Source organism: Oceanimonas aquatica (assembly GCF_030732065.1).
Taxonomy (GTDB): domain Bacteria; phylum Pseudomonadota; class Gammaproteobacteria; order Enterobacterales; family Aeromonadaceae; genus Oceanimonas.
In genome coordinates, this window is the sequence record NZ_JAVBHX010000006.1 from 55,454 (window position 1) to 111,469 (window position 56,016).

A 56,016-nucleotide genomic window follows, 5' to 3' on the forward strand; every position below is an offset into this window, starting at 1 on the left:
TGGACAAGTCGATGGCGCGCATTGCCGATGAAGGCGGCGTGCTGGTGATCCTCGGCAAGGAAGAAACCCCGGATCACCTGCTGTCGGTGGTGCGCATGTTTGAAGCCGCCGACAAGGGCGAGCGCCCGGAAGCGGCCAAGCGTCAGGGCACTTCACGCCGGGTGGGCGTGGGCTCGCAGATTTTGCGCGCCATGGGCGTGGGCAAGATGCGCCTGCTGAGCTCCCCCAAGCGCTACCACGCGCTGTCGGGCTTTGGCCTGGAAGTGGTGGAGTACGTCACCGAGTAATTTTGCCTTTCTTGATCCCCCCGCGAAGGCGGGGGTCCATTCCGCCGGCCACTTCAGGCTCGCAAAAAAGCACAGTTCCGGCATCCTCCGCCCTTCGAATGCTTACTTTGCGGGCATGACGAATGGGGGCATTACCACCCAGTACTAATACCTCTTTCGAATTGAGTTTGTCCGAAAAAAAGACAACAATACCGGCCTCAATCGCATCAATGGAATAACACAGGCGAGCATGGCCATCTGGGGAAAGGGACTTAGGGCAAAATCCATCTGGGCCTTGTTGCTGGCCTGCGTACTGGCCTTTATTCCGGCGGTGGGCATCGGCTGGCAGCTGCTTGCCGGCGTGCAGGAGCACTTCGGCCGGGCCTACGCCGACAACTTCACCCGCCTTAACCGTCAGCACATACTGGTGCCGCTTTCCCGCGAGCTGGCCCTGGCCGAACGCTTTGCCGGCTCGGTACTCACTCGCCGCTGGCTGACCGGCGAAGGCAATGCCGATCTGTTCATGCAGGAAGCCGAGGGCTTTGCCGCCGACTTCAGCAGTCACTCCTGGTTTATGGTGAACGCCACCAGCCGCGACTATTACTACCGAGCCCCCGACCAGCCCTTTGAGGCGGTGCCCAGCTACCGGCTTGACCAGGCCAACGCCGACGATCAGTGGTTCTTTAACCTGATGCGCCAGGACGAGCCGCTGAATATCAACGTCAACCACGACACCCGCCTTGGCACCACCCGAGTGTGGATTAACGTGCGGGTGGAAGAGCAGGGCCGTGCCCTGGGGCTGGCCGGCACCGGCATTGATCTGACCCGTTTTATCAACGACTTTATCGCGACCGATGAAAAGGGCGTGGTGCCCATGATCCTGGATAAGGACGGACGCTTTCAGGCGCACGCCGATGCCAGCCTGATCGCCCTGGGCTCGGCGGCGGGCATGGGCACCGAAGGGGCGACCCTGCATGAGCGGCTGGGCACGCCGGAACAGCGTGCGCGTCTCAATGCCCTGCAGGCGCAGGTGGTGGCCAGCCCCGGGAATGTGGCCATGGACTGGTTTAACCTGGATGGCCGGCGCCAGCTGCTGGCCATCAGTTATATTCCCGAGCTCGACTGGTACGTAACCACGGCGGTGGATCTGGGGCTGGCGCAGGTGCTGGAGCCGGGGCTGGTGAAAGCGGCCCTGCTCGGCCTGGTGCTGATGCTGGCGGTGTTGCTGCTGGGCCTGGCCTATGGCGTGGAGCGGGCAGTGCTGCGGCCGCTGCGGCGGCTGCAGGGCTCCGCCACCGCCATTGCCGACGGCAGTTACGAGGTGTCGCTGCCGGCCCCCTCCGGCGATGAAATCGGCGATCTCAGCCGGGCGTTCGGGGTCATGGTCAACAAGGTGCGCAGCCACACCGAGGAGCTGGAGCAAAAGGTACAACGTCGCACTGAAGAGCTGGAGCGGGCCAACCGGCAAATGCGTCAGGCCCATCAGCAGATCAACGATTCCATCGACTACGCCAGCCTTATCCAGAAGGCCATTTTGCCGGACCGGCAACTGACCCAGGTACTGGGCGAGCATCATTTTGTGCTGTGGCACCCGCGGGACGTGGTAGGCGGCGACTTTTACCTGTTTCAGCCCGGCGAGCAGGGCCGTTTTCTGGTGGGGGTGGTGGACTGCGCCGGCCATGGCGTGGCCGGGGCGTTGATGACCATGCTGGGCCGGGCGGCCCTCGATCATGCGGTGCGCGAGCATGGCATGGACTCGCCGGCCGCCATTCTGCAACTGGCGGATCATACCCTGAGGGGCATGTTACAGGATTGCGAGCTGCCCCGGGGTCTGGCCACCACCATGGACGCCGGCCTGGTGTACGTGGATCCGGTGGCCCGGCAACTGGTGTTTGCCGGCGCCAAAATGTCGCTTTATTGCAGCGACGGCGATACCGTGGATGAGCACAAGGGTCAGCGCCGCAGCCTGCTGGACCGGCGTCCGGGCGAGTTTGATAACAGGGTGCTGCCGGTGCATCACGATGAAGTGTATTACCTCACCACCGACGGCTACCTGGATCAGGCCGGCGGCACCAAGGGCTTTGGCCTCGGCGGCAGCCGCTTCAGAGAGCTGTTGCGCGCCCATGCCGGATTGCCGCTGACGGAGCAGGCCGAAGCCCTCCAGGATGCGCTGGACCAATACCGTGGCGGCCATGCTCAGCGGGATGACATCACCCTGCTGGCGTTTCGTGTGGACGCCGACTTACAAGGAGTAACCGATGCAAGGCATAGACCTGTTGTCGATACGCGAGCAGTTTAACCACAACCGCATACTGCTGTGCTTCAACGGCCCCATTTCCCGCAGCCTGATCGAGGAGATCGGCAAGGCACTGCGCAACTACCTGCAGGCCGACAACGCCCAGCCCGGCGCCGCCATGGACGTGTTTGGCGTTTATATCGAGCTGACCCAGAACATTCGTCATTACGCCACCCGCATGAATTATGGCGAGCTGGACGGCTCGGCCACCGTGGTGGTGGCCCGGGGTGAAGACGGCCACTACAGCGTGATGGCCGGCAACCTGGTGGAGCTGGAGGATGGCCGGGCGCTGTGCGCGCGCATCGAGGCGCTGGCGGCCATGAACAAGGCCGAGCTCAAGGCAGCCTACAAGACCCAGTTGCGTCAGCCCCGGGATGAGCACGGCAGCAGTGGCGCCGGCCTGGGTCTGCTGGATGTGGCGCGCAAGTCGGCACGGCCATTAACCGCCCGGCTGGTGGAAGTGGGTGACGGGCGCGGCTTTTTAAGCATTTTGGCGGTGGTATAGCATGAATACGGAACTGATAATGAACACTCTGGCGATAACCGGCACTCACTCTACGCCGGACATTATGTGCGATCCCGCTCAGGGCACCGTGATCATGAAAGGGGACTCCTACCCGGAAAACTCCTTTGAGTTTTTTCACGAGGTGATCAACTGGATTGAGCAGTACCTGGACACCGGCGCCGGGGCCCTGCGCCTGGAGCTGCACCTGGTTTACATGAACACCAGCAGCGTCAAGGCCATGATGGACATCTTTGATCTGCTGGAAGCGGCCTTTGAAAAGCAGCGGCAGGTGGTGGTGCAGTGGTTCTTTGACCCGGACAACGAGCGGGTGGAAGAGCTGGCCGAGGAATTCCGGGAAGACTGCAGCTTTCCCTTTGAGGTGCTGCCCCATGGCTGAGCTGCCCTCGGAAGAGGAGCTGGCGCGGCTGCTGGCCGCGCCCGAACATCAGCATAATCCGTTGTTGCCGCTGGTGGCGGCACTGGCGGAGAATAACCGGGAACAACGCACCCGGCTGGAGCGGCTGCTGCGTATCTCCGACAGCAGCTATGGGGTGGCGGTGTCCCGCAATCAGGATCTGCTGCAGCAGTATGATCGCCAGCTCAAGCGGCTGGACAAGATCACCCGTATTTCCGATCGTTACCAGCGCAGCCTGCTGGAACTGAACGATCAGCTGCGCCAGGCGGCGCTCAAGGATCCGCTCACTGGCCTGGCCAACCGCCGCCAGCTGATGGATCAACTGCAGGATGAGCAGGCCCGCTGCCGGCGCGGCCAGCCCGCCTTTGCCCTGGCCATGCTGGACGTGGACCATTTCAAGCGTATCAACGACACTCATGGCCACGACACCGGAGACCAGGTACTGTGCAGGCTGGCGGAAACCCTGTCCGGCCAGCTGCGCACTCAGGATCTGTGCGCCCGCTGGGGCGGCGAGGAGTTTGTGCTGTTGCTGCCCCATACCGCCCTGGAGCCCGCCGGCGCCCTGCTGAAACGGATCATGACCGCGATACGGGAACTGGTGCTGGAGGAGGTGCCCGGCCTGCAACTGACGGTCAGTGCCGGCCTCACCATACACCGGCCGCACGAGCCCCTCGACGACACCCTGCGGCGGGCCGACCGGGAGCTCTTTCGCGCCAAGAAGGCGGGCCGGGACCGGTTGCACGTGGCCGGTGTCTGATCACCCTCAATATATAATGGAGCCTGCATGCTGACCTGCCTGACCACCGACACCGCTGCCAACCCCGACGCCTGCGTGATCTGGCTGCACGGCCTGGGCGCCGACGGCCATGACTTTGCCCCCATAGTGCCCGAGCTGCAGCTGCCGCCGAGTGCGGCGGTGCGCTTTGTGTTTCCCCATGCGCCGGCCATTCCGGTGACCATTAACGGCGGCATGGCCATGCCCGCCTGGTACGACATACTGGCGATGGACATCGACCGCAGAGTGGATGAAACCCAGCTGCGCCGTTCGGCGGCGGCGGTGCTCGAGCTGGTGGAGCAGCAGATGGCCGCCGGTATCGACAGCCGGCGCATTGTGCTGGCGGGGTTTTCCCAGGGGGGCGCCGTGGCCTATGAAGCGGCGCTGAGTTTTGACTGGCCCCTGGGCGGGCTGATTGCCATGTCGACCTATTTTGCCACCGCCGACAGCCTTGCACCGAGCGAGGCCAGCCGTGACCTGCCCATTCAGGTGCTGCACGGCAGTCAGGATCCGGTGGTGAGCGAACAGCTGGGCCTGCGCGCCTGCCGCGCCCTGGAACAGCTTGGCCATGTGCCCGAATATCACAGTTATCCCATGGCTCACGCCGTGTGTGCCGAAGAAATAGCCGACATTTCCCGTTTTTTGTGCCGTTGTCTGGCACTGAATTGAAGTAAAAGGAAACTCATGAACATTAACGAACTGCAGCAAAAGCTGGCCGATGCGCCGGAGTCCATTGAATTTACCGAGGTAATGGCGCTGATCGACAGCCTGTACCACTTTACTCCGGTGGCCTTTACCAATGGCGACCAGCACAACGACGCCGGACAGAACAATGGCTCCTGCAAGCTGTTCGCCTTTGCCCGGCTGCTGGGCCTGACCGAGCAGGAAACCCTGGCCTGCTTCGGTGCCTTCTACCGCAACGACGTGCTGGGCAACCCGGACGGCGACGACCATCAGAATATTCGCAACTTTATCAAAACCGGCTGGGCTGGCATTGAGTTTAAAGGCGATGCCCTAAGCGCGAAGGGGTAACCCTACCTTCCAGGCCTCAACCCCCGTCACTCACCGCGAAGGCCCTCTGAAACCGTCACCCCCGCGAAGGCGGGGGTCCATTCGTTTCTGCAGACGCAGCATTGTCATCGATACCGTGCACCGTGTTCTGGATTCCCACCTTCGTGGGAATGACGGGAGGGAGCGCGGGAATGACGGGGGAAGGTGTGGGAATGACGTTAATGTCTTACCGCACCACCCGCCCGGCGCGGCGATTCCTATACCACTCGTACAGCGGCCGGCTGCGAAAGCTCAGCAGTGCCAGCAAAATCAGCAGGCAACCCATGATTTTCTGGAGCGGCATGGGCTCGTGATACCAGAACACGCTGATCAGCACCGTCCATACCGGTTCCAGCATCATGATCAGCGCCGCATTGGCCACGTTGCTGAACTTCTGCCCGGCGCTCTGGCAGAAAAACCGCAGCGAGGTGGCCAGCAGCACGCTGGCGGCAAACCAGCCCCAGATATGGCCTGGTATTTGCGCGGGCCACTGCTCGAACAGGGCGGAATAAATAAGGTGCATCACGCCGGTCACCCCCAGCTGCACACAGGTCAGCGCCATGGGATCCACCCGCCGGGCAAAGCGGCTGTTCAGGCTGAAATACAGCGCCAGCGACAGCGATGCCAGCAAAAACAGCAACTGCCCGAGCGACAGCGAAAAGCCGTTGCCCGTGGTCAGCAAAAACAAGCCGGAAATGGCAATGGGCAGCGCCAGCCAGAACTGACGGCTGGGCCGTTCCCGGAAAATCAGCCAGGCCAGGGGCGGCACCATCAGCATGGCCAGACTCATGATAAAGGCCCCTTCACCAATGCCATCGCTGTGCGACACCGCCTGAATCCAGAAAATCAGGTTCAGGGTCATCACCAGGCCAATGGCCGCGGTTTTCAGCAGGTTGGCGGGGGAGGTGGCCCGCAGCTGGCGCTGGCAAAAGGGCAGTAGGATCAGCGACGCCAGCACAAAGCGCCAGCCCACAAAGCCCGCCGGCGGCAGGGCGGTAATGGCTTCCTTGGAAAACAGCCAGCCCGCCGAGGCCAGCAGGGTAGCGCTAAGAATAAGCAGATCGCCGCGCCGTTCCGGCAGCATAAACACCTCTGGATTAGCTTTATATAAAGATGAACAGCGCAGTGATATCGCCGTAATTCCGCACAACCGGCCGGTTGGCGCAAGAGCGCTTACTGTAAGGGATTTGACGAGGGTTGCCCACCGTGGTGTTTCGCCCTGTGACCCCGCCGGCATTAAATGGTGTCAGCCGCGGCCGGGAGTAGTCCGGTGAAGGCTTTTGTCAATCGCCGATTGTGCTAGAATGTGCGCACTTTTCTGCAAACAAGGATTCCCATGAAGGTAATCGAAGGGCTGATGGCCGCACCCGAGGCCAAAGTGGCCATCGTGGTCGCCCGCTTCAACAGCTTTATCAACGACAGCCTGGTGGCCGGTGCCCTGGACGTGCTCAAGCGTCAGGGCCAGGTTAAGGACGACAACATCACTCTGGTACGGGTACCGGGCGCGGTGGAAATTGCGCTGGCCTGTAAAAAGCTGGCCAAAACCGGCCAGTACGACGCCATTGTGGCTTTGGGCTGCGTGATCCGCGGCGGCACCTATCACTTTGATCTGGTGGCCAACGAAAACAGCAAAACCATGAGCAGCGTGATGATGGACTATGAAATTCCCGTCGCGTTTGGCGTGCTGACCACCGAAAACATTGAACAAGCCATCGAGCGCGCCGGCACCAAGGCGGGTAACAAGGGCGCAGAAGCGGCCCTGAGCGCGCTGGAAATGATTAACGTCCTGCAGCAGCTGGACTGAGAGGAGTACTGCATTGAAACCGTCTGAACGCCGCAAGGCCCGCCGACTCGCTATCCAGGCCATTTACCAGTGGCAAATGACCAAAGACAACGTGGCCGACATTGCCGAACAGTTCGCTCTGGAACAGGAAACCAAGGGCGTGGACATGGATTATTTCCGTGATCTGCTGTTTGGTGTGTCGGTGCACGCTGCCGATCTGGATGGCGTCTTTTCCCCTTACCTGTCGCGGCCGCTGGCCGAGCTCGACATGGTAGACAAGGCGGTGCTGAGGTTGGCCTGCTACGAGCTGACCCGGCGTGAAGATGTGCCTTATCGGGTCGTGATCAACGAAGCCATTGAGCTGGCCAAGGCGTTTGCCGCCGAAGACAGTCACAAGTTCGTGAATGGTGTGCTCGACAAGGTCGTCAAGCAGTTGAAAAAATAATGAGAAGCATCGGGAAAAAAGCCAGCTGACGCTGGCTTTTCATTTTCTATGAATGAATTTGAAATAATAAAACAATATTTTACCGGTCACAGTGGTCGCAAGGATGTGATCATGGGCCCGGGTGACGACTGCGCCCTGCTGCAAATGCCGCCCAACACCACGCTGGCGGTGAGCACCGACACCCTGGTGGCAGACGTCCATTTCTTTGCCGACATGGATCCCGTGGCCCTCGGCCACCGGGCCCTGGCGGTGAACCTGTCGGATCTGGCGGCCATGGGCGCCGATCCCTGCTGGGTGTCACTGGCACTGACACTGCCGAAGGCCGACGAAACCTGGATCAGGGGCTTTTGCGAAGGCTTTTTTGAACTGGCGGAATATTACAACGTGGCCCTGGTGGGCGGCGACATGACCAGGGGGCCGCTGTCGATCACCGTGACCGTGCATGGCTCCCTGCCGGAAGGCAAGGGCCTGCGCCGTCATGGCGCCAGGGCCGGCGATGGCATTTACGTCACCGGCACCCTGGGGGATGCGGCACTGGGGCTGCAGCAGCAGCTTGGCAACATTGCGGTCAGCGAGTCTCACCTGGCCTTTGTGCGCAACAAGTTCGAACATCCGCACCCGCGTATTCTGGCGGGCCAGGCCCTGCGTGATATCGCCTCCAGCGCTCTGGATCTCTCCGACGGTCTGCTCGGCGATCTCGGTCATATTACCAGGGCATCGAACGTGCGCGCCGTGCTTGAAATGGAGCAACTGCCCCTGAGCCAGGCCATGACCGACACCGTTGAGCAGGAGCGGGCCTGGCAGCTTGCGCTGACCGGCGGTGACGATTACGAGCTGTGCTTTACCGTGCCCGAGGTGCACCGGGGCCAGCTGGAAACCGCGCTGGCTCACTGTGGCGTGAAGTTCACCCGCATCGGCCGCATGGTGGCCGGCGAAGCCGGCGTTGAGCTGATGGCTGACGGCAAGCCCTACAAGCTTGAGGCCAAAAGCTGGGATCACTTTCGGAGTGGCGAATGAGAAAGCCGGAGCTTGCAGCACTGAAGCTGTCCAACCCGCTGCACTTGCTGGCCCTGGGCTTTGGCTCTGGCTTAAGCCCCATCATGCCGGGCACCATGGGCACACTGGCGGCCATTCCGTTCTACCTGCTGATGGTGAACCTGCCGCTGTGGCTGTATGTGGCGCTGCTGGTGATCGGCTTTGTGGCCGGCATTAAAATCTGCAACGCCGCCACCACCGCCATTGGCCGGCACGATCACGGCGCCATTGTGTGGGACGAGTTTATCGGCTTTGGCGTGACCATGCTGGCGGCCCCGGCGGGCTGGAAGTGGATAGCCATCGGCTTTGTGCTGTTCCGTTTCTTTGACATGGTCAAGCCCTGGCCCATCAGCTGGTTCGACCGCCGGGTGCACGGCGGATTCGGCATTATGCTCGACGATCTCATCGCCGGCCTGTTCGCCCTGGCCTGCCTGCAGGGGCTGGTGCTTTACCTCTGATATTCCCTTTCATGCCGTAAAGTACGTGACCCCACGAAGTCCTTCAAAATACGTCACCCCCGCGAAGGCGGGGGGCCATGTTTGGTCCGGCACGGTTTAACCGATCGGCGCCGTGTTCCCGGATTCCCATCCCCGCCTACGCGAGGATGACGTTCCTTCGTGGGAATGACGGCCAACAGCGCAAGCTTCCCCCGTCACCCCTGCATGCGGTAACAGACCGGCACGGGGGTTGTGGTCTCATTTTTACCGGCATAACGGCCTTTCCCTTCTTTAGAGCATTCCCCCTATTTTCTTTGCGACTACCACAATTTATCTTCGAGTAAAGATTCAGTCATAAATTCTGCATTATTTTTCAAGGGTGAAAAATTCTGCTAAAAAATTGACCTCAATCCTCCCAGTCAGTCTTTATTTTTGGCTCAATACCAGATTAGAATGCGATCAAATGTTATTTTTTTGTTGCATTTGGCTTCGGTGATCCGTTGCCGATCGAAGCTATAGTAAAGGGCACTTCAAATCCCGGCTGCCAGCAGGTAACAACGGGGAGCCCCGTTTAAGGATGAGCATGTCGCTACTGGAAGTAAAAAACCTGCGGATTGAATATCCGTCCCGTCACGGCGTGATGGCCGCCGTGGAAGATCTCTCCTTCAATATCGAAAAGGGCGAAATACTGGGCGTGGTCGGTGAGTCCGGCGCCGGTAAGTCGACCATCGGCAATGCGGTGATCGACCTGCTCAGCCCTCCGGGGCGCATCGCCAGCGGCGAGGTGTATCTGGATGGGCAGAGAATCTCCGAGCTGTCGCCCACCGCCATGCGGGCGGTGCGGGGCAAGCGCATCGGCTTTATTTTTCAGGATCCCATGACTTCCCTGAACCCGCTGTTTACGGTGGAGTTTCAGATGGTGGAAACCCTGCTGGCCAATACCGATCTCAGCCGTGAAGCAGCCCGCAACAAGGCCATCTCCCTGCTTGATGCGGTGGGCATTCCTCAGCCGGAGCTGCGCATCAAGCAATATCCCCATCAGTTTTCCGGCGGCATGCGCCAGCGGGTGGTGATCGCCATCGCGCTGTCCTGCGATCCGGAGCTGATCATTGCCGACGAGCCCACCACGGCGCTGGATGTGTCGATCCAGGATCAGATCCTCAACCTGATCCGTGGCCTGTGCAAGGAGCGCAATGTGGGCTGCATGCTGGTGACTCACGACATGGGTGTGGTGTCGAACGTCACCGATCGGGTGGCGGTCATGTACCGGGGCAAGCTGATGGAAATCGGCCCTACCGAACAGGTACTGGGGGATCCGGCCCACGCCTATACCCGCAGTCTGATCTCCGCCGTGCCCCGCTCCGACATCAAGCTGCGCCGCTTTCCTCTGGTGTCCTACATTGAAGACGCCAAGGAAAAAGTCAGCCTGGATCTGAAAAGTCACTGGCTGGGCCAGAGTCAGGATCAGCGCGACTACGACGGCGCCCTGCTCAGGGTGGAGCACTGCAACCTGCGCTTTGTGACCAGGGATTCAATCTTTCCGTCGCGCCGGGAGTACCTGCAGGCCACCAATGACGTGAGCTTTGAGATTAATGAAGGCGAAACCTTTGGCCTGGTGGGGGAGTCGGGCTCCGGCAAGTCCACCATTGCCCGGGCCATTACCGGCCTGTATCCGCCCGATACCGGCAAAATCTGGTTCGAGGGCATTGAGCTCACCGCCATCAAGACCGAGCAGGAGCGCCGCCCGCTACGCCGGCAAATGCAGATGGTGTTTCAGAACCCCTATTCGTCGCTCAATCCGCGCATGCGGGTGGACGACATTATCGCCGAGCCTATTCGCTTTCATCAGTTGGCGGAGAATGACGCACAAATTCGCGGCATTGTTGCTGACCTGCTCGACTACGTGGGCCTGGGCCGGGCCGCCGGGGTGAAGTTTCCCCACGAATTTTCCGGCGGTCAGCGTCAGCGCATCTCCATTGCCCGGGCCCTGGCTACCCGGCCACGATTGTTGATCTGCGACGAGCCCACCTCGGCGCTGGATGTGTCGGTGCAGGCGCAGATCCTCAACCTGCTCAAGGATCTGCAGGACGAGCTCAGGCTCACCATGCTGTTTATCAGTCATGATCTGCCGGTGATCCGGCAAATGTGCGACCGCATCGGGGTGATGAAAAAAGGCACCCTGGTGGAGGTGGCGCCCACCGAGCAACTCTTTACCAACGCCGCGGATCCCTACAGCCGCTCGCTGATCTCCCTGATGCCCGAGTTCAAGGGCATGTCGCGGGAAGGACTGGATATTTCGGAACAGGCCTGACGGCCAACATTAACTCAAGTAAATGGAGTGCTACATGAAAAAAGGACTCAACAAAATTGCCGCCGCCCTGGTGGCTGCGGGTTTCGCCATGAGTGTGCAGGCCGCCGACATCACCATCGCCTACGACGCCGATCCGGTGTCCATGGATCCCCACGAGCAGCTCTCCGGTGCGACCCTGGAAATGTCCCACCTGGTGTTCGATCCGCTGGTGCGCTGGACCAAGGACTTCAAATTCGAGCCTCGTCTGGCGGAAAAGTGGGAGCGGGTAGACGACAACACCATGCGCTTTCACCTGCGCCAGGGCGTGAAGTTTCACAGCGGCAACGACTTTACCGCCGACGACGTGGTGTGGACCTTTAACCGTCTGAAAACCTCGCCCGACTTCAAGGCCATTTTCGAGCCCTTTGCCGAAGCCAAAAAGGTGGATGAGCACACGGTAGATCTGGTCACCAAGGGCCCCTTCCCGCTGGTGCTGAATACCGTGACCTATCTGTTCCCCATGGACAGCCAGTTCTACAGCGGCACCACCGAAGACGGCAAAAACAAGAGTGAAGTGGTCAAGCACGGCAGCTCCTTTGCCTCCACCAACCCGTCCGGCACCGGCCCCTTCAAGCTGAAGTTCCGTCAGCAGGGGGTGAAGGTGGAGTATGAGCGCAATGCCGATTACTGGGACAAGAATTCCCCCGGCAACGTCGACAACATGACCCTGGTGCCCATCAAGGAAGACGCCACCCGGGTCGCCGCCCTGCTGGCCGGTGACGTGGACTTTATCAAGCCGGTGTCGCCCAACGATCACAAGCGGGTGCAGTCTGCCAGCGACGTCAAGCTGGTGACCGAGTCCGGTACCCGTATTATTACGTTTCAGTTGAATCAGGATCGTTTTGAGCCGTTCAGGGATGTGCGTGTGCGCCAGGCGGTGAACTACGCCATTAACCAGGAAGGCATCGTCAAGCGAATCATGCGTGGCTTTGGTACCACTGCCGGCCAGCAGGCGCCCGCCGGTTATGTGGGCCACAACCCGGATCTGGTACCCCGCTACGATCTGGACAAGGCCAAGGCGCTGATGGCGGAAGCCGGCTACGCCGATGGCTTCAAGCTCAGCATGATCGCCCCCAACAACCGCTACGTGAACGACTACCGCATTGCCGAAGCGGTTAAGGCCATGCTGGCGCGCATTAACATCGACGCCGAGCTCAAGACCCTGCCGGTAGCCCAGTACTGGCCGGAGTTCGACAAGTGCGCCGCCGACATGCTGATGATTGGCTGGCACTCCGACACCGAGGACACCGCCAACTTCTCGGAATTCCTCACCATGACCCGCAACGAGGAAACCGGCCGGGGCCAGTATAACTGTGGTCATTACGCCAACCCCGAGCTGGACAGGCTCATCGAAGACGCCAACGTCGAAACCGACGGTGCCAAGCGGGAAACCATGCTGCAGCAGGCGGAGAAAATCCTGTATGACAATGCCGCCTTTGTGCCGCTGCACTGGCAGAACCTGGCCTGGGGGGCCCGCAACAAGGTGCAGGCCGAGCCCATCGTTAACGCCATGGACTTCCCCTACCTGGGTGACCTGGTGGTCGAAGAATAAGGGCCGGGAACAGGGACTGGGGACCAGGGACTAGAGTGGTTCCGGTCCCCGATCCCTGCTCCCCAATCCCGCAATTGGAATTCAAACATGTTTACTTTTTTGCTTAAACGGGTGTTCCAGGCGCTGGTGGTGATGTTTGTCATCAGCCTGGTGGCCTTCTCGATTCAGGATAACCTGGGTGATCCCCTGCGTGAGTTGGTGGGACAGTCGGTATCGGAAGAAGTGCGCCAGCAGATGCGCGATGAAATGGGCCTGAACGACCCCTTTATGGTGAAATACGGCCGCTTTGTGGGCAATGCGCTGCAGGGGGACTTTGGTACTTCCTATTTCTTCAAGCAGCCCACTATCGAGGTGATTTTTGAAAAGCTGCCGGCCACTCTGGAGCTGGTGTTCTGTGCCAGCATTCTCATTATTGCCCTGAGCATACCGCTGGGGGTGTATTCGGCCATCAAGCCCCGGGCCGTGCTGTCCAAAGTCATCATGGGGGTCAGTATTGTGGGCATTTCGGTGCCGGTGTTCCTGACCGCCATTTTGCTGATGTATGTGTTTTCCATCGAGCTCGGCTGGCTGCCCGCCTATGGCCGGGGCGAGCTCACCAGCCCGTTGGGCTGGGAGTCGGGGCTGTTTAACTGGCAGGGCTTTCGCAACCTGATTTTGCCGAGCATTGCGCTGTCATCCATTATGCTGCCGCTGTTTATTCGTCTGGTGCGCTCGGAAATGCTGGAGCAGCTCAGCTCCGAATACGTAAAATTCGCCTGGGCCAAGGGCCTGGACAAATACCGCATCTGGTTTATTCATGCGCTGAAGAACACCCTGCTGCCGCTGATCACCGTGGGCGGGGTGCAAATTGGCACCATGGTGGCCTACACCATTCTGACCGAAACCGTGTTTCAGTGGCCGGGCATCGGCCTGTTATTCCTCGAGGCCATTACCCGGGTGGATACGCCGCTGATCACCACTTACGTGATTTTTGTGGGCTTTATCTTCGTGGTCACCAATACCATCGTCGATCTGATCTACGGCCTGGTGAACCCCACCGTCAATCTGGCAGCAAAGGGATAAGCCGATGAGTACCGAACTTTCTCAAAGCCGCTGGGCCCGCTTTCGCCAGTCGGACTTTCTCTATCATTTTCTGCGCGACAAGGTCGCCATGGTCAGTTTTGCGGTGTTTGTGGCACTGGTGGCGGCGGCCTTTCTGTCGCCGGTTATAGCGCCCCACAACCCCTACGATCTGGCCACCATCGACATTCTCGACTCCGAGCTGCCACCGAGCTGGCTGGACATGGGCGACGAACGTTTCACTCTGGGCACAGACGTGCAGGGCCGGGATATTCTCAGCACCATTCTTTATGGCTCCCGGGTGTCGCTGATCATCGGCCTGGGGGCAGTGGCGCTGCAGCTGGCCATTGGTATTGTGGTGGGCCTGAGTGCCGGCTACTTTGGCGGTCGCATCGACAACTTTCTGATGCGCATTGCCGACGTACAGCTGTCCTTCTCCACCATGATGGTGGCGATCATAGTATCGGCGGTGTTCCAGGCCACGCTTGGGGCCGACTTCTACGCCCAGTATGCGGTGCTGATGCTGGTGGTGATCATCGGGCTTGCCGAATGGCCGCAATATGCCCGCACCATTCGCGCCACCGTGCTGGCGGAAAAGAAAAAGGAGTACGTGGAGGCGGCGCAGGTCATGGGGTTCAAATCCATGCGCATCATGTTCCGCCACATTCTGCCCAATTGCCTGTCGCCGATTCTGGTGATCTCCACGGTGCAGGTGGCCAACGCCATCATGAGTGAAGCGGCGCTGTCGTTCCTGGGCCTGGGCATGCCTGTAGACAAGCCCTCGCTGGGGTCGCTGATCAGCATGGGCTTCAGCTATATCTTCTCCGGCTCCTGGTGGATCACCGCCTTTCCCGGTATCTATCTGGTGGTGCTGGTGCTGGTGATCAACCTGCTCGGCGACTGGCTGCGGGATGTGTTCAACCCCAAGATCTACAAGGGGTAGGGGGCTTTCATAATAGGTCACCTCCGCGAAGGCCTTCATAATTCATCACTCACCGCGAAGGCGGGGGTCCATGTATGGTCCGGCACGGTGTTACAGGGCGGCGCCGGGTTTCTGGATTTCCGCCTTCGCGGAAATGACGAGGAAGGTGTGGGAATGGCGTCAATCAGATATGCAAATGACGGCCTTGTTTACCCTGCTCCACCGGTTATGATCTCCCTCTTGTTTATCGCTACGTCCGGAGCTCACCTTGCTCGCCACCCTGTATTCGCTGTTTCCACTTTCTTTGCGCCGGCAACTGGCCGGGGGCCTGATTCTGGCGGCCATGGTGATGATTGCCGCCGGCCTGCTGGGCTTGCCACTGGCACCGCACTGGGCGGGGCTGGCGTATTGGTGTGCGGCGGTGCTGTTGTGGCAGGGGCTGGCCAGACGCAACCGCACCCAGGCGCTCGGGCTGCTGCTGGTGGGGGGCGGCTGTCTGGCCTGGAGCGCGGGGCAGGGGGCTGAAATCGATCCGCAGCGGCTGGTGGCCGGCAACAGCGGCCTGCTGTCGATGCTGGTGGCGGTGAGCTTTTTAAGCCTGGTGAGCCGGCCACAGACCGAGGATGACGAGCGGGCCCCCAAGGGTAAGCGGGCGCTGGCGTCTACCCTGGCGGCGGTGCACCTGTTTGGCTCGGTGATCAACCTGTCGTCGGTGTTTATTATCGGTGATCGCCTGGCCCGGCGCGGCAGCGTCACTCGGGAGCAGGCGCTGGTGCTGATCCGCGGCTTTACTGCCGCCGCCTTCTGGTCGCCGTTTTTTGCCGCCATGGCGGTGGCCCTGAGTCTGGCGCCCGAGGCCCGGCTGACCATTCTCTGGCTGGTGAGCATGCCCCTGGCCCTGTGCGCCCTGCTGCTGACCGGCTGGCAACTGTGTCGCCAGCAGGGAAATGAAGAGCAGGCTCCGGCTCGGGACTTTACCGGTTATCCGTTGCACGCCGGTGGCCTGCTGTTGCCGGGGCTGCTGGCCACGGCGGTGCTGGCATTGCACGAATTAAAGCCCGGGTTGTCCATTCTGGCGGTGATCACCCTGCTGGCGCCGGCCCTGACCCTGCTTATTCTCACCCTTAAGCGGCAATCACCACTGGCGGCGGTGGGCGGGCTGACCAAAGGCCGGCTGCCCCAAATGGGCAACGAGCTGGCGCTGTTCCTGGCCGCCGGGGTGCTGGGCTATGGCCTGGAAAGCCTGTTTTCAAGCCTGGGCGGCAGCCTGCCGCTGGCGCAGTTTGGCGCCCTCGAAGCCAGCGCTACCTATCTGGCGACGGTGGCGCTGTCATTGCTGGGCATTCACCCCATTATCTGCATTGCGCTGGCGGGCGCGGTGCTGGCACCGCTTGAGCCCAACCATACCCTGCTGGCATTGGTGTTTCTGTCGTCCTGGGCGGTAGGCACCTCCACCGGGCCGCTGTCGGGCATTAACCTGGCGTTTCAGGGCCGCTACGGGCTGGACTCGTTTTGCATCATGCGCTGGAACCTGGGCTATGCGGCGGTGATGTCGGTGCTGGTGGTGGCGGGTATTTTTGTGCTGGCCGCCCTGCTCGGGCTGGCGTAATCTTGGTGGCGGTGTCACAATCCACCGCCCCACAGGAGACAAATGTGAAATATATCTGGCTCAAGGTGTTGCTCACCGTGGTAATCTTTGCCGGTCTGTTTGGCTGGGTATACTACAAGGTGGCCAACGGCGGTATCTGAGCTTAGCAGTCTGGCCGCCTGCGTTGATAAACGCGCGGATTTGGCAAGGCAGAGCAGCAGAAAGTGCGGGGCTGGCGTCTTGAGCGGGGTCTGCACAAAAATTACACGCAAACCCGCTCGGGCCATTTGCGCACGGCAGGGTTCTACTGCATAATGTGCGCCTCGAAATCTGAGGTGCGGTGTGCTGGTACTCTTCGCATGCTCCGTCTACTTCTTTAATCAACCATATAAAGTTGCATCATGTCTGATTTATCACATTACAGAAACATCGGTATTTTTGCTCACGTTGACGCGGGCAAGACCACCACTACCGAACGTATCCTCAAGCTGACCGGTAAAATCCACAAGGCGGGCGAGACCCACGACGGTGAGTCCACCACCGACTTCATGGAGCAGGAAGCCGAGCGTGGTATTACCATCCAGTCTGCAGCCGTAAGCTGCTTCTGGAAAGGTCACCGTTTCAACGTTATCGACACTCCCGGACACGTTGACTTCACCGTTGAAGTATACCGTTCACTGAAAGTACTGGACGGCGGTATCGGCGTATTCTGTGGTTCCGGCGGCGTTGAGCCCCAGTCCGAAACCAACTGGCGCTATGCCAACGAATCCGGCGTTGCCCGTATCATCTTCGTGAACAAGCTGGACCGTCTGGGCGCCGACTTCCTGCGCGTAGTACAGCAGACCCGCGACGTACTGGCCGCCAACCCGGTTGTTATGGTTCTGCCCATCGGCCGTGAAGACGAGTTCACCGGTGTAGTAGACCTGCTGACCCGCAAGGCCTACATCTGGGACGACTCCGGCGATGCCGAGAAGTACACCATTGAAGACGTACCGGCCGACATGGTTGATCAGGTTGAAGAATACCGCGAAATGCTGGTAGAAAGCGCCGTTGAGCAAGACGACGACCTGATGGAAGCCTACATGGAAGGTGAAGAGCCCTCCATTGAAGACATCAAGCGTTGTATCCGCAAGGGTACCCGCACCATGGCCCTGTTCCCGGCCTACTGTGGTTCTGCGTTCAAGAACAAGGGCATGCAGCTGGTGCTGGACGCCGTGAACGACTACCTGCCGAGCCCGACCGAAGTTGATCCGCAGCCGCTGACCGACGAAGAAGGCAACGAGACTGGCGAGCACGCCATCGTAGACGCCGACGCGCCGCTGAAAGCGCTGGCGTTCAAGATCATGGACGACCGTTTCGGCGCCCTGACCTTCGTACGTATCTACTCCGGCCGCATCAAGAAGGGTGACACCATCCTCAACAGCGCCACCGGCAAGACCGAGCGTGTAGGCCGCATGGTAGAAATGCAGGCCGACGAGCGTACCGAGCTGGACTCTGCCCAGGCTGGTGACATCATCGCCATCATCGGCATGAAGAACGTGCAGACCGGTCACACCCTGTGTGACGTCAAGCACCCCTGCACCCTGGAAGCCATGGTATTCCCGGATCCGGTAATCTCCATCGCCGTTGCGCCGAAGGATAAGGGCGGTTCCGAGAAGATGGGCGTAGCCATCGGTAAAATGGTTGCCGAAGATCCGTCTTTCCGCGTTGAAACCGACGAAGATTCCGGTGAAACCATCCTGAAAGGCATGGGTGAACTGCACCTGGACATCAAGGTAGACATTCTTAAGCGTACCTACGGCGTTGACCTGATTGTAGGTGAGCCGCAGGTAGCCTACCGCGAAACCATCACCTCTCAGATTGAAGACAGCTACACCCACAAGAAGCAGTCTGGTGGTTCCGGTCAGTACGGTAAGATCGACTACATCATCCGTCCGGGCGAAGCCAACACCGGTCTGGTGTTCAAGTCCTCCGTAGTGGGTGGTAACGTACCGAAGGAATTCTGGCCGGCCATCGAAAAGGGTGTTGCCAGCATGATGAACACCGGTACCATCGCCGGCTTCCCGGTGCTGGACATCGAGTTCGAACTGGTTGACGGTGCCTACCACGCAGTTGACTCCTCTGCCATCGCGTTCGAAATCGCCGCCAAGGGCGCCTTCCGTCAGTCTCTGCCGAAGGCCAACCCGCAGCTGCTGGAGCCGATGATGAAGGTTGACGTGTTCACTCCGGAAGATCACGTGGGTGACGTTATCGGTGACCTGAACCGTCGTCGTGGCATGATCAAGGATCAGAACGCTGGCGTGACCGGCGTGCGCATCAAGGCAGACGTACCCCTGTCCGAAATGTTCGGCTACATCGGTTCTCTGCGTACCATGACTTCTGGCCGTGGCCAGTTCTCCATGGAATTCTCTCACTACGCTCCCTGCCCGGCCAACGTGTCCGAGAAAGTGGTAGCTCAGGTGAAAGAGCGCAAGGCTGCTGAAAACAAGTAAGCTTGTTTAACGGCTGAGCCCGAATAAAAACCGCTGCTTCGGCAGCGGTTTTTTTATGCCTGCAAGACGGGCCTGTTCGCCCAAATTGAATGTTTTGCTCCCCCTGTCCAGACTTGAAGGTAACTTTTTCACCGAGTAACAGGGTCTCCTCATGAATACCACCGCCATCGTTCAGGCAGGGCAAACGCCATGACGATGCCGCGAATTACTCAGCCTGATCCTCTTGGGTTTATTACCGAAGTCCACGGCCCCGTGGTAGTGGTGGCCTGCGAGCGGCTGCCGCCCCTGCGACAGGCACTCTATGCCTGTATTGGCAAGGACACTTATCTGTTTGAGGTGCACCAGCATCTGGATGAGCGTCATTTGCGTGCGGTGACCCTGCATCGCAGCAGCGGACTGCACCGGGGCATGGCCATCTTTGACACCGGCGCGCCCCTGCATGTGCCGGTGGCGCCATCGTGCCTCGGCCGGCTGCTCAATACCTTTGGTGAGCCGCTGGACGGGGGAGAGCCACTGCCTGCCGGCGACTACCGCAATATTCACCAGCGGCTGCCATCGCTCACCGACTCGGTGGGGGTGGGCGAGGTGCTGCCCACCGGCATCAAGGTCATCGATTTGCTGTGCCCCTTCGTCAAGGGGGGCAAAACCGGCCTGTTTGGCGGTGCCGGGGTGGGCAAAACCGTGCTGATCATGGAGTTCATGCATGCCGTGGCTACCCTGCATCAGGGGGTATCGGTGTTTGCCGGGGTGGGCGAGCGCATTCGCGAGGGGCACGAGCTGTGGCACGAAATTCGCGAGGCCGGGGTGTTGCCCCAGACCCTGATGATGTTTGGCCAGATGGATGAATCGTCGGGGGTGCGCTTTCGGGTGGGGCTGGCGGCGCTCACCTACGCCGAGTATTTGCGCGACAGCCTGCGCAAGGAAGTACTGTTCGTGATGGATAATGTGTTTCGCTTCGTGCAGGCCGGCAGTGAAGTATCCAGCCTGCTCGGGCGCATGCCTGCCACCGTGGGCTACCAGCCTACCCTTATCAGCGAGGTGGCGGAGCTGGAAGACCGCATTCTGTCTACGGCTCATGGTGCCATTACCTCGGTACAGGCGGTGTATGTGCCCGCCGACGACATGACGGATCCGGCGGTCACCGCCATTCTCAGCCACCTCGACACCACTGTGATTTTGTCCCGGGAGCAGGCGGGCAAGGGCATTTATCCCGCCGTGGATCCGCTGCAGTCGGGCAGCCGGCTGATGGACCGCCATACGCTCGGGCAGCGTCATTACGATATTGCAGAAGGGGTGCGCGAGCACCTGGCCCGCTACCGGGAGCTGGAAGACATCATCACCATGCTGGGAGTGGAAGAGCTCTCGAACCGGGACCGGCTGGTGGTCACCCGGGCGCGCCGGTTACAGCACTACCTGACTCAGCCGTTCTGGGCGGCGGCCACCCACACCGGCATGGAGGGCGTTACCGTGCCGGTGACCGACACCATTAACGACTGCGAGGGCTTTTTGCTGGGCCGTTTTGACGATCAGCCCGAAGCCAGTTGCTATATGCGCGGCACCATGCAGGCCGCGCCGGAGAAAAGTGCATGACGCCCTTTATCCTGACATTGCAGGACGCCACCCATGCCGAGACCGTGGAGGACGTCACCGCATTCGTGGGCGAAGACGACTCCGGCAGTTTTTCGCTGCTGGCCCGCCACGCGCCACTGGTGACCGTGCTCACTGTGGGGCTGGCGCGCTTTCGCACCGGCGAGCAGCACTGGCACTACCTGGCGCTGCCGGGAGCGGTACTGCATTTTGAGCACAATGTGCTGACCCTCAGCACCCGGCGTTACTGGCTGGACGACGACTATCAGCGCATCAGCACGACCCTGCAACAATGCCTGCTGGCCGAGGAAGAAGCCCTGCACGGCATGAAGGAAAGCCTGCGCCGGCTGGAGGATGAATGCCTGCGGCGCATGTGGGAGCTGGGCCGGCGCGGCGGGGGGCCGATGCTGTGAACGGTCACAAGGAGCTGCGCAAACGGGTGGAACGCCAGGCCAGGCGCATGAAACAGGCCGAACGCGACAAGCCCACCCTGCTGGGCCAGACCATTTACATGGGTACCCTTGGGCTGCTGATGGCCCTGCCGGTAGTGGCCGGGGCTTTTCTGGGGAACTGGCTCGATGGCCTGGCCGAGGGCTATTCGGTGCGCTGGACCGTGAGCCTGATCCTGCTGGGCGTGGTGATTGGCGCGGTGAACATTTATCTGTTTATCACAAGGTGAGTTTATGGCAGCGAACGAACTTGCCATTGAAACGGTATTTACTCTGGGGCCAATAGCCATTACCGGCACCGTGATCACCACCTGGGTGATTATGGCGGTGCTGGCCCTGGCTGCCTGGCTGGTCACGCGCCGATTGCGGCTGGAACCCGGGCCGCTGCAAACCGCGCTGGAAGGTGTGGTGTCGGCCATGGAAGCAGCCATTACCGAGGTGGAGCCCTGGCATTACCGTTATTTACTGCCCTTTGTCGGCACCCTGTGGATCTTTCTGGTGGTGGCCAACCTGTGCAGCCTGATCCCCGGCGTGCATTCGCCCACCCGGGATCTGTCGGCCACCGCCGCCCTGGCGCTGCTGGTGTTCGTGTTCACCCACTGGGTGGCCATTCGCCTTGGCGGCCTGGGCTATCTGCGCCATTACCTGGCCCCCAGCCCGATTTTGCTGCCGTTTCATATCATCAGTGAAATTACCCGCACCCTGGCCCTGGCGGTGCGCCTGTTTGGCAACATGATGAGCCTGGAAATGGCGGCGCTGCTGATCCTGATGGTGGCCGGCTTTCTGGCGCCGGTGCCGATACTGATGCTGCACGTGATTGAGGCGCTGGTGCAGGCCTATATTTTTGGCATGCTGGCGCTGATCTACGTGGCCGGCAGCATTCAGTCCAAACCTTCCTTACACAGCGAGGAGTAGACCATGCCGGATCTGAGTACCTTTAGCCTGGCCTCCACACTGGTGGCCGCCATTGGCATTGCGCTGGGGGTGATGATGCCCGCCATTGCCATGGGCATGGCCATCAGCCGCGCCCTCGACGCCCTGGCACGCCAGCCCGAGGCCGAAAAGGCCATTATGCGCACCCTGTTTATTGGCCTGGCGATGATCGAATCTCTGGCCATTTATGTGCTGGTAGTGGTGCTGATTATCATGTTCCGCAACCCGCTGCTGGAATATGTACTGCCGCAGTAGCAGGGCGACAACGAGCAGGAGGCGCGTGCATGGAAGTCAGCTGGAGCACCTTTGTTCTCGAGATCATCAACTTTCTGGTGCTGGTGTGGATCCTCAAGCACTTTCTCTACCGGCCTGTGCTTGATGTGATTGCCCGTCGCCGCGCCGCCATAGACCGCAGCCTGAGCGAGGCTGAAACCATGAAAACCGAGGCCGCCGACATGCGCCGCCAGTATGAGGGTCGGCTGGAAGCCTGGGAGCAGGAGCGCCAGGCCGCCCGGGAAACCCTGAACAGCGAGATGGAAACCAAACGCCGCGAGGGCCTGCAAAAGCTGGATGCGGAGCTGTCCACCGCCCGCCAGCGGGCCGAGGTTGCCGATGCCCGGCATCTGGCCGAGGCCGAGCGCAGCATGGAAGTGACCGCCCTGCAGCAGGGCGCCGCCTTTGCCGCCAGGCTGCTGCGCCAGGGCGCCGGCCCCGACACTCAAAAAAGGCTGGTGCAGTTGCTGATTGACGAACTCGGCAGCCTGCCCGCCAACACAGTGGCTGCCATTCGCCATCAGTACGGCGACACCCCAGACGGCGCCGTGATCCACAGTGCCTTTATTCTGGAAGACGAGCAGCGGGCAGCACTGGAGCGGGCACTGCACGAAACCCTGCTGCCTGACGGCACCGCCCTGCACCATGAGCTGGATTCCTCGCTGCTGGCGGGCGTGCGCATTACCGTGGGCGACTGGCAACTGGGTGCCAATGTGCAGGATGAACTGCGCGGCTTTGCGGAGCTGGCCCGCCATGAATGACAGGCCCGCGCATTCATTATTGGCGCGCCAGGCCCGCTGGCTGCGCCACTACCAGCCCGGACTGCGTGTTAACGAGCTGGGCCGGGTGGTGTCGGTGGGAGACGGCATTGCCTGGATTACCGGGCTGCCCTCGGCGGCCATTGATGAACTGCTGCTGTTTGCCGACGGCAGCAGGGGCATGGTGTTCGACATTACCGACAGCATGATAGGCGCCGTGCTGCTGAGTAACACGCCGGAGCTGACCGCCGGCGTTGGGGTGCGTGGCAGTGGCCGGACCCTCAGCATGGTAGCAGGCGACGAGTTGCTGGGGCGCATTGTGGACCCATTGGGGGTACCGCTGGACGACAGGCCCCCGCCGGGCAATGCCCGGCGGCAGCCGCTGGAGCCGCCATCGCCGCCCATTATCGCCCGGGAGTTTGTGCATGAGCCACTGTATACCGGCATCAGGATCATCGACACCATGATCCCCATTGGCCGGGGCCAGCGCCAGCTGCTGATTGGCGACGAAGGCCTGGGGCGCAGCTCATTGGCGCTGGATACGGTGATCAATCAGCGGGGGCAGAAGGTGTATTGCGTGTATGTGCTGATCGGCCAGAAGCGTTCCACCGTGGTGAACACCATCGAGATTTTGCGCTCACAGGGCGCCCTCGACTACACGGTGGTGGTGGTGGCCGAGGCCAGCGCCTTGCCCGGGCTGCAACACCTGGCGCCCTTTGCCGGCTGCGCCCTGGCCGAATTCTGGATGCAGCAGGGGCGGGATGTGCTGGTGGTGTATGACGATCTCTCCAGCCACGCCAAAACCTACCGGGAGCTGTCGTTGCTGCTGCGCCGGCCGCCGGGGCGGGAAGCCTTTCCGGGCGATATTTTCTCGGTACATGCCCGGCTGCTGGAGCGGGCCACCTGCCTGAACGCCGCCTATGGCGGGGGAAGCATTACGGCGCTACCGATCATTGAAACCCACCTTGGCGAAATTGCCGCCTACATTCCCACCAATCTGATCTCCATTACCGACGGCCAAGTGTACCTGGACCACACCCTGTTTGCCGGCGGCTTTCGCCCGGCCATCGACATTGGTCGTTCGGTGTCTCGTATTGGCGGTCAGGCCCAGCATGCCTGCATCAAGCAGGAAGCCGGACGCATGAAGCTGGACTACCTGCAGTTTATGGAGCTGGAAGTGTTTACCCGTTTTGGCGCGCGGCTGGAGGCCTCGATGGAGGCGGCCATTCACCGTGGGCGGGTGCTCAGGGAAATTCTCAAGCAGGATCGGCTCTCGCCGCTGCCGGTGGAGGCCCAGATGGCCTGGCTGGTGGCCTTTAACGATGGCGCCTTTGACCACACCGAGCCGGAGCAGGCTCAGAGTCGGCTGGCCACCTTGTTGCAGGGGGTGGCAAGCAGTGGCCTCACTCTCGACAGCCCCCGCGAACAGTGGCAGGCGGCGGTGAAGGCGGCATTGAGAGAGCCTGACTCATGAGCCGGCGCCGGGAGCTGGAGCATCATCGCCACAGCCTGGGGGAGATTCGTGAGATCATGAGCTCCATGAAAACCCTGGCCTACATGGAAACCCGCAAGCTGGCCCGGCTGATTGAGGCCCAGCAGGCGGTGATCACCAGCATGGCCGGGGCCACCGCCAGGGTGCTGGCCGGCTACCCCGGCGTGCTGCCCAAGGTGGAGCCTACCACTTCGGTGATGCTGCTGGTGGGCAGCGAGCGCGGCTTTTGCGGTGACTTTAACCACGCCCTGCTGACGCGGCTTAAATTGCTGCTGGCCGAGCATAACGGCGAGCCGCCCCGGCTGATGGCCATGGGGCACAAACTGAATATGCTGCTGGAGCAGGAGCGGTACGACTGCCTTTGCCTCGACGGTGCCAGCACCGCCGATGAAATTCCCGCCTCGCTGGCGCGGCTGGTCACCGAGCTGACCGGCCTTGAGCAAGAGGGCGTGCTGGCCCTGCATGCCCTGTATCACAACGCCGACGGTGAGCTGGTGCAAACACAGCTGCTACCGCCCTTTACCGACATGACGCCGGCCGGCAGTAACGTATTGCCGCCGGTGATTAACCTGCCTGCCGCCGCCCTGCTGGCCAACCTCTCGGAGCACTACCTGTTTGCCCTGCTGCACGGCATGCTCTATGGCTCGCTCTATGCCGAAAACCACCAGCGCGTAACCCACATGGAAGGGGCGGTAACTCACCTGGACGAAGAAGCCGAACGGCTGAACCAGCGCTTTAACGCCCTGCGCCAGGAAGAGATCACCGAAGAAATAGAAGTGATCCTGCTGAACGCCACCAATCTGGAAGGGGGCAGTCACCTTTAAATTAGCCGCTGATATGTATTTATTGGTCATTCCCGCGGAGGCGGGAATCCACGAACAACACACCCAAACTCGCGGTTTCTTTCGTCATTCCCACTTAGGAACGTCATTCCCGCGAAGGAACCCCATTCACCGCGAAGGCGGGGACGGGAATCCACGAACATCGCACCCAAATCAACAGACAGTGCTGCTGGAACGTAACTCCCGCTTAGGAACCTCATTCACCACGAAGACGGGCACGGGAGCCCATTCCCCAGGCACCGCTGTTGCGTGAGATGAGCCCCAAACTGGCAGAACGCACCGCAATTAACCCTTTTTACAATTGAAACGACTCACCACTACGGCCAAAATGGACTCTTTCAGCTCTGTAGTTGCAGGGAATGACGGCCTGTAACGTTCGGGCGGTAGCGTGGCTGTTGGCCTTCAAGGTGAGCCGTTTTATGTATGTTTAGCCAGTTATAACTGCTCATGTGGCATGTTCCGGTCTCACTTTCGCTCATGAACGTCTCGATTGGCAGCCAGCGTGAAAATTAGAGACCTTAAAAATCAGTGAGTTGCAGCCAGTTCTCGAAAACATTCAGGACTGCAATGCGGAGTTATTGAGACGTCTCGATTTTATGCATGCAAGCAGCGTGCATAAGTCTATTTTATATTTTTAAATCATAGGTTTAGTGTTGGTTTCTTGAAGAACTCGGCTGCTGGTTATTTAGCCGGGTCAATATACAAATGTTATGCCCGAAGGTGCTATGAGTAACTATTACGTCTACGTGTATATTGATCCCAGGAATTTCGAGGAGTTTTACTATGGAAAAGGTAAAGGCTCCCGGAAACATGCTCACCTGAATGACAACTCAGATAGCGAAAAATCCCGACGCATCAAGGCCATCAAGAAAGAAGGGTTGGAGCCAATCATCAGGGTTATTGCTCGCAATCTATCTGAACACGATGCGCTGCTGGTTGAGAAAACGCTACTCTGGAAGCTGGGTAAGCAGTTAACGAATATCTCCTCGGGCCACTATGCAGACAATTTTCGTCCGCATGACTCCCTGCATAAATATCTTTCGGGGTTCGATTTTCAAAATGGGCTGTATTACTACAACGTAGGGGAGGGAGTGCATCGCAACTGGGATGACTATGTTGCCCACGGGTTTATCTCCGCAGGTCAGGCACCAAGATTCCGGGATGCAATGCTAGGTTTGCAGACGGGGGATTTTGTCGCAGCATATCTTAAGCGCCACGGTTTTGTTGGGGTTGGCCAAATTACTCAAAGCGCGCGGCCCGTGCGTGACGTTCTGGTAGGTGGTATCCCACTTTTGCAGAAAGAACTGGTATGCCCAAATATTGGGGAAAACTCGAACGATCTCGATAAGTCGGAGTATGTTGCACTTGTAGACTGGATTAGGGCTGTCCCGCGAAACGAGGCAAAATGGAAATCAAAGAGTGGGTTGTTTACCTCGCAGCTCATCCGAGCCTCGCTGGACGGTCAGCCCGAAACTGTCAAGTTTTTGGAACAGGAGTTTGCCGTTGATTTCGCGGAACTTTTGGCATAACAATCGCCTGCACAGCGACCGATTTTCCGCCGCTTCGCGGCTCCAAACCGGCGCGTGAGCCGGGCGTTAAGCATCTAGGAGTAATGAGCACTAATGAACGAGCAACGGCTCACACAGGACTTAATAAATAGGATATCTAATGACTTTGAGATACTTCAGGAAGTTGAAGGATATCATCAACTTTACAATCAAAACGTGAGAATTGATTTGGTCTTGAGAGCAAAGCAGCATCTTATAGAACAAGGATTTACAAGTGAATGGTTCGGTATTGAATGTAAGTGGGTTCAAGGCGTTATTAAACAAACCTCAAAAACCACTAGGCTTGTGTGGCAAAGTATTACTTATGCTCAAGCAGTGTTTAATGTACATGGTAACTGGGAAAAACTAAGGTTTGTTGCTGTATATACGCCACCTCAGCTTGAGCATTCAATAGAAGAGAATCTAAAAAGGTTACTAGAGGTTGGGCATTACGGCTGTGTTGGTAGGTTTCATTTCTACAAAAGTAACAGTGGCTGGTGTATTAGGTTTTCTAATGTTTATGCAAGTACAAATGGTGGCTTTCATATTAGCCATAATCAGTTACCAAAGCCCAGAGTTGGAAGTGTATAAGTGCTTAACAAGTCAAAGCACGCGGACTTGGTAAAGCTGTTACCTTTTTTCAAAAAAAGTAGCCTACTTCACCAATCCGGTGTTTGAGGCGTTATAAATTATAAGGAGAGTAAATGAGTTCCGTACACTATTTTGATTGCGAAGGACCAGATGTGCGGGCGATCGCTCTCGCGCTGAAGTTGGCGGCGGATTTAGCGACGAAAGGAACGAAAGAAATAACCATATTTTTACCTACTCTGCAGCAAGCCAAAGGTACGGTGCTTACAGACGTTATTGGCTTGGAAGCAGCCAAAAAGCTTTCGAAAGGCCAGCTTTACAAACTTGGAGGAGCGACTGTAAAAATGGTATCCGATAGAACTTACAGCGAATATGGATCCAATGGTGTTGTCGTTGCTCTGTGGCCATCAACGAATATGAGAAAAAAGTTAGAGCGCCCATCTTACGAGGCATTGGTTATAGTGCCTTGGCTAAAAGAAGAAAATTATGACTGGGCTGAAAAGAGAGGAGCAAAAGTATTGTCGGTAGCGTAGAATTCATAACTAGGCGTTGCAGCGGACCCCTTGCACACCGCTTGCTTTTGCGCAATTCGCTACGCTCATTTTATTGCGAAAAACCAAGATCCATTCCAGGGGGCGCTGAACTTGGCGTTATACAAAGTGAGAAATTAGAGAATGGATCAAATATTCAATAATAGGGAAGTTGCAGTTTCGATTTGGGCTGGGTTACTTTTCATTTTTGGAATCTCTAAAGCAGGTGTTAGAGATGCAGCTAAGAATGTAGTTATTGCATTCTTTCATCCCAAAATAGTATCCACTTTTTTATTCATGGGAATTTATACTTGGGGAGTTGTTAAGCTTTTACAAATTATTGATCTGTGGAATTTTGTTCAACTAAAGAATACTATTTTCTGGTTTATTTTCGTGGGAGTAGCAGAAATTTTCAAGGCTACTTCTGCACAAGGGAAAGAACATTATTTTAAAAACTCACTAAAGAGCCACTTTAAGATATTAGTGATTTTAGAGTTTGTGGTCGCTTTCCAAAGCTTTAGCCTAATAGCTGAAATATTTATCGTTCCTATATCTGCATTTTTAGGCGCTCTTCTTGCGGTTTCTCAAAGTAAGGAGGAGTTTGAGCCTGTTGAAAAGATAATATCTTGGCTGCTTTCAATTTTTGGGATCATTTTTATTCTTTATGGTTGCTACTATATGTCAACCCATCTAGATAAGTTCTTACAAATAAAAACAATATTGGATTTTCTAACTCCAATATTGCTTTCTATATTCCTTCTACCATTCGTCTACGTCTTGTCTGTCTATATTCTATATGAGCGTATTCTGATACGTATTAATATTTATACAAGCAACAAAAAGAATCGCCTATTTGGTAAAGTAATGGCGCTAATACACTTTAATCGAGATCATAAAAGCTTAGAAAAATGGCTAGCTTATTCGTGTATGGATGATTTTAGAACTAAGAAGTCGATAGAAGAATCGATAAAGAGTTTCAATCAATTAGATGAGAAAATGGTATAACAAGGCGCTGCAACCGCCAGCCAAACTGTCACTCGTTTTGCCAAAAGACCGGCAAAACCAGCGCTATTTTTGTCTGCGGCTGAGCGCGGCGTTAAGGCAAAAGGAGGTTGACCGATGAGCACTTCGGCTCAGGTACTTGGACTCTTCATCGCTTGGGCGCTTCTTCTTGTCGTGCTCATGGAGGCAAGTCGCTGTTATTTCCTTATCAAAGGTCGCATTCGTTCCAATGAGTTCAAGCCGGACAATTCAAACTTACCCCCCTTCATGCAGCGGCTGGCCAGAGCACACGCGAACTGCATTGAAGGCCTTCCTATTTTCGGTGGGCTGCTAATCCTGGCAATCGTGACCGGCCAAACCGGGATCACGGACGCCTTGGCACCATGGTTCTTGCTCGCGCGAGTGGCGCAGTCAAGTCTCCATGTCGCCTCGTTGAGCGTGGCCGCGGTAAATGCCAGGTTTGCCACCTTTGTCGTGCAAGTGAGCATCGCGGTCTATTGGGCATGGTCACTCATCCTAAACTAAATCGTGCGTTCACGGATGGTGCCCTGACAAGCGTAACAGGGCACCATACCGGCTGATCTGGATTCAAAGATGAAAGCCTGCCTACCGCTGGAAACGATTAACCTGAAGCCGGATCCGTCAGAGCTATAATCGACAGACATTTGCATGGAAAGGGAGGGCGTCACATGGCCACCAATACCGCATCAAACCAGTTTGATGCCATTGTGATCGGCTCCGGCATGGGCGGCATGACCACAGCCGCGGCGCTTTCCCGCCTGGATCACCGAGTGTTGCTGCTTGAGCAGGCTCAGGACATTGGCGGGCTGACCCACGCTTTCAGCCGAAATGGTTTCACCTGGGATGTGGGCCTGCACTATTGCGGCACCTTTGGCCACGATCAGCGTGCCGGCAAAATCCTCGACTGGCTCAGTGGTGGCACCATTGAGTTTCACTCGGTCGGCACCGTCTACGACACCCTGCATTTTCCCGATGGCTTTGAGATCGCCGTGGGCCGCCCGGCGGCCGCCTACAAGATGGAGCTGAAAGAATGCTTTCCCGATAATGCCGCCGAAATAGAGGCCTACTTTGAGGCGCTGCTGTCGGCGGAAGAGGCTGCGCACATGGTGGCGGCCGAGCGGGCCATGCCCGAGCCATTTCGTTCCGCCCATCACTGGTGGAACCAAAACAAAATTCAGCGCTGGTGCAGCCGCACCACGGGTGAAGTGATTGACGAGTACATCAGCAACCCTCAGCTGGCCGCCGTGTTGTCGGCCCAGTGGGGCACCTATGGTGGCAAACCCACGGAGGCGAGTTTTGCCATTCATGCCACCATCATGGGCCACTACCTCGACGGCGCAGCCTATCCGGTTGGCGGGGCCGCGGCCATTGCCGAGGGCCTGGTGCCGGCTATTAAAGCGGCGGGAGGCCGTGCCCAAGCCGGCACCGCGGTGGACGAGATAATGCTTGAAGACGGCAAGGCCGTGGGTGTGCGCACCCACTCCGGTGAGGAATTCAGGGCGCCCTGTATCGTGTCGGCCATCGGCGCCGCTGAAACCGTGAAGCACCTGCTGCCAAAGGCAGTTCGCGAGCAGGACTGGGCACGGGAGATAGCGACATTCAGGCCGTCGCTCTGCCACTTTGATCTGTATCTTGGCTTTGAGGGGGACATCAGCCAGCACGGGGCCACGCGCTCAAACCACTGGTTTTATCAAAGCTGGAACACCAATAACGCCATCTGGAGTGGGACGGACGTCGAGCCCATTGCCATGATGTTTGTGTCGTTTTCGTCGCTCAAGGATCCCGCCCATGATCCCGGGCCGGCGAACAAGCACTGCGGCGATATGCTGGTCTGGGCCGACTGGTCGTTGGTAGCCGGGTTTGCAAATGGCGGAGCCGAGCAGCGGCCCGAAGAGTGGGCCTCGTTCAAACAGGGTATTGAGTCGATCATGCTGGATGCCTTCAGGCAGCAGTTTCCGGATCTGGCGCCGCTGATTGCCTACCATGAGCTGGGCACGCCGCTGGCCACCGTTGCCTTTACCGGCCATGAGCAGGGCGGCTTTTATGGCGTTGAAACCACGCCGCGGCGCATGTTGTCGAGCGCCCTTAACGCCCGCACCCCGGTGCCCGGTTTGTTTCTGTCCGGTCAGGATGTGATGACGCCGGGCATTGCCGGCGCCCTGACCGGCGGTATACTGGGGGCGGCGGCCATCGATCCGCGGGTATTTCAGAAACTTAAATAAGCCATGTGGAGCCCGGTGTTGGCCGGGTCGGGTAATAGATGAAGGATCCCGGCGCCGGATCCCGGTATGATTGCCGGTCACCTTAGTACTTTGATAACAAAGAGATAATTACCCGTTCCATGTCCACCTTTCTTTCCGGCTTTGCCCTCAGCTTTTCCCTGATCCTGGCCATCGGCTCCCAGAATGCCTTTGTGCTCAAACAGGGCATTAAACGCCACCATGTGTTTGTGGTATGCGCGGTGTGTGCCGTGTCCGATGCGCTGCTTATTTCTCTTGGGGTGGCGGGGTTTGGTGCCATTGTGCAGCAGTTTCCCGCCATCGAAACCCTGGCCCGTTACGGCGGCGCGGCCTTTCTGGCGGTGTATGCCGGCTTGAGTTTCAAATCGGCCTTCAGCACCACCCATGCCATGACGGCGGCGGGGGACTCGCAGCAACCGGTGCTGAAAACCGTGGCCATCTGTCTGGCCTTTACCTGGCTTAACCCGCATGTGTATCTGGATACGGTGGTGCTGCTCGGCTCCATCTCCACCCAGTATCAGCCGGCCCAGGCGGTGTTTGCCCTGGGGGCCGTGTGTGCCTCGTTCCTGTTTTTCTTCGGCCTGGGATACGGCGCCCGGCTGCTGGCACCGGTGTTTCAGCGACCTCAGGCCTGGAAGGTGCTGGAGTTTGTGGTGGGGGTGATGATGGCGACCATTGCCATCACGCTGGTGGTAGGTGCGTGAAGGAAGTGGGTTGAGGCACGTTCAGGTGGCTGGCAGACCTTGGCATTTCTATGTGGTTACTCAGGTGAGGGCAGTTCGGTGGAATATGCCCTGGACTCCCGCCTTCGCGGGAGTGACAAGGGATGGATGTCATTCCCATGAAGGTGGGAATCCAGAACATAGCGCAGAATACTGATGACAAGGCAGCCTCTGCAGAGACACAAATAAAAAAGCGAAGCCAATTGGCTTCGCTTTTTTATCAGATAGGCGTCGCTTAGCCCGCCTGATATTCCCTTACGGCCTTGGTAATACCCTCGGCGTCCAGGCCCAGCTTGGTCCAGATCTGCTGCTGGGTGCCCTGCTCCACAAAGTAGTCGGGCAACCCCAGGTTCAGCACTGGCACCGGCTTTTTGTGGCGCATCAGGCATTCGTTTACCGCCGAGCCGGCGCCGCCCATGATGGCGTTTTCTTCTACTGTGACCAGCAGTTCGTGGTCGGCCAGCAGTTCCAGCACCAGGGCTTCGTCCAGGGGTTTTACAAAGCGCATGTCCACCAGAGTGGCATCAAGGCGCTCGGCGGCGGCTTCAGCGGCGGGCAGCAGGGTGCCAAAGTTCAGCAGCGCTACCTTGCTGCCCTTGCGCAGGCGCTGGCCCTTGCCGATTTCCAGGGCGGTCATGGTGTTGTCAATTTCGGTGCCCCGGCCGCTGCCGCGGGGATAGCGCACGGCGGCAGGGCCGGTGTGCATATAGCCGGTGTAGAGCATTTGCCGGCATTCGTTTTCGTCCGCCGGGGTCATGATCACCATGTTGGGCACGGTGCGCATAAAGCTCAGGTCATAGGCGCCCTGGTGAGTGGGACCGTCGGCACCCACAATGCCGGCCCGGTCAATGGCAAACAGCACGTCCAGGTTTTGCAGCGCCACGTCGTGGATCAGCTGATCGTAGGCGCGCTGCAAGAAGGTGGAGTAAATGGCTACCACCGGCTTTTTACCTTCAATGGCCAGGCCCGCCGCCAGGGTCACGGCGTGCTGCTCGGCAATGGCCACATCAAAGTAGCGCTTGGGAAATTCCCGTGAAAAACGCACCAGGCCGGAGCCCTCGCGCATGGCCGGGGTAATGGCCATCAGCTGGTCGCAGTCTTTGGCCATGTCGCACAGCCAGTTGCCGAATATGCTGGAAAAACTGGGGCTGGCCGGAGTGCTCTTGGGCAGGGAATTTTCCGCCGGGTTGAACTTGGGTACGCCATGGTAACCAATGGGGTCCTGCTCGGCGGGCAGGTAGCCCTTGCCCTTGCGGGTCATCACGTGCAGGAACTGCGGGCCCTTGAGCTTGCGCATGTTGCGCAGGGTGTCCACCAGGGTCTCGATGTCGTGGCCGTCAATGGGGCCCACGTAGTTGAAGCCGAATTCCTCAAACAGGGTACCGGGCACCACCATGCCTTTCAGGTGCTCTTCGGTGCGCCGCGCCAGCTCTTTCAGCGGCGGCAGTATTTCCAGCGCCTTTTTGCCCCCCTCACGCAGGGTGCTGTAGAGCGAGCCCGACATGATGCGCGCCAGGTGGTTGTTAAGCGCGCCCACGTTTTCGGAAATGGACATTTCGTTGTCGTTCAGCACCACCAGCATGTCTTTGTGCAGATCGCCGGCGTGGTTCAGGGCCTCAAAGGCCATGCCGGCGGTGAGGGCCCCGTCGCCGATCACCGCCACTACCTTGCGGTTTTGCTGTTCCTGATCGGCGGCAATGGCCATGCCCAGCGCCGCGCCTATGCTGGTGCTGGAGTGACCCACCGACAGGGTGTCGTATTCGCTTTCTTCCCGCCAGGGAAAGGGGTGCAGGCCTTCATACTGACGAATGCTGCCCATGCGTTCGCGCCGGCCGGTGAGGATCTTGTGGGGGTAGGCCTGGTGGCCCACGTCCCATATCAGGCGGTCGAAGGGGGTTTTGTACACATAGTGCAGCGCCACCGTCAGCTCCACTACGCCCAGGCCCGAGGCCAGGTGGCCGCTGCTGCGGCTCACCGAGTGCAGCAAATAGGATCTCAGCTCGTCACACAGGGCCGGCAAACGTTCCTGGGGCAGGCTGCGCAGCTCTTCCGGCAGGTTGGCCAGGGCCAGGGTGGGGTAATCGGCAATATTCAGACTCATAGGCTTGGGCTTGTCGTTATTGTTGTCGCTTCAGTATTCGCGCTGCACTATGTAGTGGGCGAAGGCTTCCAGAGTGTCGGTGTTGCAGGGCAGACCGGCCAGGGCGGCGAGGGCGTCTCGATGCAGGCGGTTGGCCAGCTCACGGGCACCGTCCAGCCCCAGCAGCGCCGGATAGGTGCTTTTTTGCTGGGCCAGATCCTTCCCCTGAGTTTTGCCCAGGGTTTCGGTGCTGGCGGTAATGTCGAGAATGTCGTCCTGCACCTGAAACGCCAGGCCAATGGCCTCGGCATAGCGGCTGAGGGCGTCCAGCTCATCAGGCGACAGGGTGGGGGAACACAAGGCCCCCAGGCGCACGGCGGCACGGATCAGCGCCCCGGTCTTGTGGCGGTGAATGGCCTCAAGGGTGGCGCGCTCTACCGGTCTGCCTTCGTGGTAGATGTCCAGGGCCTGACCGCCGCACATGCCGCCGTAGCCGCTGGCGGCGGCCAGCTCCTGCACCATGCGCAGACGGCGTTCGGCAGGCAGACTGCCGGTGGCGTCGCTCAGCAGTTCAAAGGCCAGGGTCTGCAGGGCGTCGCCGGCAAGAATGGCGGTGGCTTCGTCAAAGGCCTTGTGCACAGTGGGCTTGCCCCGGCGCAGGTCGTCGTTGTCCATGGCCGGCAGATCGTCGTGGATCAGGGAATAGGCGTGAATGCATTCAATAGCGGCAGCGGCGGCGTCGGCGGCCTGATCGTCGGCATCTTTGGTCAGTCCGGCGGTGGCATACACCAGCATGGGGCGCACCCGCTTGCCGCCCTGCAGCAGGCCATACTCCATGGCATCGCGCAGAGTGGGGGCCAGGTCGTCCAGCCGGTCCAGGGCGCGGCGCAGGGCGGCGTTAATGCGTTCGCCGTATTGCTGTTGCCAGTGGGCGATCACGGCTGCTGCTCCTCATTGGCGCCAAAGTCGGCCAGGGTGTCGCCATCTTTCATCAGAATTTTGACCTGCTGTTCGGCCTGGCTCAGCCGCTGCTGGCCGGCGCGCACCAGCTGCACGCCCCGTTCAAACGATTTCAGTGCCTGCTCCAGACTCAGCTCTCCCTGCTCCAGCTGACCCACCAGGCCTTCCAGCTCGGCGAGTGCGCTTTCAAAGTCCATGTTTTCCGGTTTTTTGGCAGCCACGGGCATCCTCTGTTCTATCGCATGCAAAATTGGGCCAATAGTAACACCGCTGCCCGGAATTTGGCGAAGGATTAGCGACTTTCAGCCGCCGGGCCTGCGGGCCGTTAAGCATTTTTGTGGGGTGCCGATAATAACACCGGCGACAAAGCTGGCCCGCAAGGGGTAAGATTGAGTCGTTTTTGCCCGCGTTAACTGAAGAGGACTCCTGTTTTGGATCTGGCAACACTGCTCGGACTGATTGGCGGATTTGCGTTCGTCGCCATGGCGATGGTTCTGGGGGGCAGCATCACCATGTATGTGGATGTGCCTTCCATCTTCATTGTGTTTGTCGGCTCGCTGTTCGTGGTGATGATGAAGTTCAACCTGGGCCAGTTTCTGGGTGCGGCCAAGGTGGCCGGCAAGGCCTTTATGTTCAAGCTGGAAAAGCCCGAAGAGCTGATCGAACGGGTGGTGCAGCTGGCCGATGCGGCGCGCAAGGGCGGCTTTCTGGCCCTGGAAGAAGCGGAGATCACCAACCCCTTTCTGCAAAAGGCGGTCAACATGCTGGTGGACGGCCACGATCAGGCCGTGGTGAAGGCGGCGCTGGAAAAGGACATTGATCTTAATGCCGAGCGTCAGGAGGCGGGGGCCAGGATCTTTCGCTCTCTGGGGGATGTGGCCCCGGCCATGGGCATGATCGGTACCCTTATCGGCCTGGTGGCCATGCTGGCCAACATGGACGATCCCAAGGCCATCGGCCCGGCCATGGCCATTGCTTTGCTCACCACGCTTTACGGCGCCATGCTGGCCAACATGGTGGCCCTGCCCATTGCCGACAAGCTCGACCTGCGCTCGGAAGAAGAGCGCCTTAACCGCACCCTTATCATGGACGCCGTGCTCGGCATTCAGGACGGCCAGAACCCTCGCGTGTTGCAGGGACTGCTGGAAAATTACCTGGCCGAGAACAAGCGCTCCAAGGAGGACTAGTGGCCAAAAAGAACAAGCCGCAGCCGGCAGGAGCGCCCGCCTGGATGGCCACCTTTGCGGATCTGGCCACCATTCTGATGAGCTTTTTCGTGCTGCTGCTGGCCTTTGCAGAAATGGACGTGCTCAAGTTCAAGCAGATTGCCGGCAGCATGAAGTTTGCTTTTGGGGTGCAAAACCAGATAGAGGTGACCGAAATTCCCAAGGGGACGTCGGTCATCGCCCTGGAGTTCCGGCCCGGCCGGCCCGAGCCCACGCCCATTAACACCATTATGCAGCACACCACCGACTCCACCCTCACCGAGCTGGACTTTCAGCCCGGCGAGTCGGACCGGGCCTCGGGCCAGAGCCGGGAAGACGGCAACATGAGTGGCAGCCAGCAGCCCGACATGCCGCAAACCAGCGCTCAGGCCATCAGCCTGGCCCAGGCCATGGCCGAGGAGCTGAGCAGTGCCATTGAGCAGGATGCCCTTGAAATTGAAGCCCTGGGCCAGCAGGTGGTGATCCGCATTCGCGAGAATGCCTCCTTCCCCGCCGGCTCGGCGTTTTTGCAGCCCCAGTTCTGGCCGGTGATTCGGCAGATTGGCCAGCTGGTAAAAGATGTGCCCGGCGAAATTCTGGTGTCGGGTCATTCCGACGATATCGGCAGCGGCTATGAGCTGTTCAGCTCCAACTGGGAACTCTCTACCCAGCGGGCGCTGGCGGTGGCGGATCAATTGCGCCGCACCGACGGCTTTGACGACAGCCGCATGGTGGTGATGGGGCTGGCCGACACCAAGCCATTGGTGGACAACGACACCCCGGAAAACCGCCGCCGTAACCGGCGGGTGGAGATCACCATTTCCCAGGGCAAGCCGGTGTATACCAAGCCCCTTGAGGCGGTACCGCCCAACAGCCCCTGATCTGCTTTTCTTTTAACCATAAGCCCGGCACGTGTATAATGCCGGGCTTTCTTTTTTATGTTTATGTGTTGTCCGAGCGTACCGAAATTATGAAATTTATCATCAAGCTTCACCCAGAAATGACCATCAAGAGCAAGTCGGTGCGCCAGCGCATGAGCAAGATCCTCTCCGGCAACATTCGCAATACCCTCAGGCCGCTGGATGAAACCGTCAAGGTGCGGGTCGACTGGGACAAGCTGGTGGTGCGCAGCAACAACACCGATGAAGCCCACCGCCAGGTTCTGATTGACGCTCTTGGCTGCATTCCCGGCATTCAGTCGTTTCTGGAAGTGGTGGAATACAAGGTATCGTCTCTCGATGACATTCTGGAGCACACCCAGGCCATGTTTGGCGACCAGCTTGCCGGCAAAACCTTTTGCGTGCGCGCCAAGCGCCGGGGCAAGCAGGAGTTCAGCTCGCTGGATGTGGAGCGCTATGTGGGCGGCGGCCTGAACCAGCGTTGCGAGACCGGCGGCGTCAAGCTCAAGCAGCCCGATGTGCAGATCAACCTGGAGCTGGATGACGACCGGCTTTATCTGGTGAGCAAGCAGCACGCCGGCATGAGCGGTTATCCCATCGCCACTCAGGAGAGCGTGCTCAGCCTGATGTCCGGCGGTTACGACTCGGGCGTGTCGTCCTGGCAGTTCATCAAGCGTGGCAGCCGGGTGCATTACTGCTTCTTTAACCTGGGCGGCCGCGAGCACGAGGCCGGGGTGCGCGAGGTAGTACACTTTTTGTGGAAGAAATACGGCTCTTCCCACCGGGTCAAGTTTATCTCTGTGCCCTTTGAGGGCGTGGTGAGCGAGATCCTCGAGAAGATCGACAAGGGCCACATGGGGGTGGTGCTCAAGCGTATGATGATGCGCGCCGGTGCCGAAGTGGCCGAGCGCCTGGCCATTAATGCCCTGGTGACCGGCGAGTCCATGGGCCAGGTGTCGAGCCAGACGGTGACCAACCTCAACGTTATCGACCGGGTGACCGACACCCTGATCCTGCGCCCGCTGATCGCCACCGATAAGCAGGACATCATCGATCAGGCACGGGCCATCGGCACCGCCTCTTACGCGGAAAAAATGCCGGAATATTGCGGCGTGATTTCGCAAAAGCCCACCATCAAGGCGGTGCTGAGCAAGGTGGAAGAAGAAGAAGCCAACTTTGACTTTGGTGTGCTCGACACCGCGATACAGGCGTCGTTTGTGGAAGACGTGCGCGATCTCGGCAAGGTATGGGAGGTGCCGGAAGTGGAATTCAGCGAACAGGCCACCGAAGAAGAGGTGATCCTCGATATTCGTGCCCCCGAGGAAGAAGAGCTGTCGCCGCTGGAAGTGGACGGCCACAAGGTGGTGCACCTGCCGTTTTTCCGTCTGGCCCACCAGTTTGGCGAGCTGGATCAGAACAAGACCTACCTGCTGTACTGCGCCCGCGGTGTGATGAGCCGGTTGCAGGCCATTCATCTGAAAGAGCAGGGCTTTGAGAATGTGAAGGTGTACAAGCCGTAATCCTGATCACCCGACAACGCCATAGCCCAAACCATTCGTCACTCCGGGCCTGACCCGGAGTCCAGGGCAGTTGCACTGTGGTTTACAGAAAGATGCCGGGTCGTTGCCCGGAATGACGCTTGCCTGTCGGGCTTTTCCCCCTCCGCTTATCCTCCCAGCTTTTTCACTTCGTGATACAACTGCCGGCAGACCGGCACCGGCAGCTTGCCGGCGTGTTTCTGCACATAGCCGGTGATGTAATCGATCTCGGTGGGGCGGTGGTGGGCCAGATCCTGATGCATGGAAGAATAGTTGGTGGCAGTCAGCTCAATCACCGCATTCAGCCGGCGGCGAAACTGCTCCAGGGTCTCGGTCTCCCCCAGTGTTGCCAGCACGGCGTGGACTTCTTCACTGAGCTGAGTCAGCACGTCGGCAAAACGGGGTTCGTGCAACTGGCCGTTGCGAATACGGTGGCAGGCGGTCAGCGGGTTGATCACCGCATTAATGCCAAGCTTTCGGTGTTGCAGCGAGAGTATGTCCTCACTCCACTCGGCGTGGCCCAGGGCCCTGGCCAGCGGTGCCTGCAGGTGGGCAAAGGCTCTGCCGCCTTCGTTCACCGGGCCCAGCCAGGTTTCTCCCTTGCCGGTGTGACGCACCTGCCAGGGGCCTTCCCTTAATGCGCCGTGGCTGGTGACCCCTGCCAGCAGCGGGTTGTGGGGAAAGGCACGGGCCACGTCGTCGGCCACGCCCATGCCGTTGTGCAGCAGCAGTATGGGGGTGTCGGCGGACAGGTCGCGCAGGCCGGTGAGGGCGGGCAGCACCTGATAGGCCTTGGTCATCACCAGCAGGCACTCCACTCCGGCAGCCTGCTCGGCAAAGCGACGGTGAGTGTTTACCAGCCGGCGACGCTCGTTAAGAGCGATAAATTCAAAGGCCGGATGAAAATGCCCCCGGTGGCGCTCGCTCAGCAGCAGCGAGACCGGCTGTTGTTGTTCGGTCAGCAGGGCGGCAAAGGTGCAGCCCAGGGCGCCGGCCCCCAGTATGGTCCACTCATGCATCACACTCTCCCTGAACTCTGATATTCTTCTGCTTTATTAAAATCATACGTTAGCCGCGAACCGTTGCCGTTGCCAGCGGTTTCGGCGCCGAGCCAAGGAGCCACCATGCCCTCTTTTGACATTGTTTCCGAAGTGGAAATGAACGAAGTACGTAACGCCGTTGAAAACGCCAACCGCGAGCTGACCACCCGCTATGATTTTCGCGGCGTGGAGGCCAGCTTTGAACTCAACGACAACAAGGTAAAGCTGGCGGCCGATGCCGATCTGCAGCTGCAACAGATGCGTGACATGCTGCGAGGAGCGCTTATCAAGCGGGGCATAGACGTTCGCGTGCTGGATGCGGGAAGCATTGTACGTTCGGGCAAGCGCCATGTGCAGGAAATGAGCTTTCTGCAGGGCATTGACAGCGCGCTCGCCAAGAAGCTGGTCAAACTGATCAAGGACAGCAAAATCAAGGTGCAGGCGTCCATTCAGGGCGAGCAGTTACGGGTAACCGGCAAGAAGCGGGACGATCTGCAACAGGTCATGGCCCTGCTGCGCGCCGAAGAGCAGGAGCAGCCGCTGCAGTTTAATAACTTCCGGGATTAAACCTTCATTTGCGTCATTTCCGCGAAGGCGGAAATCCAGAACAGGGTGCACTTGCCTTAACCGTGGCCGAATACCTGCCGACACGTGTTGGCCCCGCCGCCGTCTGTCCTGGCCCCCCGCCTTCGCGGGGGTGACAAATCTTATGCCTCACGTTTTAGCGGCACCCGCCGGGCGACCACCGCAATCAGTACCAGCACCGGCAGGCCGAGGGCAGCGGTGCCGGTAAAGAAACCGGCGTAGCCGATGGTATCCACCGCCAGCCCCGAGAAGCCGGCCACGAACTTGGGCAGCAGCAGCATCACCGAGCTGAACAGGGCGTATTGGGTGGCGGAAAACGCCACATTGGTCAGGCTCGACAGATAGGTTACAAAGGCGGCAGTGGCAATGCCGGCGCTCAGGTTGTCCAGCGAGATAATCACCGTCAGCAAACGCACATCCGGCCCCAGCTGGCTCATTAATGCAAACAGCAGGTTGGTACCGGCGGTGAGCAGGGCCCCCAGCATCAGAATGCGCAGAGTGCCAAAACGGCCCACCAGCACGCCCCCCAATGCCGCCCCGGCCAGGGTCATGATCACGCCATAGATCTTGGTCACGGTGGCAATTTCGGTCTTGGTAAAGCCCATGTCCACGTAAAAGGGGTTGGCCATTACGCCCATTACCACATCGGCAATGCGGTAGCTGGCGATCAGCCCCAGGATCAGCAGCGCCTGCCAGCCAAAGCGCTGAAAGAAGTCGGCAAAGGGAGCCACCACGGCGCTTTTGCCAAAGGCCGCCAGCCCCGCCAGCCAGGCCGGCCAGCCGCTGGCCACCAGGTGATCTCTGTGCTCCCGTTGTGAACGTTGCTGCTCCCCCAGATCCACCTTCGGCTCGTGCAGCAGCAGACAGGTAAGCACGCCCACCAGCATGCAGCCGGCCATGGCAAGGTAAGCTACCTGCCAGCCACCCATGTCGTAGCCGGTGTCGGAGCCGGCCCAGGCGGCAATGGCCAGCGCCCCGGCGCCGGCCATGATCATCGCAAGGCGATAGCCGGTCATGTAGGCGGCGGCCAGTGCGCCCTGCAAGCGTTCCGGCGCCGACTCAATGCGATAGGCGTCGATCACGATATCCTGGGTGGCGGACGCAAAGGCCACCGCCAGGGCGAACAGCGCCAGTTGCGAGAGATCGGCGGTGGGGTCGGAAAACGCCATGCCCGCCAGTGCCGCCATAATGATGCCCTGGGAGAACAGCATCCAGCTGCGTCGTCGGCCCATCAGCCGGGACAGCAGCGGCAGCGGCAGCCTGTCCACCAGGGGAGACCACAGCCACTTCACGCCGTAGGCCAGCGCCACCCAGCTGAAAAAGCCGATGCTGGTGCGGCTGACACCGGCTTCCCGCAGCCAGAACGACAATGTGCCAAACACCAGCAGCAGCGGCAGGCCGGAGGAAAACCCCAGCGCCAGCATGATCATTACCCGTCGCTCGGTATAAAGCGACAGGCTTTGTTGCCATTTCAGTGCCCGGGCTCTGATGGTTACTCCTCGGGCAGGCGACGAACCTGCTCCAGAATAATGGGCTGTTCGGGCACATCCCGGGCACGCAGTTGCAGGCTCATGCCGGTGGGCACGGCGGCCATGCGTGCCAGCACTTCTTCGCCTTTGACGACCTTGCCAAACACGGTGTATCCGGCGCGGCGGCCGCCGTCGAGTGAAAGGTTATCGGACAGGTTGATATAGAACTGGCGGGTGGCGCTGTGCGGGTCCTGGGTGCGGGCCATGGCGATGGTGCCGGTGGTGTTCGACAGGCCGTTGCCCGATTCGTTCTGCACCGGATCATAGGTGGGCAGGCGCTCATAGTCGCTGGTAAAGCCGCCGCCCTGCACCACAAAGCCCGGGATCAGCCGGTGAAACAGGGAGCCGTCGTAGCTGCCGTCGTCCACGTAGCGCAGAAAGTTGGCCACGGTTTTGGGCGCGGCTTCTTCGTTCAGTTCCACTTCCAGGCTGCCCAAGCTGGTGACCAGCTCGACCCGGGGGCCGGCGAGGGCGGTGGCGGACCACAGGCCCGCCAGCAGGATTAACATTTTTTTCATTTAGTTACCGTTAATAAAGTTCTGTACGTCACGATCGGCGAGAATATCCTGCACCATCAGACTCAGCTGGCGGTCGAGGGCATCGGTGACCTTGTCCAGCTCGGGGTGCAGGCGGCCGGGGAATTCCTGTTGGGCGCTACGGCGATACTGTTTGGTGACGCGGCGGCCGTCCCGCTCCAGCACCAGCTGCACCCGTACCTTTTGCACCACGTCATAGCTGATGTGGCCGCGGATCACCCGGGACAGCACTTCCTGCAGCTCCAGGGTGGCGCGGGTCGGGGCGCCCTGCTCGATAAAGGCCCCCTGGGTGCTGAAGCCCTGGGCCAGCGCCTGTTCCATCTGCAGCCGCAGGTTGTTGGCGGCCCCCACCACCACCGGCGATTTGTCTTTCTGTTCAATCTGAATAATGAAATCACTGCTCCGGTTGTCGCTGCTCGACAGCGCCAGGGGCTGGCCCCGGTACACGCCGCCGGTTACCTCGGCCGGCGCCGGATTGACGTCCACCGCGATGGGGTAATAGCTGGCACAGGCGGTCAGGCCAAGGGCCAGTAGAGAGGCGGTCAACCATTTGATGTGATTCATGAATAGGTCCTTCAGGCGGTATGAATGGCTCTCAGAATAACGAATTTGCGGTTGGATGCCACTACCCGCTGATTGCCAAACAGCCGTTTGAGTTTCTGGTGGTAGTCCAGATGGCGGTTGCCCACCAGCAGCAGCTCGCCGCCCCGGCGCAGCACCCGGCGGGCATCGGTCATCATCTGCCAGGCAATGTGATCGGTAATGGCCTGTTGCTGGTGAAAGGGCGGGTTGCACAACACCAGATCGGCACTGTCGGGCGCCATGCCGTCGAGACAGTTATTGACCATAAAGCGGGCCCGATCCATGGCCTCGGGCAGGTTGCGCTCCACATTAAGTCGGGCACTGGCCACGGCCATGTGGGATTCGTCCGCAAAGGTGACGGTGGCGTCGGGATTGCGGGCCAGGGTCATCAGCCCCAGTACGCCGTTGCCGCAACCGAGATCGATCACCCGGCCCGGCCGGTTGGCGGGCAGGTGCTCCAGCATAAAGCGGGCGCCAATGTCGAGGCTGGCGCGGGAGAACACAGCGGCGTGGTTATAAATGGTGAAGTCGCTGTTTTCCAGTTTCCAGGCCAGCGGCGCCGGCGTGGAGGCAGGGGCAATGCTCATATCCCGCTCGGCAAAGATCAGCCGGGCCTTTTTCCAGGCCAGGCTGGTGCGGGTGGGGCCCAGGTACTGCTCAAAAAGCTTGAGGGTCGAGGTATGCACGTCCCGGGCCTTGGCCCCGGCGATGATCAGGGTTTGCGGTCCGGCCACCCGGCTGATGGCGGCCAGCTGATGTTCCAGCAGGGCATTGGTTTTGGGCAGCTTGAGCAGCACCAGGCCGGGCGCGTCGGGCAGTTCGTCCAGGCTGGTGAGCGCCTGCCAGTCGGGGGCCAGCCGGTTGTCGGCGGCATTGGCGGCCAGCGCCAGCTCGGCCACGCGAGAGTCGGTGACGGTATAAGGCCGGTATTGGTGCAGGGCCAGCGTCAGAGCGCCAAAGGCATCGTTGAGAATCACCAGGGGCGCGCTCCGGTCCCAGTCCTGAGTGGCCAGCTCGTTCATGATATATTCGTCGGCCGCTTCCCAGGCCTGCAGGCCGTGCCGGGCCTGACGGGGGTAGCGGTGCAGCTCGAGCTCGCCGCCCTCGGCAAGAGGAAAGTGATGATTCATGGAGTTCACGCCTGATGTTTGCAAAGGGCGGCATTTTACCAGTTTGAAGGGGAAAATCAGCATGCAGCTATGGTCCGAGCCCGAGTGGCTCACGCTCAACCAGGGCCGCCTGTTGTGGTGGCCCGGAGCCTTTGCCGCCGAGGCCGACGCCTGGCAGGCCGAGCTTGAGCACGCCATTCCCTGGCAACAGCACCGGCTGATGATGTTTGGCCGGGAACTCAACGAGCCCCGGCTGTCCTGCTGGATGGGCGACTGGGCATATCGTTATTCGGGCCGGGAGCGGGTGCCGGTATCCTGGCACCCACTGGTGAAAGCCATGGCCGGAAGGCTTGAGACCATCTGCGGTCAGCCTTTTGACGGTGTGCTGCTTAATTTATACCGCAACGGCCACGACAGCATGGGCTGGCATGCCGACGACGAGCCGGAACTGGGCTCCAACCCCATGATTGCCTCGGTCAGCCTGGGCGAGCGCCGGCGCTTTTTGCTGCGCCACGCCGGTGGCGAGCAGCGGGAGCTGTGGCTGGAGCACGGCAGCCTGCTGGTGATGGCCGGTGAAATGCAGCATCATTGGCGCCACGCCCTGCCCAGAATGGCCCGGGCCGGGGGCCCACGAATCAACCTGACCTTTCGAAGGCTTGCCCGACCAAATGAAAGTGGGTAAGGCTTGCGCCTGTCATCTGTCCTGTTAATCGCGAGGAGAACGCCATGTCGATGCAAAGCACCATAGAGCACAAGGTAACGGAGGCGCTGTCGCCCGAGCACCTGGAGGTGGTGAACGAAAGCTATATGCACAGAGTCGAGCCCGGCTCGGAGACCCATTTCAAGCTGGTGGTGGTGAGTGCGGCCTTTGAAGGCCAGCGGCTGCTGGCCCGCCACCGCACCCTGAATACCCTGCTGGCCGACGAGCTCGCCGGCGGCGTGCACGCCCTGGCACTGCACACCCTGACCCCGGCCGAATGGCAACAGCGGGGAGGGGTGCCGGACAGCCCCAATTGCATGGGCAAGGGGGGCGTATCGGCCTGAGCCGACTGTTATTTGTGGTTAGCGAAATTGTTATGGACCCGGTTGGCGTGGAAACCGCTTCCATTCCGGAGCCGCTTGCGACCAAAGCATGATTCCGCCTTGAAAATCATGGCCTTATTTTTGCTTGGTGAATTATCGAACAAGCCGATTTTGCTGACCATGGCGGTAATTTTTAGCAAATGCCATGGCAGCCGTTGTCGTAAAAGTGCTAGAATTACGCGCCTTTTAAATCGGGCTGGATGTTACCGGAGTGTAGTCGTGCTGTTGTCAGGGCGATGCGAACATGCCGGTAGCGACTCATCAGCATGTTGTCATGTTCTGCATGGCAAGTACCTGTCTTCCCCTAACAAGTAGTGCAAGTGAGTATGATTACAATTAAAAAAGGACTGGACCTCCCAATTGCCGGGGCACCAGAGCAAGTAATCTACGATGGTCCCTCCATCAAGCGCGTTGCTACGCTGGGTGAGGAGTATGTGGGTATGCGCCCTACCATGCACGTCAAGGTAGAGGATCGCGTCAAGAAGGGTCAGGTTATCTTCGTCGACAAGAAGAATCCTGGCGTCAAGTTCACAGCTCCCGCCGCCGGTACAGTGGTTGAAATCAACCGTGGCGCCAAACGTGTTTTGCAATCCGTTGTTATTGCCGTTGATGACAGCGAAGAGCAGATTACTTTCAAAAGCTATAGCTCTGCCGAACTGGCCAAACTGGAACGTGAAACCGTACAGGAGCAGCTGGTTGAATCCGGCATGTGGACTGCCCTGCGCACCCGCCCTTACAGCAAGGTGCCGGCGCTGGACTCCACCCCGCGCTCCATCTTCGTGACCGCCATGGACACCAACCCGCTCAGCGTCAATGCCGAGCTGGTGATCAAGGAAAACGCCCAGGCGTTTACCGATGGCCTACAGGTGCTGAGCCGCCTGACCGATGGCCAGGTGCACGTGTGCAAGGGCGAAGGCAGCCTGCCTCAGGCCTCTGCCGGTAACGTCAAGGAACATGTGTTCGGTGGCGTACACCCGGCCGGCCTGCCCGGTACCCACATTCACTTTATCGATCCCATCGTGCCCGGCAAGGTAGTCTGGAACATCAACTACCAGGACGTGATCGCCTTCGGCAAGCTGTTCACCACCGGTGAACTCTGCACCGATCGCGTGGTGGCCCTGGCTGGCCCCGTGGTGAACAAGCCCCGTCTGCTGCGTACCCGCATCGGCGCGTCTCTCGACGAGCTGACCGCCGGCGAACTGCAGGACGGCGAAAACCGCGTCATTTCCGGCTCCGTGCTGTCCGGTAACACCGCCGATGGTCCTCACGCCTACCTGGGTCGCTACCACCTGCAGGTCTCCGTACTGAAGGAAGGCCGCGAGAAGGAATTCATGGGCTGGCTGGCCCCGGGTTCCAACAAGTTCTCGGTTACCCGCGCCTACCTGGGCCACCTGGCCAAGGGCAAGCTGTTCGATCTGACCACCACCACCAACGGCTCTGCCCGTGCCATGGTGCCGATCGGCAACTACGAGCGCATTATGCCGCTGGACATTCTGCCGACCCTGCTGCTGCGTGATCTGCTGTCTGGCGACACCGATAGCGCCCAGAACCTGGGCTGCCTGGAGCTGGATGAAGAAGATCTGGCACTGTGCACCTATGTGTGCCCGGGCAAGTACGATTACGGCCAGGTGCTGCGTCAGTGCCTGACCAAGATTGAGCTAGAGGGCTAAGAGAAATGAGTTTGAAGCACACTCTGGAAAAAATGGAACACCATTTCGAACCGGGTGGTAAATACGAGAAGTTTTACGCCCTGTACGAAGCGGTGGCCACCGTGCTCTATACCCCGGGCATGGTAACCAACAAATCCTCCCATGTTCGCGACAGCATCGATCTGAAGCGCATCATGATCATGGTGTGGATGGCGACCTTCCCCGCCATGTTCTTCGGCATGTACAACGCCGGTGGTCAGGCCATTGCGGCCCTCACCAGCATGTACAGCCCGGCCGATCTGGCCGGCGTGATCGACGGCAACTGGCGTTACGGCCTGGCCGACAGCCTGGGGGCAACCCTGGGTGACGGTGCCGGCTGGGGCAGCAAAATGCTGCTGGGTGCCACCTACTTCCTGCCCATCTACCTGACCGTGTTCATCGTCGGTGGTTTCTGGGAAGTGCTGTTCGCCTCCGTGCGCAAGCACGAAGTGAACGAAGGCTTCTTCGTGACCTCCGTGCTGTTCGCCCTGATCGTGCCCGCCACCCTGCCGCTGTGGCAGGCGGCCCTGGGCATCACCTTTGGTGTGGTCATGGCCAAGGAAATCTTTGGCGGTACCGGCAAGAACTTCCTCAACCCGGCACTGGCGGGTCGTGCGTTCCTGTTCTTTGCCTACCCGGCCGAGATCTCCGGTGACACCGTCTGGACCGCCGTTGACGGCTTCTCCGGCGCCACCGCCCTGGGTCAGTGGGCCGCCGGCGGCCAGGCTGCCCTGATGGACGCCAACACCGGCGCCGCCATCAGCTGGATGGATGCCTTTATCGGCAACATTCAGGGTTCCATCGGTGAAGTGTCTACCCTGGCCATCCTGATTGGTGGTCTGTTCATCATCTACATGGGTATTGCCTCCTGGCGTATCGTGGGTGGCGTGATGCTCGGCATGGTGGCAACCGCGATGCTGTTCAACATGATCGGCTCCGACACCAACGCCATGTTCTCCATGCCCTGGTACTGGCACCTGGTGCTGGGTGGCTTCGCCTTCGGCATGATGTTCATGGCGACCGACCCGGTATCCGCGTCCTTTACCAACAAGGGCAAGTGGTGGTACGGCGCGCTGATCGGCGTCATGGTGGTGCTGATCCGTGTGGTCAACCCGGCCTTCCCCGAAGGCATGATGCTGGCCATTCTGTTCGCCAACCTGTTCGCTCCCCTGTTCGATCACTTCGTGGTTCAGGCAAACATCAAACGGAGGCTGGCCCGTGGCTAAGAAAGAAACTATCGGCAGAACCTTTGCCGTTGTCGGCAGCCTCTGCCTGGTCTGCTCCATCATCGTATCCGGCGCCGCCGTGATACTGAAGCCGACTCAACAGCGCAACCAGGCGCTGGACGTGCAGACCAACATCGTGGATGTGGCCGGTCTGGGCCGCCAGGACGTGGCAGAAAACTACGAGCGTTTCATCGACGCCCGTCTGCTCGATCTGAGCACCGGTGAGCTCACCGACCAGGCCGCTGCCGGCTACAACCAGCGTAATGCCTCCAAGGATCCCGCCACCAGCATCAAGCTGAGCCCGGAAGAAGATCCCGCCGGCATTCGCCGCCGTGCCAACCTGGCCCCGGTTTACCTGGCCAAGGATGAGAACGGCGAGCTGGACAGCATCATTCTGCCGGTACACGGTCAGGGCCTGTGGTCCACCATGTACGCCTTCGTGGCGGTTGAGCCCGATGGCAACACCATCAAGGGCATCACCTATTACGAGCAGGGTGAAACTCCCGGACTCGGCGGTGAAGTGGAAAACCCGGCTTGGCGCGCCCAGTTCGTTGGCAAGAAGCTGTTTGATGAAAACGGCGAGCCTGCGCTGCGTATCGTCAAGGGCGGTGCTCCCGAAGGCGCGCCTTCCAGCGTAGACGGCCTGTCCGGTGCAACCCTGACCTCCGACGGTGTGCAAAAAACCTTTGAATTCTGGCTCGGTGAGAAAGGCTTCGGTCCTTTCCTGGCCAAGGTTCGTGAAGGAGAACTGAACAATGGCTGATAAAGCTGAAATGAAAAAGGTTCTGTTCGGTCCCATCATCGGCAACAACCCCATCGCCCTTCAGGTGCTGGGTATCTGTTCTGCCCTGGCGGTGACCTCGCAGATGCAGACGGCATTCGTTATGTCGCTGGCGGTAATTGCGGTAACAGCGTTCTCCAACCTGTTTATCTCGCTGATTCGCAACCAGATCCCCAACTCGGTACGGATTATTGCCCAGATGGCGATCATCGCTTCTCTGGTAATTGTGGTGGACCAGATCCTCAAGGCCTATGCCTATGACATCTCCAAGCAGCTGTCGGTATTCGTGGGTCTGATCATCACCAACTGTATCGTTATGGGTCGCGCAGAAGCCTACGCCATGAAGAGCCCGCCCATGATGTCGTTCCTCGACGGCATCGGTAACGGTCTGGGCTACGGCCTGATCCTGCTGGTGGTGGCCACCATTCGTGAGCTGTTCGGCTCCGGTACCTGGTTCGGTATCGAAATCCTGCCGCTGATCAAAAACGGTGGCTGGTATCAGGCCAACGGTCTGCTGCTGCTGCCGCCGAGCGCCTTCTTTATCATCGGTGGTTTTATCTGGGTACTGCGTACCTTCCGCCCCGAGCAGGTGGAGGCCAAGGAGTAAAAGATGGAACATTATCTGAGTCTGTTTGTTCGTTCAGTGTTCATCGAGAACCTGGCGCTGGCCTTCTTCCTGGGCATGTGTACCTTCCTGGCGGTGTCCAAGAAGGTAAAGACCTCCTTTGGTCTGGGTGTGGCGGTTATCGTGGTACTGACCATTTCGGTACCGGTTAACAACCTCATCTACAACTTCATTCTGAAAGACGGCGCCATGGTCGAAGGCGTGGATCTGAGCTTCCTGAACTTCATTACCTTTATCGGGGTAATTGCGGCACTGGTGCAGATCCTGGAAATGACCCTGGACAAGTTCTTCCCGGCGCTCTACAACGCCCTGGGCATCTTCCTGCCGCTGATCACCGTTAACTGCGCCATCTTTGGTGGTGTGTCGTTCATGGTGCAGCGGGACTACAACTTCGGCGAGTCCATCGTCTATGGTTTTGGTTCCGGTGTGGGCTGGATGCTGGCCATCGTACTGCTGGCCGGTTTGCGTGAGAAGATGAAGTATGCGGATGTGCCCGATGGTCTGCGCGGCCTGGGTATTACCTTTATTTCCGCCGGCCTGATGGCCCTCGGCTTCATGTCTTTCTCTGGCATTTCTCTGTAAACCCAGTGACGGAAAAGGAATAAACGATGGAAATCATTCTAGGCGTGGTCATGTTCACCGTGATCGTGCTGGCCCTGGTAAGCATTATTCTGTTTGCCAAGTCCAAGCTCGTCGCGGAAGGGGATGTGACTATCAGCATCAATGACGATCCCGACAAGGCGATCACTTCCGGTGCCGGTGTCAAGCTGCTGGGCGCCCTGGCGGCCAACGGTATCTTCGTATCTTCTGCCTGTGGTGGCGGTGGCTCCTGTGGCCAGTGCCGTGTACGGGTACTGGACGGTGGCGGTGAAATTCTGCCCACCGAGCTGGATCACATCTCCAAGCGCGAAGCCCGCGAAGGCGAACGTCTGTCCTGTCAGGTGAACGTCAAGCAGGACATGAAGATCGAGCTGCCGGAAGAAGTGTTCGGTATCAAGAAGTGGGATTGTGAAGTTATCTCCAACGATAACAAGGCCACCTTCATCAAGGAACTCAAGCTGAAGATCCCCAACGGCGAAAGCGTGCCTTTCCGTGCCGGTGGTTATATTCAGATTGAGGCGCCGCCTCATCACGTCAAGTACAAGGACTTCGACGTACCCGAGGAATACCGCGAAGACTGGGACAAGTTCAAGATCTTCGATCTGGAGTCCAAGGTAGACGAAGAAACCATTCGCGCCTACTCCATGGCCAACTACCCGGAAGAAGAAGGCATCATCATGCTGAACGTGCGGATCGCAACGCCGCCGCCCAGCAACTGGACTGCCCCTCCCGGCAAGATGTCTTCCTACATCTGGTCCCTGAAGCCGGGTGACAAGGCCACCATCTCCGGTCCCTTCGGTGAGTTCTTTGCCAAGGAAACCGAGGCCGAAATGGTGTTCATTGGTGGTGGTGCCGGTATGGCCCCGATGCGTTCGCACATCTTTGACCAGCTCAAGCGCCTGAACTCCAAGCGCAAGATCAGCTTCTGGTACGGTGCCCGTTCCAAGCGCGAAATGTTCTACGTGGAAGATTTCGACGGTCTGCAGGAGCAGTGTGACAACTTCCAGTGGCATGTGGCCCTGAGCGATCCTCAGCCCGATGACAACTGGGACGGTTACACCGGCTTCATTCACAACGTACTGTATGAAAACTACCTGCGCGATCACGAAGCGCCGGAAGATTGTGAGTACTACATGTGTGGACCGCCCGTGATGAACGCCGCCGTTATCAACATGCTCAAGAACCTGGGCGTGGAAGATGACAACATCCTGCTGGATGACTTTGGTGGTTAATCACTGATGATCAATCGCGTAATCAACTGGCTGGCCCCATTGGGGCTGGCCTTTTTATTGGCGGCCTGCCAGCCAACCAGCGAACCCCGCCCGCAGCTGCATCTTACCGGCAACACCATGGGTACCTACTACTCCATCAAGATAGTGGGCGCCGATGACAGCCGGTCCGAGGCTCTGCAAGCGGAAATCGACCGGCGGCTGGAGCAGGTCAATGATCACATGTCCACCTACCGCGAGGATTCCGAGCTCAGCCGCTTTAACCGGCACGACGATGATACGCCGGTGGCGGTGTCGGCTGATACCGCCAAGGTGGTGACCGCCGCGCTGCAGCTGGGCCGGCTCACCGAGGGCGCCCTGGACGTAACGGTAGGGCCCCTGGTGAACCTGTGGGGGTTTGGCCCGGACGCCCGGCCCACCCACATTCCTAGCGACGAGCAGCTGGCCGAGGTCAAGGCCCGGACCGGGCTGGAACACCTCTCCGTGCACACCACGGCCGAAGGAGAGTTTCTGCAAAAGTCACTGCCCGGGCTCTATGTGGACTTGTCCTCCATTGCCAAGGGCTTTGGCGTGGATGCGGTATCGGAATACCTCAGTGAGCAGGGGCTCACCAACCATCTGGTGGAGATCGGGGGCGAGGTGAAAACCCGCGGCCTGAACGCTCACGGCCAGGACTGGCGCATCGCGGTGGAAAAACCCGGCCCGGGCACGGGCATGGTGCAGCAGGTGGTGGCGATTGCCGGCACCAGCGTGGCTACTTCCGGAGATTACCGTAATTACTATGAGCTGGACGGCAAGCGACTGTCCCACACCATGGATCCGGCTACCGGCAAGCCGATCACTCACCGGCTGGCATCGGTGACAGTGATTCACCCATCCTGTATGATCGCAGACGGCCTGGCTACGGCGCTGACGGTGATGGGAACGGAGCGGGCACTGGCGTTTGCCGAGCGGCGGGGGCTGGCGGTCTATCTGCTCACCAAGACGGATGACGGTTTCCGGGTGGATATGTCCAGCGCCTTTCAGAAGTATCTAAGAGGTTGATATGCTGTATTTTCTGATTACCTTCGGAGTCTTTGCCCTGGTGATTGCGGCCATGGCCATCGGCTACATTATTCAGCGCAAGACCATCTCCGGCTCCTGTGGAGGCCTGGGTGGCATTGGCGTGGAAAAAGCCTGTGACTGTCCCGATCCGTGCGACAACCGCAAGAAGAAAATGGCGAAAGAAGAAGCCCGCCGTAAAATGCTGGAAGAAAACCGCATTATCTGATCGCCGGGGGGTGAGGAATAAGGTGTGAGGAGTTTACTTTCTCCTCATGTCCACCCCCTTGCCCCTTACTTTCTCCTTCCTTGATCCAGGGCAAATCCACCGCAGCTTTTCCTGGCTATTCGTGCCCTTTACCCCCCTTTTGCTGTCATGTAACTGTGTTAATCTGATCCCTTCTTAAGACTCAATTGAATTGTGAAGGGAATCTCGTTCATGAAGCTCGGTAATCTTTCCGTACGTGCCAAACTCTGGCTGCTGATCCTGGCCGCCGGTTTGCTGCTGACGACCCAGTCCGCCCTGTCAGTGCTGGATATGCGCGACTCGCTGCAACAGGAACGCCGCCATCAGTTACACGCCCTGCTGGACAGCGCCGACGGCATGCTCACGTTGCAGCAGCAGCGGGTGGAGCGGGGTGAACTCAGCCAGCAGCAGGCACAGGAAACCGCCCGACAACTGCTGGAAAGCATGCGTTATGACGGTGACGAGTACTTTTTCGTGCTGGATGCCGATACCCGCATGCTGGCCCATGGCGGCAACCCCGATCTCAACGGTCGGGAGATGCGCTCGGTTAAAACCGAAGACGGTCAGCCGGTGTTTGTGGACATGGCGGCGCTGGTGGGCAGCAATACCGATGTGGCGGAATTCAGCTACCTCTGGCCTCATGCGGGCAAGACCGAGCCTCAGCCCAAGATCACCCTGGCCAAGCCCTTCGAGCCCTGGGGCTGGGTGGTGGCGACCGGCGTGTACGTGGATGATCTGGACGCCGCCTTTCGCCATGATCTCATGCACATGGGCGGCCTGCTGCTGGGCGGCCTCTTGCTGCTGGTGGCGCTGGCCATTCCCCTCGGGCGCTCCATTACTCAGCCGCTGGATCGTATCAGCGAGATCATGAAGCAGGTGGCCGACGGCAATTTGCGTGTGCGTACCGGGCTCGACAGCCAGGACGAGCTGGGCAGGGTAGGGCGCCGCATCGACGACACCCTTGGTGTGTTTCAGGATCTGGTGCATCAGATAGCGGCGTCGGCGTCACAGGTGTCGGCCAGCGCCGAGGGGCTGGCCCGTCATGCCGAGGAAACCAGTACGGCGCTGGACACTCAGGCCCAGGAGGCGGAGCTGTTGTCGACCGCCATGAACCAGATGGCGGCCAGTGTGCGTGAAGTGGCGCGCAGTGCCAGTGAAACCGCCGAAGCCATTGAAAGCGCCGATCATGAAGCCGATGAGGGCAATCACGACGTTGATGATACCGTGCATCGCATTCAGGCGCTGGCGCAGGAGCTGGAGCAGGCAGCCGAGGTGATCCTGGCCCTGGAAACCGACACGGTGCAGATCGGCAAGGTGCTGGAAGAAATTCAGGCCATTTCGGAGCAGACCAATTTGCTGGCGCTGAATGCCGCCATCGAGGCGGCGCGGGCGGGCGAGTCCGGCCGTGGCTTTGCCGTGGTGGCCGATGAAGTCCGCCATCTGGCGCAGCGTACCCAGGGCTCTACCGAAGAGATCCGCAGCATGAATGAACGGCTAAATTCGGTGGCACGCAAGGCCGTGGAGGTGATGGGGCGTTCTCGTGAGCAAGCCGATGGCAGCGTGCAGACGGCCATGCATGCGGGCAAGGAGCTGGAGCGCATCGTCGAACAGATGTCCCGTATTCGCGACATGGGCGTGCAGGTGGCGGCCGCCGCCGAGCAGCAGAGCCAGGTGTCGGAAGAAATGAACAGCAACCTGATGCGTATCACCCAGGCCTCGGAAAGCACAGTGGTCACCGCCAGCTCGGTGGCCAGCAGCGGCGAAGAGCTGCAGCAGCTGGCCCACAGCCTGCGGGATCAGATCAACCGCTTCAGTACCTGAGGCGGCCGGCAATTAACGCTGTCGGTAGGAAAAGCGAGCGCAGCGCTTTTGCCTGAACTCGGCTAGCCGTTGGTGATATTCCCGCCTCGTGGGGGCCAGGTTATCACCGGCGGCTATCTGTTTTTTCAGGTGCTGTATGCGATCCCAGGTCCATTGGCACTCGGCCGTGGGGTAGTTGCCCTGAGCCAGGGCGGCATGACTGGTGAACAGGACCATGCCGATGATGCGTTTCATGCGCTCTCTCCGATTGTTGTTGTGGTTGAGTCCGGTGCTCCCGGCCACAGTTTAGGTTAGTATTTCGCTACTGTTTATTTTTCCAGTGCGTTGGAGCGGCTTTCGGCTCACTCTCTTGTGTTATGCGCAAAATCATTCATGTGGACATGGACTGCTTCTTTGCCGCGGTGGAGATGCGGGCTCACCCTGAGTGGCGGGACATTCCCCTGGCTATTGGCGGCAGTGCCAGCCGGCGCGGGGTGATTGCCACCTGCAACTACCCGGCCCGACAATATGGCGTGCGCTCGGCCATGCCCAGCCACCAAGCCCTGCGGCTGTGTCCCGGCCTGCTGCTGATCCCCGGCAACATGGCCGAATACAAGCGGATCTCCCAGCAAATCCGTGCCATTTTTCACCGCTATACCGAGCTGGTGGAGCCCCTCTCCCTCGATGAGGCTTACCTGGATGTGACCGGCAGCCCGCTGTTTGGCGGCAGCGCCACCCTGATTGCCGAGGACATTCGCCGGGCCATTCGCGACGAGCTGCAACTCACCGCCTCGGCGGGAGTGGCCCCCAACAAGTTTCTGGCCAAAATCGCTTCTGAAGAAAACAAGCCCGATGGTCTGTTTGTGCTGCCACCGGCGGCAGTGGCGGATTATGTCAGCGGACTGGCATTGGCCAAGATCCCGGGAGTGGGCCAAAAAACTGCAGAAAAGCTGGCGGCCATGGGCCTGGAAACCTGTGCCCAGGCGGTGGCCGCGGGAGAAGAAACGCTGGTGCACCGCTTTGGCAAATTTGGCCGCTTGCTGTGGCAACGAGCGCAAGGCAGGGACGAACGGCCGGTGCAGGTGGACCGGGTGCGCAAGTCGGTGGGGGTGGAAACTACCCTGGCGGCAGACATTTATTCTGCACCGCAGGGCCGGGAAATATTACAGCGGCTCTGGCCTGAGCTGGTGCGCCGGCTCAATGGCCGGGCCATTTGCGGCCTGTGCATCAAGCTCAAGTTCGAGGATTTTGAGCAGACCACGCTGTCACGGCGCACCACTGTGCTCGAACTGGACTCGGCCCTGAAGCTGTGTGAGCAGGCCTGGGTGCGGGCCGGGGACAGGGGCGTGCGGCTGGTGGGGGTAAGCGTGGAGCTTGCCGAAGAAGGGCAGGGGGCTCAGCTCGGGTTTGAATGGGACTGATAACCCCCTTTACTTCAGATGATCCTCTTCCACAAACCAGCCCTGGTTGTTTTGGGGCGCCGCCGGGGCGGCGGGCTGGCCGCTGCCCACCACGGCGGTGGGGCCGGCGGTGGTCGTCCGGTTGCCGGCCGACGCCACGCCCGTGTCGAGGGCCGGGGCGTCGCGGCCGTCGTCCGGATGGGCGCTGGCCTGGCGGGATGGCACGGCACTGTGATCCTGCTGAATGCCGGGAGCCAGCTTGCGGGTTTCGTCGAGCAG

The 56,016-nt window shown here is 59.5% G+C and carries 59 protein-coding genes (2 of these 59 only partly in view); 48 read left to right on the top strand and 11 right to left on the bottom strand.

Going from position 1 to position 56,016, the window contains the following annotated elements; all coding sequences use genetic code 11:
- The 7 genes from ribBA to Q9290_RS09865 form a co-directional block, all read left to right on the top strand.
- On the top strand, positions 1-287 hold the 3' portion of the coding sequence (gene ribBA, locus Q9290_RS09835; protein ID WP_306079478.1) for a bifunctional 3,4-dihydroxy-2-butanone-4-phosphate synthase/GTP cyclohydrolase II. It extends 823 nt beyond the left edge of the window; 287 of the gene's 1,110 nt are visible here — the last part of the coding sequence; the start codon falls outside the window, past its left edge; its stop codon occupies positions 285-287.
- Positions 288-516: 229 nt separating this feature from the next.
- On the top strand, positions 517-2,565 hold the full coding sequence (gene siaA / locus Q9290_RS09840; protein WP_306079479.1) for a biofilm regulation protein phosphatase SiaA: 2,049 nt from the start codon (positions 517-519) through the stop codon (positions 2,563-2,565).
- Positions 2,525-3,067, top strand: coding sequence for a biofilm regulation protein kinase SiaB (siaB, locus tag Q9290_RS09845; protein WP_306079480.1), 543 nt, complete (start codon positions 2,525-2,527; stop codon positions 3,065-3,067). Before siaA ends, siaB begins: the two co-directional genes overlap by 41 nt.
- A gap of 19 nt (positions 3,068-3,086) precedes the next feature.
- Positions 3,087-3,464 carry a biofilm regulation phosphoprotein SiaC gene (siaC, locus tag Q9290_RS09850; protein ID WP_306079481.1) on the top strand — a complete coding sequence of 126 codons (378 nt, stop codon included), beginning with the start codon at positions 3,087-3,089 and terminating at the stop codon, positions 3,462-3,464.
- Positions 3,457-4,239 (top strand): biofilm regulation diguanylate cyclase SiaD, encoded by a 783-nt coding sequence (gene siaD, locus Q9290_RS09855; protein WP_306079482.1) that lies wholly within the window; start codon positions 3,457-3,459, stop codon positions 4,237-4,239. Before siaC ends, siaD begins: the two co-directional genes overlap by 8 nt.
- 27 nt (positions 4,240-4,266) lie before the next feature.
- Complete coding sequence (locus Q9290_RS09860; protein WP_306079483.1) at positions 4,267-4,926, top strand: alpha/beta hydrolase; 660 nt, start codon at positions 4,267-4,269, stop codon at positions 4,924-4,926.
- 15 nt (positions 4,927-4,941) lie between these two features.
- Entirely contained in the window at positions 4,942-5,289 is a 348-nt protein-coding gene (locus Q9290_RS09865) for a HopJ type III effector protein (RefSeq protein ID WP_306079484.1), read from the top strand.
- 205 nt (positions 5,290-5,494) lie between these two features.
- Here the strand turns inward: Q9290_RS09865 and Q9290_RS09870 are convergent, their stop codons facing one another.
- Positions 5,495-6,391: a DMT family transporter gene (locus Q9290_RS09870; protein WP_306079485.1), complete on the bottom strand. Its 897-nt coding sequence runs from the start codon at positions 6,389-6,391 to the stop codon at positions 5,495-5,497.
- Positions 6,392-6,643: 252 nt separating this feature from the next.
- On the opposite strand from Q9290_RS09870, the gene ribH reads away from it, so the two are divergent.
- From ribH to Q9290_RS09995, 25 genes are all read left to right on the top strand, one after another.
- Positions 6,644-7,111: a 6,7-dimethyl-8-ribityllumazine synthase gene (ribH, locus tag Q9290_RS09875; RefSeq protein ID WP_306079486.1), complete on the top strand. Its 468-nt coding sequence runs from the start codon at positions 6,644-6,646 to the stop codon at positions 7,109-7,111.
- A gap of 13 nt (positions 7,112-7,124) precedes the next feature.
- Positions 7,125-7,535, top strand: coding sequence for a transcription antitermination factor NusB (gene nusB / locus Q9290_RS09880; protein WP_306079487.1), 411 nt, complete (start codon positions 7,125-7,127; stop codon positions 7,533-7,535).
- 48 nt (positions 7,536-7,583) lie between these two features.
- Positions 7,584-8,552: a thiamine-phosphate kinase gene (gene thiL, locus Q9290_RS09885; RefSeq protein WP_371930917.1), complete on the top strand. Its 969-nt coding sequence runs from the start codon at positions 7,584-7,586 to the stop codon at positions 8,550-8,552.
- Positions 8,549-9,028, top strand: a complete 480-nt coding sequence (locus tag Q9290_RS09890; protein ID WP_306079489.1) for a phosphatidylglycerophosphatase A — start codon at positions 8,549-8,551, stop codon at positions 9,026-9,028. Before thiL ends, Q9290_RS09890 begins: the two co-directional genes overlap by 4 nt.
- 562 nt (positions 9,029-9,590) lie before the next feature.
- A complete protein-coding gene (locus tag Q9290_RS09895; RefSeq protein ID WP_306079490.1) occupies positions 9,591-11,318 on the top strand; it encodes a dipeptide ABC transporter ATP-binding protein in 1,728 nt (575 codons plus the stop codon).
- A gap of 34 nt (positions 11,319-11,352) precedes the next feature.
- Positions 11,353-12,909, top strand: coding sequence for an ABC transporter substrate-binding protein (locus tag Q9290_RS09900; RefSeq protein ID WP_306079491.1), 1,557 nt, complete (start codon positions 11,353-11,355; stop codon positions 12,907-12,909).
- Between the two features lie 87 nt (positions 12,910-12,996).
- Positions 12,997-13,971: an ABC transporter permease gene (locus tag Q9290_RS09905; protein WP_306079492.1), complete on the top strand. Its 975-nt coding sequence runs from the start codon at positions 12,997-12,999 to the stop codon at positions 13,969-13,971.
- Positions 13,972-13,975: 4 nt separating this feature from the next.
- Positions 13,976-14,911 (top strand): ABC transporter permease, encoded by a 936-nt coding sequence (locus tag Q9290_RS09910; protein WP_306079493.1) that lies wholly within the window; start codon positions 13,976-13,978, stop codon positions 14,909-14,911.
- Between the two features lie 247 nt (positions 14,912-15,158).
- Complete coding sequence (locus tag Q9290_RS09915) at positions 15,159-16,499, top strand: hypothetical protein (RefSeq protein ID WP_306079494.1); 1,341 nt, start codon at positions 15,159-15,161, stop codon at positions 16,497-16,499.
- 380 nt (positions 16,500-16,879) lie between these two features.
- Entirely contained in the window at positions 16,880-18,970 is a 2,091-nt protein-coding gene (fusA, locus tag Q9290_RS09920) for an elongation factor G (protein ID WP_306079495.1), read from the top strand.
- 189 nt (positions 18,971-19,159) lie between these two features.
- Entirely contained in the window at positions 19,160-20,560 is a 1,401-nt protein-coding gene (atpD, locus tag Q9290_RS09925) for a F0F1 ATP synthase subunit beta (protein WP_306079496.1), read from the top strand.
- The gene (locus Q9290_RS09930) at positions 20,557-20,970 is read left to right on the top strand and encodes a F0F1 ATP synthase subunit epsilon (RefSeq protein WP_306079497.1); all 414 of its coding nucleotides are present in this window, start codon (positions 20,557-20,559) and stop codon (positions 20,968-20,970) included. The genes atpD and Q9290_RS09930 overlap by 4 nt, the downstream gene beginning before the upstream one ends.
- Positions 20,967-21,236 (top strand): AtpZ/AtpI family protein, encoded by a 270-nt coding sequence (locus tag Q9290_RS09935; RefSeq protein ID WP_306079498.1) that lies wholly within the window; start codon positions 20,967-20,969, stop codon positions 21,234-21,236. The genes Q9290_RS09930 and Q9290_RS09935 overlap by 4 nt, the downstream gene beginning before the upstream one ends.
- A gap of 4 nt (positions 21,237-21,240) precedes the next feature.
- Positions 21,241-21,921 (top strand): F0F1 ATP synthase subunit A, encoded by a 681-nt coding sequence (locus Q9290_RS09940; RefSeq protein WP_306079499.1) that lies wholly within the window; start codon positions 21,241-21,243, stop codon positions 21,919-21,921.
- A 3-nt stretch (positions 21,922-21,924) separates the two neighbouring features.
- On the top strand, positions 21,925-22,194 hold the full coding sequence (locus Q9290_RS09945) for an ATP synthase subunit c family protein (protein ID WP_306079500.1): 270 nt from the start codon (positions 21,925-21,927) through the stop codon (positions 22,192-22,194).
- A 29-nt stretch (positions 22,195-22,223) separates the two neighbouring features.
- Positions 22,224-22,973, top strand: a complete 750-nt coding sequence (locus Q9290_RS09950) for a F0F1 ATP synthase subunit delta (RefSeq protein WP_306079501.1) — start codon at positions 22,224-22,226, stop codon at positions 22,971-22,973.
- The gene (locus Q9290_RS09955) at positions 22,966-24,444 is read left to right on the top strand and encodes a F0F1 ATP synthase subunit alpha (RefSeq protein ID WP_306079502.1); all 1,479 of its coding nucleotides are present in this window, start codon (positions 22,966-22,968) and stop codon (positions 24,442-24,444) included. The genes Q9290_RS09950 and Q9290_RS09955 overlap by 8 nt, the downstream gene beginning before the upstream one ends.
- A complete protein-coding gene (locus tag Q9290_RS09960) occupies positions 24,441-25,286 on the top strand; it encodes a F0F1 ATP synthase subunit gamma (protein ID WP_306079503.1) in 846 nt (281 codons plus the stop codon). The genes Q9290_RS09955 and Q9290_RS09960 overlap by 4 nt, the downstream gene beginning before the upstream one ends.
- Before the next feature lie 743 nt (positions 25,287-26,029).
- Complete coding sequence (locus tag Q9290_RS09965) at positions 26,030-26,833, top strand: GIY-YIG nuclease family protein (RefSeq protein ID WP_306079504.1); 804 nt, start codon at positions 26,030-26,032, stop codon at positions 26,831-26,833.
- A 93-nt stretch (positions 26,834-26,926) separates the two neighbouring features.
- Positions 26,927-27,442 carry a hypothetical protein gene (locus Q9290_RS09970; protein ID WP_306079505.1) on the top strand — a complete coding sequence of 172 codons (516 nt, stop codon included), beginning with the start codon at positions 26,927-26,929 and terminating at the stop codon, positions 27,440-27,442.
- Positions 27,443-27,555: 113 nt separating this feature from the next.
- A complete protein-coding gene (locus Q9290_RS09975; RefSeq protein ID WP_306079506.1) occupies positions 27,556-27,972 on the top strand; it encodes a hypothetical protein in 417 nt (138 codons plus the stop codon).
- A 141-nt stretch (positions 27,973-28,113) separates the two neighbouring features.
- Positions 28,114-28,974 (top strand): hypothetical protein, encoded by an 861-nt coding sequence (locus tag Q9290_RS09980; RefSeq protein WP_306079507.1) that lies wholly within the window; start codon positions 28,114-28,116, stop codon positions 28,972-28,974.
- A gap of 114 nt (positions 28,975-29,088) precedes the next feature.
- Positions 29,089-29,496, top strand: a complete 408-nt coding sequence (locus Q9290_RS09985) for an MAPEG family protein (RefSeq protein WP_306079508.1) — start codon at positions 29,089-29,091, stop codon at positions 29,494-29,496.
- 164 nt (positions 29,497-29,660) lie between these two features.
- Positions 29,661-31,214 carry a phytoene desaturase family protein gene (locus Q9290_RS09990; RefSeq protein WP_306079509.1) on the top strand — a complete coding sequence of 518 codons (1,554 nt, stop codon included), beginning with the start codon at positions 29,661-29,663 and terminating at the stop codon, positions 31,212-31,214.
- A gap of 119 nt (positions 31,215-31,333) precedes the next feature.
- Positions 31,334-31,936: a LysE/ArgO family amino acid transporter gene (locus tag Q9290_RS09995; RefSeq protein ID WP_306079510.1), complete on the top strand. Its 603-nt coding sequence runs from the start codon at positions 31,334-31,336 to the stop codon at positions 31,934-31,936.
- Positions 31,937-32,189: 253 nt separating this feature from the next.
- On the opposite strand, the gene dxs is transcribed toward Q9290_RS09995, so the two are convergent.
- Genes dxs through xseB form a run of 3 tightly spaced genes read right to left on the bottom strand, consistent with a single transcriptional unit; the run spans position 32,190 to position 35,215 of the window.
- A complete protein-coding gene (dxs, locus tag Q9290_RS10000; protein ID WP_306079511.1) occupies positions 32,190-34,055 on the bottom strand; it encodes a 1-deoxy-D-xylulose-5-phosphate synthase in 1,866 nt (621 codons plus the stop codon).
- Between the two features lie 30 nt (positions 34,056-34,085).
- Positions 34,086-34,973, bottom strand: a complete 888-nt coding sequence (gene ispA, locus Q9290_RS10005) for a (2E,6E)-farnesyl diphosphate synthase (protein ID WP_306079512.1) — start codon at positions 34,971-34,973, stop codon at positions 34,086-34,088.
- Entirely contained in the window at positions 34,970-35,215 is a 246-nt protein-coding gene (gene xseB / locus Q9290_RS10010; RefSeq protein WP_306079513.1) for an exodeoxyribonuclease VII small subunit, read from the bottom strand. The genes ispA and xseB overlap by 4 nt, the downstream gene beginning before the upstream one ends.
- A 210-nt stretch (positions 35,216-35,425) precedes the next feature.
- Here xseB and pomA point away from each other — a divergent pair, with 210 nt between their 5' ends.
- The 3 genes from pomA to thiI all read left to right on the top strand — a co-directional run bounded on the left by pomA (position 35,426) and on the right by thiI (position 38,618).
- Positions 35,426-36,181: a flagellar motor protein PomA gene (gene pomA, locus Q9290_RS10015; protein ID WP_306079514.1), complete on the top strand. Its 756-nt coding sequence runs from the start codon at positions 35,426-35,428 to the stop codon at positions 36,179-36,181.
- Positions 36,181-37,080 (top strand): flagellar motor protein MotB, encoded by a 900-nt coding sequence (locus tag Q9290_RS10020; RefSeq protein WP_306079515.1) that lies wholly within the window; start codon positions 36,181-36,183, stop codon positions 37,078-37,080. The genes pomA and Q9290_RS10020 overlap by 1 nt, the downstream gene beginning before the upstream one ends.
- A gap of 89 nt (positions 37,081-37,169) precedes the next feature.
- Positions 37,170-38,618: a tRNA uracil 4-sulfurtransferase ThiI gene (thiI, locus tag Q9290_RS10025; protein ID WP_306079516.1), complete on the top strand. Its 1,449-nt coding sequence runs from the start codon at positions 37,170-37,172 to the stop codon at positions 38,616-38,618.
- 146 nt (positions 38,619-38,764) lie between these two features.
- Here thiI and Q9290_RS10030 read toward each other — a convergent pair whose 3' ends face one another.
- Positions 38,765-39,655 (bottom strand): ketopantoate reductase family protein, encoded by an 891-nt coding sequence (locus Q9290_RS10030; RefSeq protein WP_306079517.1) that lies wholly within the window; start codon positions 39,653-39,655, stop codon positions 38,765-38,767.
- Between the two features lie 105 nt (positions 39,656-39,760).
- Here Q9290_RS10030 and Q9290_RS10035 point away from each other — a divergent pair, with 105 nt between their 5' ends.
- Complete coding sequence (locus Q9290_RS10035; RefSeq protein ID WP_306079518.1) at positions 39,761-40,243, top strand: YajQ family cyclic di-GMP-binding protein; 483 nt, start codon at positions 39,761-39,763, stop codon at positions 40,241-40,243.
- Positions 40,244-40,383: 140 nt separating this feature from the next.
- Here Q9290_RS10035 and Q9290_RS10040 read toward each other — a convergent pair whose 3' ends face one another.
- The 4 genes from Q9290_RS10040 to Q9290_RS10055 are packed head-to-tail and all read right to left on the bottom strand — an operon-like array spanning position 40,384 to position 44,038.
- Positions 40,384-41,751 carry an AmpG family muropeptide MFS transporter gene (locus tag Q9290_RS10040; RefSeq protein ID WP_462806088.1) on the bottom strand — a complete coding sequence of 456 codons (1,368 nt, stop codon included), beginning with the start codon at positions 41,749-41,751 and terminating at the stop codon, positions 40,384-40,386.
- Between the two features lie 2 nt (positions 41,752-41,753).
- A complete protein-coding gene (locus tag Q9290_RS10045; protein WP_306079519.1) occupies positions 41,754-42,308 on the bottom strand; it encodes a peptidylprolyl isomerase in 555 nt (184 codons plus the stop codon).
- Positions 42,309-42,890 (bottom strand): YajG family lipoprotein, encoded by a 582-nt coding sequence (locus tag Q9290_RS10050; protein ID WP_306079520.1) that lies wholly within the window; start codon positions 42,888-42,890, stop codon positions 42,309-42,311.
- 11 nt (positions 42,891-42,901) lie between these two features.
- A complete protein-coding gene (locus Q9290_RS10055; RefSeq protein WP_306079521.1) occupies positions 42,902-44,038 on the bottom strand; it encodes a methyltransferase in 1,137 nt (378 codons plus the stop codon).
- A 61-nt stretch (positions 44,039-44,099) separates the two neighbouring features.
- Here Q9290_RS10055 and Q9290_RS10060 point away from each other — a divergent pair, with 61 nt between their 5' ends.
- From Q9290_RS10060 to Q9290_RS10110, 11 genes are all read left to right on the top strand, one after another.
- Positions 44,100-44,699 (top strand): alpha-ketoglutarate-dependent dioxygenase AlkB family protein, encoded by a 600-nt coding sequence (locus tag Q9290_RS10060; protein ID WP_306079522.1) that lies wholly within the window; start codon positions 44,100-44,102, stop codon positions 44,697-44,699.
- 44 nt (positions 44,700-44,743) lie between these two features.
- Positions 44,744-45,061, top strand: coding sequence for a BolA family protein (locus Q9290_RS10065; RefSeq protein ID WP_306079523.1), 318 nt, complete (start codon positions 44,744-44,746; stop codon positions 45,059-45,061).
- A gap of 365 nt (positions 45,062-45,426) precedes the next feature.
- On the top strand, positions 45,427-46,770 hold the full coding sequence (locus Q9290_RS10070; RefSeq protein WP_306079524.1) for a Na(+)-translocating NADH-quinone reductase subunit A: 1,344 nt from the start codon (positions 45,427-45,429) through the stop codon (positions 46,768-46,770).
- A gap of 5 nt (positions 46,771-46,775) precedes the next feature.
- Entirely contained in the window at positions 46,776-48,014 is a 1,239-nt protein-coding gene (locus tag Q9290_RS10075; protein ID WP_306079525.1) for an NADH:ubiquinone reductase (Na(+)-transporting) subunit B, read from the top strand.
- Positions 48,007-48,777, top strand: coding sequence for a Na(+)-translocating NADH-quinone reductase subunit C (locus Q9290_RS10080; protein ID WP_306079526.1), 771 nt, complete (start codon positions 48,007-48,009; stop codon positions 48,775-48,777). Before Q9290_RS10075 ends, Q9290_RS10080 begins: the two co-directional genes overlap by 8 nt.
- Complete coding sequence (locus tag Q9290_RS10085) at positions 48,770-49,402, top strand: NADH:ubiquinone reductase (Na(+)-transporting) subunit D (protein ID WP_014291675.1); 633 nt, start codon at positions 48,770-48,772, stop codon at positions 49,400-49,402. Before Q9290_RS10080 ends, Q9290_RS10085 begins: the two co-directional genes overlap by 8 nt.
- Before the next feature lie 3 nt (positions 49,403-49,405).
- Complete coding sequence (gene nqrE / locus Q9290_RS10090) at positions 49,406-50,002, top strand: NADH:ubiquinone reductase (Na(+)-transporting) subunit E (protein ID WP_014291676.1); 597 nt, start codon at positions 49,406-49,408, stop codon at positions 50,000-50,002.
- A gap of 26 nt (positions 50,003-50,028) precedes the next feature.
- A complete protein-coding gene (nqrF, locus tag Q9290_RS10095; protein WP_306079527.1) occupies positions 50,029-51,252 on the top strand; it encodes an NADH:ubiquinone reductase (Na(+)-transporting) subunit F in 1,224 nt (407 codons plus the stop codon).
- A 6-nt stretch (positions 51,253-51,258) separates the two neighbouring features.
- Entirely contained in the window at positions 51,259-52,293 is a 1,035-nt protein-coding gene (locus Q9290_RS10100; RefSeq protein WP_306079528.1) for an FAD:protein FMN transferase, read from the top strand.
- A gap of 1 nt (position 52,294) precedes the next feature.
- A complete protein-coding gene (nqrM, locus tag Q9290_RS10105) occupies positions 52,295-52,519 on the top strand; it encodes a (Na+)-NQR maturation NqrM (protein ID WP_014291679.1) in 225 nt (74 codons plus the stop codon).
- 210 nt (positions 52,520-52,729) lie between these two features.
- Positions 52,730-54,358: a methyl-accepting chemotaxis protein gene (locus Q9290_RS10110; RefSeq protein ID WP_306079529.1), complete on the top strand. Its 1,629-nt coding sequence runs from the start codon at positions 52,730-52,732 to the stop codon at positions 54,356-54,358.
- Positions 54,359-54,370: 12 nt separating this feature from the next.
- On the opposite strand, the gene Q9290_RS10115 is transcribed toward Q9290_RS10110, so the two are convergent.
- Entirely contained in the window at positions 54,371-54,592 is a 222-nt protein-coding gene (locus tag Q9290_RS10115; RefSeq protein ID WP_306079530.1) for a hypothetical protein, read from the bottom strand.
- A 122-nt stretch (positions 54,593-54,714) separates the two neighbouring features.
- Here Q9290_RS10115 and dinB point away from each other — a divergent pair, with 122 nt between their 5' ends.
- Positions 54,715-55,758, top strand: a complete 1,044-nt coding sequence (gene dinB, locus Q9290_RS10120) for a DNA polymerase IV (RefSeq protein WP_306079531.1) — start codon at positions 54,715-54,717, stop codon at positions 55,756-55,758.
- Positions 55,759-55,767: 9 nt separating this feature from the next.
- Here dinB and Q9290_RS10125 read toward each other — a convergent pair whose 3' ends face one another.
- Positions 55,768-56,016, bottom strand: the 3' portion of a protein-coding gene (locus Q9290_RS10125) for a hypothetical protein (RefSeq protein ID WP_306079532.1). It continues 96 nt past the right edge of the window; the window shows 249 of its 345 coding nt (coding positions 97-345); its start codon lies beyond the right edge, outside the window; the stop codon is at positions 55,768-55,770.

Excerpts from the sequence above, each read along its gene's own strand:
- siaA (WP_306079479.1), top strand. The coding sequence starts at position 517 with ATGGCCATCTGGGGAAAGGGACTTAGGGCAAAATCCATCTGGGCCTTG.
- siaB (WP_306079480.1), top strand. The coding sequence starts at position 2,525 with ATGCAAGGCATAGACCTGTTGTCGATACGCGAGCAGTTTAACCACAAC.
- siaC (WP_306079481.1), top strand. The coding sequence starts at position 3,087 with ATGAACACTCTGGCGATAACCGGCACTCACTCTACGCCGGACATTATG.
- siaD (WP_306079482.1), top strand. The coding sequence starts at position 3,457 with ATGGCTGAGCTGCCCTCGGAAGAGGAGCTGGCGCGGCTGCTGGCCGCG.
- Q9290_RS09860 (WP_306079483.1), top strand. The coding sequence starts at position 4,267 with ATGCTGACCTGCCTGACCACCGACACCGCTGCCAACCCCGACGCCTGC.
- Q9290_RS09865 (WP_306079484.1), top strand. The coding sequence starts at position 4,942 with ATGAACATTAACGAACTGCAGCAAAAGCTGGCCGATGCGCCGGAGTCC.
- Q9290_RS09870 (WP_306079485.1), bottom strand. The coding sequence starts at position 6,391 with ATGCTGCCGGAACGGCGCGGCGATCTGCTTATTCTTAGCGCTACCCTG.
- ribH (WP_306079486.1), top strand. The coding sequence starts at position 6,644 with ATGAAGGTAATCGAAGGGCTGATGGCCGCACCCGAGGCCAAAGTGGCC.
- thiL (WP_371930917.1), top strand. The coding sequence starts at position 7,584 with ATGAATGAATTTGAAATAATAAAACAATATTTTACCGGTCACAGTGGT.
- Q9290_RS09890 (WP_306079489.1), top strand. The coding sequence starts at position 8,549 with ATGAGAAAGCCGGAGCTTGCAGCACTGAAGCTGTCCAACCCGCTGCAC.
- Q9290_RS09895 (WP_306079490.1), top strand. The coding sequence starts at position 9,591 with ATGTCGCTACTGGAAGTAAAAAACCTGCGGATTGAATATCCGTCCCGT.
- Q9290_RS09900 (WP_306079491.1), top strand. The coding sequence starts at position 11,353 with ATGAAAAAAGGACTCAACAAAATTGCCGCCGCCCTGGTGGCTGCGGGT.
- Q9290_RS09905 (WP_306079492.1), top strand. The coding sequence starts at position 12,997 with ATGTTTACTTTTTTGCTTAAACGGGTGTTCCAGGCGCTGGTGGTGATG.
- Q9290_RS09910 (WP_306079493.1), top strand. The coding sequence starts at position 13,976 with ATGAGTACCGAACTTTCTCAAAGCCGCTGGGCCCGCTTTCGCCAGTCG.
- fusA (WP_306079495.1), top strand. The coding sequence starts at position 16,880 with ATGTCTGATTTATCACATTACAGAAACATCGGTATTTTTGCTCACGTT.
- atpD (WP_306079496.1), top strand. The coding sequence starts at position 19,160 with ATGACGATGCCGCGAATTACTCAGCCTGATCCTCTTGGGTTTATTACC.
- Q9290_RS09930 (WP_306079497.1), top strand. The coding sequence starts at position 20,557 with ATGACGCCCTTTATCCTGACATTGCAGGACGCCACCCATGCCGAGACC.
- Q9290_RS09940 (WP_306079499.1), top strand. The coding sequence starts at position 21,241 with ATGGCAGCGAACGAACTTGCCATTGAAACGGTATTTACTCTGGGGCCA.
- Q9290_RS09945 (WP_306079500.1), top strand. The coding sequence starts at position 21,925 with ATGCCGGATCTGAGTACCTTTAGCCTGGCCTCCACACTGGTGGCCGCC.
- Q9290_RS09950 (WP_306079501.1), top strand. The coding sequence starts at position 22,224 with ATGGAAGTCAGCTGGAGCACCTTTGTTCTCGAGATCATCAACTTTCTG.
- Q9290_RS09955 (WP_306079502.1), top strand. The coding sequence starts at position 22,966 with ATGAATGACAGGCCCGCGCATTCATTATTGGCGCGCCAGGCCCGCTGG.
- Q9290_RS09960 (WP_306079503.1), top strand. The coding sequence starts at position 24,441 with ATGAGCCGGCGCCGGGAGCTGGAGCATCATCGCCACAGCCTGGGGGAG.
- Q9290_RS09965 (WP_306079504.1), top strand. The coding sequence starts at position 26,030 with ATGAGTAACTATTACGTCTACGTGTATATTGATCCCAGGAATTTCGAG.
- Q9290_RS09970 (WP_306079505.1), top strand. The coding sequence starts at position 26,927 with ATGAACGAGCAACGGCTCACACAGGACTTAATAAATAGGATATCTAAT.
- Q9290_RS09975 (WP_306079506.1), top strand. The coding sequence starts at position 27,556 with ATGAGTTCCGTACACTATTTTGATTGCGAAGGACCAGATGTGCGGGCG.
- Q9290_RS09980 (WP_306079507.1), top strand. The coding sequence starts at position 28,114 with ATGGATCAAATATTCAATAATAGGGAAGTTGCAGTTTCGATTTGGGCT.
- Q9290_RS09985 (WP_306079508.1), top strand. The coding sequence starts at position 29,089 with ATGAGCACTTCGGCTCAGGTACTTGGACTCTTCATCGCTTGGGCGCTT.
- Q9290_RS09990 (WP_306079509.1), top strand. The coding sequence starts at position 29,661 with ATGGCCACCAATACCGCATCAAACCAGTTTGATGCCATTGTGATCGGC.
- Q9290_RS09995 (WP_306079510.1), top strand. The coding sequence starts at position 31,334 with ATGTCCACCTTTCTTTCCGGCTTTGCCCTCAGCTTTTCCCTGATCCTG.
- dxs (WP_306079511.1), bottom strand. The coding sequence starts at position 34,055 with ATGAGTCTGAATATTGCCGATTACCCCACCCTGGCCCTGGCCAACCTG.
- thiI (WP_306079516.1), top strand. The coding sequence starts at position 37,170 with ATGAAATTTATCATCAAGCTTCACCCAGAAATGACCATCAAGAGCAAG.
- Q9290_RS10030 (WP_306079517.1), bottom strand. The coding sequence starts at position 39,655 with ATGCATGAGTGGACCATACTGGGGGCCGGCGCCCTGGGCTGCACCTTT.
- Q9290_RS10035 (WP_306079518.1), top strand. The coding sequence starts at position 39,761 with ATGCCCTCTTTTGACATTGTTTCCGAAGTGGAAATGAACGAAGTACGT.
- Q9290_RS10045 (WP_306079519.1), bottom strand. The coding sequence starts at position 42,308 with ATGAAAAAAATGTTAATCCTGCTGGCGGGCCTGTGGTCCGCCACCGCC.
- Q9290_RS10050 (WP_306079520.1), bottom strand. The coding sequence starts at position 42,890 with ATGAATCACATCAAATGGTTGACCGCCTCTCTACTGGCCCTTGGCCTG.
- Q9290_RS10055 (WP_306079521.1), bottom strand. The coding sequence starts at position 44,038 with ATGAATCATCACTTTCCTCTTGCCGAGGGCGGCGAGCTCGAGCTGCAC.
- Q9290_RS10060 (WP_306079522.1), top strand. The coding sequence starts at position 44,100 with ATGCAGCTATGGTCCGAGCCCGAGTGGCTCACGCTCAACCAGGGCCGC.
- Q9290_RS10065 (WP_306079523.1), top strand. The coding sequence starts at position 44,744 with ATGTCGATGCAAAGCACCATAGAGCACAAGGTAACGGAGGCGCTGTCG.
- Q9290_RS10070 (WP_306079524.1), top strand. The coding sequence starts at position 45,427 with ATGATTACAATTAAAAAAGGACTGGACCTCCCAATTGCCGGGGCACCA.
- Q9290_RS10075 (WP_306079525.1), top strand. The coding sequence starts at position 46,776 with ATGAGTTTGAAGCACACTCTGGAAAAAATGGAACACCATTTCGAACCG.
- Q9290_RS10085 (WP_014291675.1), top strand. The coding sequence starts at position 48,770 with ATGGCTGATAAAGCTGAAATGAAAAAGGTTCTGTTCGGTCCCATCATC.
- nqrE (WP_014291676.1), top strand. The coding sequence starts at position 49,406 with ATGGAACATTATCTGAGTCTGTTTGTTCGTTCAGTGTTCATCGAGAAC.
- nqrF (WP_306079527.1), top strand. The coding sequence starts at position 50,029 with ATGGAAATCATTCTAGGCGTGGTCATGTTCACCGTGATCGTGCTGGCC.
- Q9290_RS10100 (WP_306079528.1), top strand. The coding sequence starts at position 51,259 with ATGATCAATCGCGTAATCAACTGGCTGGCCCCATTGGGGCTGGCCTTT.
- nqrM (WP_014291679.1), top strand. The coding sequence starts at position 52,295 with ATGCTGTATTTTCTGATTACCTTCGGAGTCTTTGCCCTGGTGATTGCG.
- Q9290_RS10110 (WP_306079529.1), top strand. The coding sequence starts at position 52,730 with ATGAAGCTCGGTAATCTTTCCGTACGTGCCAAACTCTGGCTGCTGATC.
- Q9290_RS10115 (WP_306079530.1), bottom strand. The coding sequence starts at position 54,592 with ATGAAACGCATCATCGGCATGGTCCTGTTCACCAGTCATGCCGCCCTG.
- dinB (WP_306079531.1), top strand. The coding sequence starts at position 54,715 with ATGCGCAAAATCATTCATGTGGACATGGACTGCTTCTTTGCCGCGGTG.